Origin of the sequence: Streptomyces sp. NPDC048295 (assembly GCF_040652135.1) — a bacterium.
Lineage (GTDB): Bacteria > Actinomycetota > Actinomycetes > Streptomycetales > Streptomycetaceae > Streptomyces.
Genome location: NZ_JBEZLL010000007.1, coordinates 300,346 through 356,760 on the forward strand (window position 1 = coordinate 300,346; position 56,415 = coordinate 356,760).

Sequence of the window (56,415 nt, forward strand, 5' to 3'; positions counted from 1 at the left end):
ATACCCGTCGTCCGGCGCACTCCCTGAGCCCGCGGTCGCGGTTAGCCTGGGGCCATGCCTCGTTACGAATTCCGCTGCCGCTCCTGCGGAGACACCTTCGAACTCAGCCGTCCGATGGCTCAGTCCTCCGACCCGGCCTCCTGCCCCGCCGGTCACGCCGACACCGTGAAGCTGCTCTCCACCGTGGCCGTCGGCGGGTCGGCCGCCCGGTCCGCGCCCGCCGCCCCGTCGGCCGGTGGCGGGGGCGGTGGGGGCGGCTGCTGCGGTGGGGGTTGCTGCGGCTGAGATCCTGCCGGGTGGCCTTCGACCGCCCGGTCGGAGGTCTCCGGCAGGCTCTGCGGAGGAGCGGGCGGTTCCGGGCGACCGGGGCCGCTACCGCTTGCGGGAGAGCGTCAGGCCGTCGGACACCGTCAGCAGCACGCTGTCCATCCGCGGATCGGCGGCCACATGGTCGTTGAACTCCTTGATCGCCGCCGCTCCGCCGGTCGCCCGCGGGTCGGTCACCCCGCCATGGAAGAGCACGTTGTCCGTGACGACGAGACCGCCCTGCCGCATCCGGGGCACCAGCTCCTCCCAGTACGGGATGTAGTTGCCCTTGTCCGCGTCCAGGTAGGCGAGGTCGATGTGCGGCTCGGCCGGCATCGCCCGCAGGGTGTCGAGCGCGGGGGCGATACGGAGCTCGATCCGGTCCGCGACACCCGCCCTCTCCCAGGCCTCCCGGCCGTAGGCGGTCCACTCCTCCGAGATGTCGCAGGCGATCAGCCGCCCGTCGGCGGGCAGTGCCTGCGCCATCGACAGGGCGGAGAAGCCGGTGAACGTCCCGACCTCCACGATGTGCCGGGCCCCGGTCAGCCGGACGAGGAAGGCGAGCAGCGGTCCCTGCTCCTCGGCCGACTGCATGCCGGCGTGCTCGGGGAGGCGCGCGTAGGTGGTCTCCACGAGCTCGCGCTGCACCGCGTCGAGCGGTGGATTGTGCGCCAGCATGTACGCGTACAGCTCGTCCGTGATCTTGGTTTCGTTGCCCTTGGTCATCCTGCGCTCCTCGCGGCGTCGATCGGCCGGCGCGCCTTCGCCCGGCGTCAGGACGATCTTGCCTCGCCCGCGGCCCTGAGGAGGTGCCGGAGGATCTCCTCGCCCGCCGCCACGCCGTGCGCGGCCGTCGCCTCGGCGTGCGGGGCGCTCCAGCCGCTGTCGGCCAGTTCGCCGTGGGCCGGGCGCCAGGCGCGGTCGGCGGCGAGGAGCAGGTCGGCGTCCAGGAGGCTGTCACCGGCGGCGAGGGTGAGCGTGGCGCCGGTGCGCCGAGCCACCTCCTCCATGGCGGCGCTCTTGGTCAGCGGGCCCGGAACGGCGTAGATCTTGCGGCCCTGGAGGGAGACCGTCCAGCCGCGTGTCCGCGCCCACTCCCCCAGTTCCTCGGCCCAGCCCCCGGGCAGCAGCGGGCGTTCCACGACGAGGTAGGCGAAGAGGTCCTCGGCGACCCGTTCCTTGAGCAGCCAGGCGGGGTCGGCCGCGGCCAGGAGGTGGGCGCGGACCTCGGCGAGGGAGGCGCATTCGTCGGCGAGCCTGCGGGCCACCTGCCGCTGCCAGCCGGGGTCGGACTCGCCGTCGACGAGCAGGTGCCCCCCGTTGGCGCAGATCGCGTACCGCGGTGCGGGGCCGGGCAGGTGGATGCGTCCGTACTGCTCGCGGGTGCGGGTGGTCGTCGGGACGAAGACCGTGGTGCGGGCCAGCTCACCGAGCAGCTCCGCGGCCGTCTCCGTCAGGTAGGAGAGCGGCTTGCGGTCGTAGACCTCCACGCAGAGCAGCCGGGGGGCCTCGGCGTCCGGCACGGCGAGCTGGAGCGCGGCCGAGGAGTAGATCAGGGTCCGGTCGAGGTCGCTGGCGACCAGGGTCACGGGGGCGCCGGTCCCGGTCCTCACCCGGGCCGCGGGGGCGGTCACTTCGACTCCACCGCCTTGCCGTCCGCGCCCGTCGCGCCTCTGGTGTACTTCGGGTGGATCAGTCCCACGCAGGTGTACGGGAGTCCGTCGACCTCCTCCACGGGTACGCCCCGCTGCTCGGCCAGCAGCCGGATGTGTCCGAGGTCCGCGCCCGCGCCGCGCTTGGCGAGGATCTTCCACGGGACGCGGCGCAGCAGGACCCGGGTCGTCTCGCCGACGCCCGGCTTGACGAGGTTGACGTCGTGGATGCCGTACTCCTCGCTGATGCGTTCCACGGCGGCCCAGCCCTCCCAGGTGGGGGCGCGGTCGGCCGCGAGCAGTTCCTTGACCTCGGCGTCCACGGCGTCGCCGACCTCGTCGAAGTGCGCGGCAACGGTGTCGAGGAAGTGGCCGGACACATCGGTGCCGGCGAGCTCCCGGTAGAACTTCGCGCCGTGGAAGTCCTCGGGGCCCACCAGGTCGGAGCGGAGGACGGTCCGTGAGATCAGCCCGGAGACGGTGGAGTTGAGGCAGGCGGACGGGATGAGGAAGTCCTCGCGGGTGCCGTACGTGCGGACGCAGCCGCCCGGGTCGGCGAGTACCGCGATCTCGGGGTCGAACCCCTCGAACCCGGCGAGCGCCGCGGAGAGTTCACGGGTGATGGCGCCCTTGCCGGTCCAGCCGTCGACGAAGACGACGTCCGCCGGGTCGTGGTGGGCGGCCAGCCAGCGCAGGGCGTTGGCGTCGATGCCGCGACCCCGCACGATGGAGACGGCGTAGTGCGGCAGGTCGATGCCGTGCCGGTGCCTGGCCCAGCGGCGCATGAGCACGCCGACGGGCGTGCCGGCCCTGGCGAGCGAGACCAGGACCGGCCGGGGGCCGCGCTCGGCGAGAACCGTCTCGGTGACGGTGCCGACGGCGCGGGCGACACGGGCGGCCGACAGCTCCAGCGCCGCCTTGAACAGCTCCTGGTACCGGTCGGACGGCTGGTACTCGACGGGCAGCGACTCGGCGTAGTGCGCGCCGCCGCTCTGTATCGCCTCCTCGCGCTCCTCGGTGGGCGCCTCCAGCTCGGTGTCCGAGAAGTCCTGGAGCAGCCAGCCGACCTCGTCCGGCGCGTAGGAGGAGAAGGCGGGGCCGCGGAGGGGCTCGGGCAGCACGGGGGGTTCCTGCCGTTCGGCGACACGCGGGTGGGGGCGCGACGGGACGTACGAGGGGACGACCGCGAGCAGGACGTGGTCGGTGTGGGCGGCGAGCTGGGCCAGCAGGCCGTCGGGGGCGTGGAGTTCGGGGGTGTCGGCGGCGGAGTCGACGGCGAGTACCACGGCGTCGAAACCGGCGCCCGCGACGTTGTACGCGTACCGGTCGCCGGGCCCGTCGGCCGGGTCGTCGTGGGCCGGGAAGACCAGCCGGGTCCGTATCGCGTAGCCCGGGTCGTCCACGGCGAGGACGGGGGAACGCGTGGTGGTGGAGTAGCGCACCTCGGCGTCGGTGTGCTCCTCCAGGGCCGTGCCCAGGCGCAGGGGGGCGTACATCAGCTCCTCGAAGCCCAGGACCAGTACGCGGCGGGCGTCGCCCAGCGCTTCGGCGATGCGGGCGGCCATGGCGGGGAGGGCCGGTTCCAGGATCGACCGGTGGGCGGGGGTGAAGCCGTGCCGGCCGCCGTCGGGCACACCGGCGGGCCATCGGAGGTCCACCCGGGTGCAGGGCCGGGGGCCGGGGGCACCGGCCGCTCGCGGGCGGGCGGGACCGGCGGGCCCGGCCGCTTCGTGCGCGGCGGAATCCGCGGGCTCCGCTTCGTGCGCGGCGACCAGGGCCTGGCCTTTCTCCAGGACGCCCTCCGGGAGGTTGACCGTGCCCGAGCCGTGCGCCACCAGGTCGACACGGGCGCCGATCTCCGCGGCGAAGCCGGTCAGCCTTCCCCGGTCGGCCTGGGACCTCATGTCCACCAGGGCGACGATGACGTAGCGGCTTCGCGGATAGCGCTCGTGCAGTGCGCGGATGGTGTTGAGCACGGTGTTGCCGGTGGAGAATTCGTCGTCCACCAGCACCAGCGGCGTGTCGGCACGCTCCGGGCCCCGGTCGCCCGCCAGCAGGTCCGGGTCCTCCGGGAGCAGCAGGTGCGAGGTGGCGTGCGAGTGGGACTCCTCGAAGCCGCCCGCCCGGGCCACGCCCTCGACGAGGCGGCGCGTGGAGTGGAGGTACGGTGCCGTGCCGAGCCCGTCGGCGACCGCGTGTCCGAGGCCGGTGGCCGTCTCCGCGTAACCGAGCACCACGGCCCGGCGCGCCTCGGCCTCACCGAGGAGTCCGCGCACTCTCAGGCCGAGCTCGAATCCGGTGCCGTAGACCACGGAGGGTTTCTGCGGCACGTGCTTGCCGAGGACGTTCGACACGAGGAGGTGGGCCCGCTTGGGGTTGCGGCGCAGGGCGAGGCCCAGCAGCTCCCTCAGCTCCCGGCCGCCCTCGGGCTTCCCGTCACCGACGAGCTCGACGCCCAGTCGCTCCGCCACCCAGCTGCCCGACCACACCACGTTCGCCGTCTCCTTCTCTTTCGCCGTCCCTGCCGGCTGCCCGCTCATTCCGCGAGGCCCGCGGCCAGCAGTTCCACGAAGCCGACGTCCTGCCTGGCCACGCCGAAGACCTCGGCCCTCAGCAGGGTCCGCTCGGCCCAGGCCCGGTGCGGCTTCACTTCGTTCATCTTGTTGGTGTACGCGGAACGCATCACGCCACCGCCGCCGCGCTCCGGCCGCAGGATGTCCTCCGCGTCACTGAACTCCTCGTGGCTGACCACGGACAGCGCGTGCACGGGCGCGACGTGCGAGGGGTGGATGCAGGTCTTGCCGAGCAGACCGTTGGCCCGGTCGAGCCCGATCTCGCGCAGCAGACCGTCCAGATCGTGCTCGATCAGTGCCGTGCGCAGTTCCTCGGCCCGGCCCTCCAGGAAGGGGCTGCGGCGCAGCTGGGGCTTGAACATGCGCTCCTGGAGCCGGAAGTACTCCCACACCGGGCCGGTGATCGTGAAGCCGGTGCCGTCCGCGCGGCCCAGCACATTGACCACGTCGGCGATCACGGCGCCGACGATCTGTACGTCGTACGCCGTCATGTCGGGCGCCCTGCGCAGTCCGTACGCCGAGCAGAAGTCGGTGACGCCGAGCCGCAGCGCGAGCACCCGCTCGCGGTACTTGTCGACGGTGCGGGCTATTCCCCGGAGCGTTTCCCCTCGGGTCTCCAGGTACAGCAGCTCGGGCGATTCGAGGACGGGCATCGCGAAGAGGCGCCGCCCGCAAGCCTTTTCGGCCTTGGTGAGCGCTTCCATGAAGGGCACGCCACGCTCTTCGGTGAACTTAGGAAGTACAAAACCAGACAACATCCGGACGGTGGCGCCGAGCCGATGCACCAGGTCGGTTATCTGGCCCGGCTCCCGGACCCGGATGAAGAGCAGCGGCGCCTCGGCGCCACGCGCGTCGAGCTCGGCGAACTGCCTGACCAGGTTCTCCTCGGCACCGGCGACCTCGGAGTCGTCGATCGAATCCTCCAGGCACAGCACCATCGAGACGACACCGCGCCCGGCCTGCTTGACGACGTCATCAGCGAGTCTCGGCCGGGTGGCAGGGCTGTACAGGGTTGCTCCCAGGGCAGCCGAAAGCAGGCGGGCCGACGAATCCGGGCCGAACTCGCACGGCTCCTGGAAGAACAGACCCTCCCTCGTGGCGGGCGCTATGTGCCCGAAATGACGCATGTAACTCCCCCGAACTGGCTGACCGGCCGTACAACGCATGGCCGGTAATAGTACGTACGAGCGGGTGTCGACAGTTCCCCACGTGCATGAATTCCGGGTAACTCGTCCATTTCCCGATGGGTCGGAGCGCCGCGGACCGCGAGCTTCCGGTATGCCGCCGCAACACTCGGTGCGACCCCCGCGTTGTCCGCGCGGGCAGCCAGCAGGCAGGATGACGGGCATGACGCACGCGATGGTGAAAGGCTCGAACGTTCCTCTGGACGCCATGGCCGTACGGGCCGTGCTGCGCTGGACCCCGGGCGCCGGAGTTCCGGATGTGGACGCCTCGGCCCTGCTGCTCGGAACCGGTGGCCGCGTGCGCTCGGACGAGGACTTCGTCTTCTACAACCAGCCCCGCCACCCCTCCGGCCTGGTGCGACGGCTGCCCAAGCGCAGCGTCCCCGAGGGGCTCACGGACACCATCGAGGCCGATCTGGGCGGGCTCGACGCCTCGGTCGAGCAGGTGGTCGTCGCCGCTTCCTCCGACGGCGCTGCATTCGCACAGGTGCACGATCTGCGCATCCTGCTGTACGACGCGGCCTCGGCCGACGGGGATCCGCTCGCGGTCTTCGACGTGCGGCCGGAGACCGGCGAGGAGACGGCGATCATCTGCGGCGAGCTCTACCGGCGCGGCGATGGCTGGAAATTCCGGGCCGTGGGGCAGGGCTATCCGACCGGGCTGGTCGGCCTGGCGACCGCCTTCGGCATCTCCGTCGACGAAACCGCGGCCGAGCCCGGGCCGGACCCGGCGCCCGTGGCGGCTCCCTCGCCCGGACCGGCGTCCGGGTTCCCGCCCGCGCCCGGCTTCCCGCCGGCCGTGCCGCCCGGCCCCGACTCACAGGTCACGGTCCAGCACCAGCAGCCCGCGTACGGCTATCCGCAGCCCGCGGCGGCCCCGGCCGCGCCCCAGCCCGCGTACGGGTACCCGCAGCCCGCCGCCCGGCCGGCGTACGGCTATCCGCAGCCCGCCGCGGCCGCCGCACCCGCCCCGGACCCGAACTTCGTGCTGCCGCCGCAGGGGCCGCAGTTCGTACGGTCCTGAGGCGCGGCTCCCTGACGGGCCCGGGGCCCATACGGCGCCGGGGCCCGCTCAGGTACGCGACTTGTAGCCGCGTCCCCACTGCATGCCGAAGCCGTACAGCCGGTCCAGCTCCGACTGGAATCCGTACACGAACTTCACCTCGCGCCGCACGATCAGCTCGTCCTTGATGTTCTCCACCGTGAACACGGCGCAGGACCGGGCCTCGGGGGCGTGCTCGTCGAGTTCGATCTCGATCCGCGGGCCGTTGCCCGGGTAGAGCGTCACCTTGGCGTGCGTGCGGTCGAAGGCCGGCGTCTGGTCGTAGATGTAGACGAAGAACAGCAGCCGTTTGATCTGGTCGCGCTGGTCGAGATTGACGTAGACGGTCTCACCCGACGGCGCACCGAAGCGGTCGTCCCCGCTGAGCCGGATGTACGGCGGGGAGTTCAGGTCGCCGATGAGGTTGCCCAGCGGCTGGACGACGCCCTTGGTGCCGTCCTTCAGCTCGTACATGCAGCCCAGGTCCAGGTCGACGTTGACCATGCCCTGGGTGTGGGCCTGGACCACATCGGGCTTGAAGAGCTTCAGCGGCCGCAGCAGCCTGCCGCTCTGCCGCGAGCGGCCCATGATGTCCGACGTGCGCATCTGCCAGGAGAGATTGACCCGCAGATTGCCGGTCAGCGCCCCCTGCTTGGTGAGTGAGACCGTGGCGTGCCGCCGGGAGAGCACGATGGAGCTGGTCGCCGCGCTGCCCGACTCGAACTGTGCCTCCCGCCGCGGCCACAGGCCGTCCCAGAACGCCATCCCCAACCCCCATTGCCTCTCGGTAGAAAAGTGCCCCGTCCCACGGCCGTCCCGTGCCCGGGCACGGGACGCCCACATCGCTGCGGGGCGGCCGTGGGGCCGGGTCCGGATGTCTCCGGAGAACCGTTGCCTCACGGACCGCCCCGCTGAGAGCGTTCCGCAATCCCTACCGGGTCACACCCCGGACGGGACTTCTGCCTTGGAACCGGCGCCGTCGCCGTCGCCGCCTTCGGCCTCCAGCGCCTTGTTGCGCCGGACCGAGGACCAGAAGGACCAGGCGATCAGCACGACACCGGTCAGGCCGGTGATGAGCTCGTTGATCTGGTACTGGATGGTGACGAGCAGGAGCACGGCCAGCGCGCCGATGGCGTAGTGGGCGCCGTGCTCCAGGTAGACGTAGTCGTCGAGCGTGCCCTGACGGACCAGGTAGACCGTGAGCGAACGGACGTACATGGCGCCGATACCGAGGCCGAGGGCCATCAGCACGATCTCGTTGGTGACGGCGAAGGCGCCGATGACACCGTCGAACGAGAAGGACGCGTCGAGCACTTCCAGATAGAGGAACATGAAGAACGCGGCCTTGCCGGCGAGCACGACGGAGGAAACCTTCTTGCCGCTCCGCTTGGCCTCTTCCTCGGCCTCGTGCTCGCGCTCTTCCTCCTCCTCCAGCTTGTTCTCGAAGAAGCCGGAGAGACCGCCGACGATGAGGTACGTGACCAGACCGGCGATACCGGCGAGCAGGACCGTCTCCGCCTTGTCCGCGTGACCTCCGCCGTGCTGGTGCGCGTTGGTCGCGACGGTCATGGAGGCGACCAGCAGCACGATCAGCGCGATGCAGACCGACAGCATGTCGACCTTGCCGAGCTTGGCGAGCGGACGCTCGATCCAGCGCAGCCACTGGATGTCACGGTCCTCGAAAATGAAGTCGAGGAAGATCATCAGCAGGAACATGCCACCGAACGCGGCGATCGCCGGGTGGGCGTCGGTGACGAGTTCCTGGTAGCGCTCGGGCTGGTTGAAGGAAAGGTCGATCGCCTCGATCGGACCCATCTTGGCGGTGATGGCCACGATCACGACGGGGAACACCAGCCGCATACCGAAGACCGCGATGAGCACACCGACCGTCAGGAAGATCTTCTGCCAGAAGGCATTCATCTTCTTCAGGATTCCGGCGTTGACCACCGCATTGTCGAAGGACAGCGAGATCTCCAGGACGGAAAGAATCGCGACGACCCCGAAGGCTTCCCACCCCCCGTAGATCCAAGCTGCGGCAAGGCCGAGCGCGGTAACCGCGAACGACCAGCCGAAGGTTTTCAGAAGCACTGGCTACCCCATCGTGTATGTAACGGGTCTCCCCCGAGATGTACGGGGCTCCCCCGCGCCGTGCGCGGCTTTACGAAACGTTGACCCCGAAGTCTAGAGCGATGCCGCGCAACCCGGACGCGTACCCCTGTCCCACTGCACGGAACTTCCACTCGCCGTTGTACCGATAGAGCTCACCGAAGATCATCGCGGTTTCCGTCGAGGCGTCCTCGCTGAGGTCGTAACGCGCGAGTTCCTGACCGTCCGCCTGGTTGACCACGCGGATGAACGCATTGCTGACCTGGCCGAAGGTCTGGCCCCTGCTGTCGGCCTCATGGATGGAGACCGGGAAAACGATCTTGTCGCAGTGCGCCGGGACCTGGGTGAGATTCACGATGACCGATTCGTCGTCGCCCTCGCCCTCACCCGTCAGGTTGTCACCGGTGTGCTCCACGGAGCCGTCGGGGCTCGTGAGGTTGTTGTAGAACACGAACCATTCGTCGCCGAGCACCCGGCCCGACTGGCACAGCAGCGCGCTGGCGTCGAGGTCGAAGTCGGCACCCGTGGTGGATCGTGCGTCCCAGCCGAGCCCGACCAGTACCTGGGTGAGGTTGGGTGCGGCCTTGGAGAGGGAGACATTGCCTCCCTTGGCGAGCGTGACGCCCATGGTGTGTGTCCTCCCCGAGTCGATGAACCGTCTGCTGGGCCCGGTGGGCCGAGGAGCCCTCCGGGCCGTCTGTCGAGCGCGTCCGGCGCCGCACGGAGGTGCGGCGCCGGACGGGGTACTGCTGGCGTGCCCCGGGCCCCGCCTCGGCGGCGCGGCCCGGTCGCGCTTCCTCAGACGTTGACGCCGAAGTCCTGCGCGATGCCGCGCAGCCCCGAGGCGTACCCCTGACCGATGGCACGGAACTTCCACTCCGCCCCGTTGCGGTACAGCTCGCCGAAGACCATGGCGGTCTCCGTCGAGGCGTCCTCGCTGAGGTCGTAGCGGGCCAGCTCGCTGTTGTCGGCCTGGTTGACCACGCGGATGTACGCGTTGCGCACCTGGCCGAAGCTCTGCTGACGGGTCTCGGCCTCGTAGATCGAGACCGGAAAGACGATCTTGTCGACGTCGGCCGGGACACCGGCCAGGTTCACCTTGATGACCTCGTCGTCGCCCTCGCCCTCACCGGTGAGGTTGTCACCGGTGTGCTCGACGGAGCCGTCGGGGCTCTTGAGGTTGTTGAAGAAGACGAAGTTTCCGTCGCTGCCGACCTTGCCCTCGGCGTTCGTCAGCAGGGCGCTGGCGTCGAGGTCGAAGTCACCACCGGTGGTGGTGCGAGCGTCCCAGCCGAGACCGACGACGACCGCCGTCAGGTTGGGCGCGGCCTTGGTCAGCGAGACGTTGCCGCCCTTGCTGAGGCTGACTCCCACGAGTCCTCCCATTGGTTTCCTTGGGGGCCGGCACACGCCGGCGCCTCCACGTTGCGTTGGCATCCGATCAACGACTGGATCCTAGTGACCGGTTCCCGGCGAAGCAGGCTTTTCGCCGGGTCGCACGAGGATCCGCCGGTGCCGGATCAGAGCGCGTCGAGCGCCTTGACGTACTCGTTGAGGTCACGGGCGTCGGGCAGGCCGTTGACGACGGTCCAGCGCACCACGCCCTCCTTGTCGATGATGAAGGTGCCGCGCACCGCGCAGCCCTTCTCCTCGTCGAAGACGCCGTACGCCCGCGAGGTCTCGCCGTGCGGCCAGAAGTCCGAGACCAGCGGGTACTCGAGGCCCTCCTGCTCGGCGAAGACGCGCAGGGTGTGGATGGAGTCGTTGGAGACGGCGAGCAGCTGCGTGTCGTCGTTCTCGAACTTCGGCAGCTCGTCGCGGAGCGCGCAGAGCTCACCCGTGCAGACGCCGGTGAAGGCGAACGGGTAGAACAGCAGCACGACGTTCTTCTCGCCGCGGAAGTCGGAGAGCTTCACGGTCCGGCCGTGGTTGTCCTTCAGCTCGAAATCCGGGGCCTTGGTACCGACCTCGATCGCCATGAAAAGCGTCCCTTCGCTACGTTCACCGGGCTGGGCCGTCCGGGTGGCTCCCACCCTACGCAGGGCCCGCAGCGGGCCACGCAGCGCCCGCACGGGGCAACCCGTCGCGTCGCGGCCGCCCGAAGGACACCCCGCGGCCGTACGACGTCACCCCGTGGCCGTACGAAGGCCCCCGGCCGGCTCGATGCCGTCGGGGGCCTTCATGGCGATTGTGTGGCGAGCGTGGTTCAGCGCTTGGCTTTGGCCGCCTTCGGCGTGACCAGACGGCTGCCCGTCCAGTCCTTGCCCGCGTTGATGCTCCTGGTCTGGGAGAGACCGGCCGTCTGTGCTGCCTCGTTGATGTCGCTCGGTTCGACGTACCCGTCACGGCCGGTCTTCGGCGTCATCAGCCAGACCGTACCGCCGTCCTCGATCAGACCAATGGCATCCACCAGCGCGTCCGTAAGGTCGCCGTCCTCGTCGCGGAACCACAGCAGGACGACGTCTGCGACGTCGTCGTAGTCCTCATCGACGAGATCCTGGCCGATTGTGGCCTCAATGCCCTCACGGAGCTCCTGCTCGACGTCGTCGTCGTAGCCGATCTCCTGGACCACCTGTCCGGGCTCGAACCCCAGGCGTGCTGCCGGGTTGGTCCGCTCCTCCGCGTGGTCCGCGGTCGCGCTCACGGGTTGCCTCCTGATCATGTTTCGGAAAATGCTGCAGCCACGCGCGTGCGCGGGGCGTTGGCCGTAGTCCACACGGGAGCGGCGGATCGCGCAAGTACCCGGCGTCCGAGACCGCCTAAACGGTGACGTTCCATGCCACGTCGCCGCACTGTCGGCAGATCCCCTCCGGGGGCCCGGCGCTACCGTCCACACCCTTTACGTCCTTCCACAGCTTATGCCGTTTCGGTCCGCCATTCGGAGTCGAACATCCTTTGGGAACGCTTGGACGGCTTGGGCGTATGGTTGCGGTTTGACCGGGACCATCCCCGCACACCGGACGCGAAGTCTCACAACACGGCGGTTACCCCTCGGTAGAGATGACGTTTGCGCCCTCGCGGTACACGATGGTGATGGCGTACTTGCATACATCCCGGGGGCATGTTCTCCCTCGATCAGGCCCCGTAGAGCACCACCGAACAGCGAAGGAACAGCGTGGCTTCCGGATCCGATCGCAACCCGATCATCATTGGCGGCCTGCCGAGCCAGGTCCCGGACTTCGATCCCGAAGAGACCCAGGAATGGCTCGACTCGCTCGATGCCGCGGTCGACGAGCGAGGCCGCGAGCGGGCCCGTTATCTGATGCTCCGGCTCATCGAGCGCGCGCGGGAGAAGCGTGTCGCCGTACCGGAGATGCGCAGTACGGACTACGTGAACACGATCGCCACGAAGGACGAGCCGTTCTTCCCCGGCGACGAGGAGATCGAGCGCAAGGTCCTCAACGCGACCCGCTGGAACGCGGCCGTGATGGTGTCGCGCGCCCAGCGTCCGGGGATCGGTGTCGGCGGCCACATCGCCACCTTCGCCTCCTCCGCCTCGCTGTACGACGTGGGCTTCAACCACTTCTTCCGCGGCAAGGACGACGGTCTGGGCGGCGACCAGATCTTCTTCCAGGGGCACGCCTCCCCGGGCATCTACGCCCGCGCCTTCCTGCTCGACCGGCTGAGCGAGGCGCAGCTCGACGCCTTCCGCCAGGAGAAGTCGAAGGCGCCCAACGGCCTGTCCAGCTACCCGCACCCGCGGCTGATGCCGGACTTCTGGGAGTTCCCGACCGTCTCGATGGGCCTCGGCCCGCTCGGTGCGATCTACCAGGCCCGGATGAACCGCTACATGGAGGCGCGCGGCATCGCCGACACCTCCAAGTCCCATGTCTGGGCGTATCTGGGCGACGGCGAGATGGACGAGCCCGAATCGCTCGGCCAGCTGTCCATCGCCGCCCGCGAGGGCCTGGACAACCTGACCTTCGTGGTCAACTGCAACCTCCAGCGGCTCGACGGCCCGGTGCGCGGCAACGGCAAGATCATCCAGGAGCTGGAGTCGCAGTTCCGCGGCGCCGGATGGAACGTCATCAAGCTGGTCTGGGACCGCTCCTGGGACCCGCTGCTGGCCCAGGACCGCACGGGCATCCTGGTCAACAAGCTGAACACCACGCCGGACGGCCAGTTCCAGACGTACGCCACCGAGTCGGGTGCGTACATCCGTGAACACTTCTTCGGGGACGACCCGCGGCTGCGCGACATGGTCAAGGACATGACCGACGACCAGATCCTGCACCTGGGCCGCGGCGGTCACGACCACAAGAAGGTCTACGCGGCCTACGCGGCGGCCAAGGCCCACAAGGGCCAGCCGACGGTGATCCTGGCGCAGACGGTCAAGGGCTGGACCCTGGGGCCGAACTTCGAGGGCCGCAACGCGACCCACCAGATGAAGAAGCTCACGGTCGAGGACCTCAAGCGGTTCCGCGACCGGCTGCACATCCCGATCACGGACAAGCAGCTGGAGGACGGCCTGCCGCCGTACTACCACCCGGGCCGTGAGTCGGAGGAGATCCAGTACATGCACGACCGCCGCAAGGGTCTGGGCGGTTACGTCCCGACCCGGGTGGTGCGTGCGAAGCCGCTGGTCCTGCCCGAGGACAAGACGTACGCGACCGCGAAGAAGGGTTCGGGTCAGCAGTCGATCGCCACCACCATGGCGTTCGTCCGCATCCTGAAGGACCTGATGCGGGACAAGGAGATCGGCAAGCGTTTCGTGCTGATCGCGCCCGATGAGTACCGCACGTTCGGTATGGACGCCTTTTTCCCGAGCGCGAAGATCTACAACCCGCTGGGTCAGCAGTACGAGGCGGTGGACCGTGATCTGCTGCTCGCGTACAAGGAGTCGCCGACCGGTCAGATGCTGCACGACGGCATCTCGGAGGCCGGCTGCACGGCGTCGCTGATCGCCGCCGGTTCGGCGTACGCCACGCACGGCGAGCCGCTGATCCCGGTGTACGTCTTCTACTCGATGTTCGGTTTCCAGCGCACGGGTGACCAGTTCTGGCAGATGGCCGACCAGCTCGCGCGCGGCTTCGTGCTGGGTGCGACCGCCGGCCGTACGACGCTGACCGGTGAGGGTCTCCAGCACGCGGACGGCCACTCGCAGCTGCTCGCCTCGACCAACCCGGGCTGTGTCGCCTACGACCCGGCGTTCGGGTACGAGATCGCGCACATCGTCAAGGACGGTCTGCGCCGGATGTACGGCGGGACCCCCGAGGAGAACGAGGACGTCTTCTACTACCTCACCGTCTACAACGAGCCGATCCAGCACCCGGCCGAGCCCGAGAACGTGGACGTGGACGGCATCCTCAAGGGTGTCTACCGCTTCAAGGCCGCCGACCGGGGCGAGATCCCGGCCCAGATCCTGGCGTCCGGCGTGGCGGTCCCGTGGGCCGTCGAGGCGCAGCGGATCCTCGCCGACGAGTGGAACGTCCGGGCGGACGTCTGGTCTGCGACCTCGTGGAACGAGCTGCGCCGCGAGGCCGTGGACGTGGAGCGGTACAACCTGCTGCACCCGGAGGAGGAGCAGCGCGTCCCGTACGTCACGCGGAAGCTCTCCGGCTCCGAGGGCCCGTTCGTGGCGGTCTCGGACTGGATGCGTTCGGTGCCGGACCAGATCGCGCGCTGGGTGCCCGGCGCGTACCAGTCGCTGGGTGCGGACGGCTTCGGCTTCGCCGACACCCGTGGCGCGGCCCGCCGGTTCTTCCACATCGACGCGCAGTCGATCGTCCTCGCGGTGCTCACCGAGCTCGCGAAGGAGAACCGGATCGACCGTTCGCTGCTGAAGCAGGCCATCGACCGGTACGACCTGCTGGATGTGGCCGCGGCCGACCCGGGCGCGGCCGGCGGCGACGCGTAGCGCCGAGGAGCACGCACGAAGGGCGGCGGGACCGGGAGGTCCCGCCGCCCTTCGGCGTGCCCGGCCGGCTCCGCGCCGTGCGGTCGGTTCTCCCGGCTGCCGTGCGGTCAGTTCTCCCAGATCTTGAAGGCCCTGACCTGGTACGGGGACCGGGGCACCCAGGTTCCGCCGCCCGGGTAGGTCTCGAACTCGCCGGTCTCGGCGCATTCCGCCGACTGGTACGTGGTGACGGGGCGGCCGGTGCGGTTGGCGAGCGCCTGGACCTTGCTGCCCTTCGGCAGCGGGACACAGCTCTCGATGTCGGTCGTGGACAGCTCATGGGTCCGGCGGGTGCCGGTGAAGTCGGGCTCGTCCCAGAGGCAGAGCTGACCGGCGGCGCAGGAGCCGAGCCCGACGGGCGCGGAGTGGGCGGCGGTCTGCGGGATCAGGGCGGTGGCTGCCAGGGAGGCGGCGGCCAGAGCGGTGGCAAGAACGGTCGTACGCATGGAAATCGTCCCCCGTGATGGTGCGCATCAGTGGCGCGGATCAGTTGCATGCACCCTGACCTGCGCGGAAGTGCCCGGGGAAGAGGCCGCGGACCACACCACCCGGATAGGCGACAGCCCCGCCGGAAGGGTCCGGCGGGGCTGTCGTACGCACTGTGTTGACGCGTGGGCGCGGAGCCCGGGGGCCGTCGTGGGTCCGGTCAGATGTGACCGGCGCCCGCGCCCGCCTCGGCGTTCGCACCGCGCTTGGTGAGCGTGGCGACCAGCGCGGCGACCACCGCGACGACGCCCGCGACCATGAACGCCGTGCTCATCCCTGACACGAAGGTGTCATGCGCGACGTCCGCGATCTTCCCCGCGATCTCCGGCGGGACGTTGCCGTCGACCGGCGGGATGCCGACCTCGACGGCCGAGGAGGCCTGGTCCAGCTGCTGCGGGCTGAGCGGCGGGAGCTGTGCCGCCTTCCAGTTGTCGGCCAGCTGGGAGTCGACCTGGGACGCCATGACGGCGCCGAGCACGGCCGTGCCGAGGCTGCCGCCGACCTGCATGGCGGCCTGCTGGAGACCGCCCGCGACGCCGGAGAGCTCCATCGGGGCGTTGCCGACGATGACCTCGGTGGCGCCGACCATCACCGGGGCGAGACCGAGGCCGAGCAGACCGAACCAGATCGACATGGTGAGGGTGCCGGTGCCGATCTCCAGCTGGGACATGCCGAACATGGCGACCGCCGTGCACACCATGCCGCCGACCAGCGGGACCCGCGGGCCGAACCTGGTGATCATGGCGCCCGCGAGCGGCGAGGCGACGATCATCATGCCGGTCAGCGGCAGCAGGTGCAGTCCGCTGTCGACGGGGCTCAGACCGTGCACGTTCTGGAGGTAGAAGGTGACGAAGAACAGGCCGCCCATGAACGCGAAGGCCATCAGCACCATCAGGACCGCACCCGCGGACAGCGGGATGGAGCGGAACATCGCGAGCGGGATCAGCGGTTCCCCGACGTTCTTCTGGGAGAGCGCGAAGACCACGAACAGGGCCACGGCGGCGCCCAGGAAGCCGAGTGTCTTGTAGTCGCCCCAGCCCCACTCGGAACCCTTGATGAGTGCCCAGATCAGGCAGAACATCGCCTGCGACAGCAGCACGATGCCGCCGATGTCGAAGGAGCGCGGCGCGTTCTCGGCGCGGTGGTCCTTGAGGATCACCAGGCCCAGCAGCAGCGCGACCACACCGACCGGCACATTGATGAAGAAGACGGACTGCCAGCTGACGTGCTCGACGAGCACGCCGCCGAGGATCGGACCACCCGCGGTCGAGGCGCCGATCACCATGCCCCAGATGCCGATCGCCATGTTCAGCTTCTCGGCCGGGAAGGTGGCGCGCAGCAGGCCGAGCGCGGCGGGCATCAGCAGGGCGCCGAAGAGGCCCTGGAGCACCCGGAACACGATCACCAGGGCGACGCTGTCGGAGAGGCCGATGGCCCCGGATGCCGCGGCGAAGCCCACGACACCTATGAGGAAGGTCTGGCGGTGGCCGAACCGGTCACCGAGTTTGCCCGCGGTGATCAGGGAGACCGCGAGGGCGAGCATGTAGCCGTTGGTGATCCACTGGACGTCTGCGAGCGAGGCGTTCAGATCCTGCTGGATGGCGGGGTTGGCGATCGCGACGATCGTGCCGTCGAGCGCGACCATCATCACGCCGATGGCCACGGAGAAGAGCGTCAGCCAGGGGTGGCCGCGCAGCCCCTTGGCCGGTGCGGGAGCGACGGTTTCCTGCGGCTCCCGCGACGCCTTGTCGACGGTGGTCTGACTAGTCATGCCCGGGAGATTAGTGTCAGCCTCTGACAGTTGACAAACCATTTCACAAGACAGTAACTGTCACGTAGCTCACAGGTACGCTGAGCTGGACAAAGCAGGAGAAAGAAGGCCGGTTAAGTGACCGATGGGCAGCGGGGCTCGCATCCGACCGGACTGCGCGAACGGAAGAAGCGACGCACCCGGGACGCTCTGCTGCACGCCGCCCTCGATCTTTTCACCACCCAGGGGTACGACGAGACCACCGTCGACGAGATCGTCGACGCCGTGGAGGTCTCCCAGCGCACTTTCTTCCGTTACTTCGCCTCCAAGGAGGAGGCTGCCTTCGCCGTCCAGGACATGGTGGAGTCGCACTTCCTCGCGCAGCTGCGCCGCCGCCCCGCCGACGAGGCCCCGTTCGAGGCGATGCGCAACGCGGTCCTCTGCGCCTGGAGCAGCATCGGCGAGGCGCTGGAGGAGATCACCACGGTCGAACTCCACATGCGTACGTACCGGATGATCGAGTCGACACCCTCGCTGCTCGCCGCCCATCTGCGGCGGTGCAGCACGTTGGAGAACCAGCTCGCGTCGCTGATCGCCGGGCGCGAGGGGCTCGACGTCGACGAGGACCCGCGACCGAGGGTCGCCGTGGCGGCCTTCAGCGGGGTGATGCGGGTGAGCGGTCAGCTCTGGGGGCGGAGCCGGGACGGCGACGTGGATTCGCTGCGCGCCCTGACCGAGTCGTACCTGGACCAGCTGGGACCGGCACTGGCCGGCGACTGGCGGACGGACGCCGGTCCGGCCTGACCGCAAGAACCCCCGCCCGACGTACCGCGCGACCCACGCCCGACGTACCGCATGACCCACGCCCGACGTACCGCGTGCCCCCGCCGGCGTACCGCATGACCCACGCCGATGTGCCGCATCCCTCACTTCCGCGGCATGACCGACTTCACAACAGCCGCTCCCCGGCGGCCACATGTGACATCCCTCAGGCTTTCGGCGCGCCTGAGCGTGCGTGCGACAACCACAGAGCGTGAAAAGCCCGCCCCAGAATTCCCCGCAGCCGAGTGATGTGTGTCACCCTCTTCACGGCTGTCGTCGCGCGTCTCCTAATGTGGGCCGGAGTGACTTCCTTCGACTCCTCCCCCACGCTCACCGCATGGCGCGCGCTGCTCGCCGTCGCGGTCGTGTTCGTGATGCTGGCGACCACTGGCTGGACCGCCGTACGTCACCAACCCTCCGACGAGCCACGCACGATCGCGCTCGCCGCCTGGGCGCGGGGCCGGGTGGCGGGTCATGCGCTGCCGGACGCCGACGCCCCGCCGTACCGGCTGGCCCAGTTCTTCGCCACGCTCACGGCCGCGCAGCGCACCGCGCTGGCCGACAAGTACCCCTTGGTCGTGGGCAATTTGAACGGCGCCCCGGTCACCCTGCGCTACCACGCCAACCGGCTGGCCGTCGCGCAGGCGCGGCAGGTCGAGCGGCGCCGCATGCACGATGTGCGGCTCTCCCCGGACGGCCGCGCCGAGGCGGTCCGCCGGATGCACCGCTTCGACTCGATGCTCGCCCGGGGCCGCCACTTCCTCGCCTTCGACCCGTCCGGGAAGGGCCGGGCCGCCGAGGTGTTCGGCAGTCTCGACCGGGCCGAACGGATCTCCGTGGTCGTCCCCGGCGTCGACACGAATCTGCTGACGCTGGAGCGGTCCGCACCCAAGGTCAACGCCGCCCCGGTCGGCATGGCGAAGTCGCTGTACGCGGCGGAGCGCGCCGCGCGCCCCGGCACCCGTACCGCCGTCATCGCCTGGGCCGACTACACCACGCCCGCCGGGATCGGCATGGACGCGGCCCTGGGCAACCTCGCCGAGCGCGGGGCGGTGCGGCTGAAGGCGCTGGTGGACGCGCTGCCCGGCGATGCCCCGGTCTCGCTGTTCTGCCACAGCTACGGCTCGGTGCTCTGCGGGGTCGCCGCGCACGAACTGCCCCCCAGGGTCGGTGACATCGCGGTGGCCGGCAGCCCCGGCATGCGGGTGGAGAACGCCGCGCAGCTGCGGACCGGGGCCAGGGTGTGGGCGACGCGTGATCGCGGCGACTGGATCGAGGACGTACCGAACCTGGAGCTCGGCGGGCTGGGCCACGGCGCGGACCCGGTGGACCCGGGCTTCGGCGCGCGCATCGTCTCGGCGGGCGACGCGGTCGGGCACAGCGGCTATTTCGAGCCGGGTACCGAGAGTCTCGGCAACTTCGCCGCCATCGGCGTGGGCGCCTACGGATCGGTGAGCTGCGCGGTCTCCGACGCCGGCTGCCGTGAACGAATCACCGGAAGCCAGGGCATCTGACGGGCGCGGGGACCCTGGCGGACCATCGACCGTGACCCGTGACGAGGGGGGACGTGCGACGCAAGTGCCGCATACGATGAGGCACATGGGTGATGTGCTGGCCGGAATTCATGCCACCTGGGAGTTCGACACCGACTCCGTGCTCATCCGCTTCGAACGGGGGATCCGCACACCGAAGCTCTTCCAGAGCCTTCGTGAACGACGCGTCCCGCACGCCGCGCTGTCGTCGGTGACGCTGACCCCGGGCAAGCGGGGCACGGTGGTCCTGCGTGCCGTGCCGAGGCGCGGTGCCGATCCGCTGGTCGAGGCCGCGGCCGGGCAGCTGAAGGACGGCTGTGATCCGTACCGGCTGGTGCTCCCCGCCGAGCGCGAGACGCTGGCCGAGTACTACGCGGACGAACTGCGCGCCCGGCTCGGCCCCGAGGCGTCGGAGCCCGCCGACCGGTTCCTGGTCGCGGCGCCCGAGGCGCCGATGCAGTTCAAGGCGTACGACGGCCGGGCCGGTTTCGACGGGGACCGGGTCTCCTTCCGCTGGTTCTGGACGGGCGCCTCCACGGCGAAGTGGAAGGCCGGCGACCAGACGTTCCCGGTGACGGAGCTGAGCGGCGTCGAGTGGCGCTCGCCGGAGGGGTTCGAGGGCTATCTGCGGCTGGTGCCCAGGGGCCTGGAGAACGCGGTCCCGGGAGCGGGCGCGGTCGCGTGCCCCGACCGGGGCAGCGGTGCGGGCATGGTCGCGGATCCGGGCGCGGTGCCCGGCCCGCAGCAGGTGGCGTCCCGCCCCGCCCGGGCCGATCAGGACCCGGCCGCGGTGGTCTTCGGCCTCGGCTACGGTCCGGTGCACGAGTCGCTGCCGTTCGCCGCGGCCGTGCTGGAATCGGTGCGCAGGAACCATTCCTCGGCCGTGGCTCCCGCGGCCGTCCTGGCGGGCGCGGGGCGGCGCGACCCCGCGGACATCGCGGAGCGGATCCGGCATCTCGGGGAGCTGCACCAGGCCGGTCTGGTGACGGACGACGAGTTCAGCGCCAAGAAGGCCCAACTGCTCGCCGAGTTGTAGGACCCCGCGGCCGGTCGGCCCGGCCGGCCGGTAGTACCCCCGTACGAGAGGCCCGGCGGCGAACCGGAACCCAGGTATGACGCCACCGGGCAGGTCCGCTCCCTAGGCTGATCCGGCCATGACCACTTCCCCGTCCGGAGCGCCGCCGCGCCCACAGCCCGCCGCCGACGGCCTGGTGAGCGCCGCCTGCCGCAATCTGCGCGCGATGGCCCACGACCTCTCGCATCCGTCCCATCCCCCGGTGCCGCCCCTCTCGAACGCGTCCAAACGGTGGCGGAGAATGCTGCCGTACGTGGTGGTCTTCGCGCTCGCGGCGATCTTCGTCCCGGTCACGCTCAATGTGCTGACCAACGAGTACGGGGTGGTCGAAGGACTGGCCGCCCTGCTGACCGTCGCCCAGACGGCGCCGCTGCTGATGCTGGCGCACCGCCCGCTTCAGGCGTGGTGGATCATCTTCCCCGCCGACATCGTGGGGGCGCTGGTCCTGCTGGTGTACCCGGAGCCGCCGATGGGCATCTGGCCCTGGCCCCCGCCCACACTGATCTGCTACCTCTTCGTGATGCTGGCGGTGGCCCTGCGCGAGACCCGGCGCACCGTGATCTCCGTCTGGGCACTGACCGCCGCTGCGAGCCTGGTCCTGCACGTGAGCGCCACCGGGCGCAGCAACGGCACCTCCGCACTGCTCCCGGCATTCGGCGCGGTGCTCATGGTGATCGGTGCGGTGATCCGGGAACGCGGCGACGCACAGCGCCGGCTCGCCGAGCAGGAAACCATCAGCGAGACCGAGCGGGCGCAGCGCACGCTGCTGGAGGAGCGCACCAGGATCGCCCGCGAGCTGCACGACGTGGTCGCGCACCACATGTCCGTGATCACGGTCCAGGCCGACTCCGCGCCCTACCGGATCGCCGGGCTGCCCGAGGAGGCGCACGAGGAGTTCGCCGCGATCGCGGCGAGCGCCCGGGAGTCGCTGACGGAGATGCGGCGGCTGCTGGCGGTGCTGCGCAGCGACGGCACGGACGGCGAGCGGGCACCGCAGCCGGGGCTCGACCGGGTGCAGCAGCTGGTGGAGGCGACGGTACGGGCGGGACTGCCGGCCGAACTCTCGCTGTCCGCCGGGCTGCCCGCCGTACCGCAGGCGGTGGACCTGTCGGCGTACCGGATCGTGCAGGAGGCCCTGGCCAACGTGCTCCGCCACGCCCCGGGTGCGCGGACCCGGATATCGATCACGTCCGACGGCGCGCATCTGACGATCCTGGTGGTCAACGACCGTGCGCAGCAGCCCGGTTCACCACTGGAGACGGCCGGGACCGGGCACGGGCTGATCGGTATGCGCGAACGCGTACGGTTGACCGGCGGCACGCTGGACACCGGACCGCTGCCCGACGGCGGCTTCCGGGTGGCCGCGCGACTGCCCCTGACCGCTGTTACGCCCCCGGCCCCGGAGGACTCTTGACCATTCGCGTGATCATCGTGGACGACCAGGCCATGGTGCGGGCGGGGTTCGCGGCGCTGCTCTCGGCGCAGAGCGACATCGACGTGGTCGGTGAGGCGCCGGACGGGCGCCGGGGCATCGACGTCAGCCGGAGCGTCCACCCGGACGTGGTCCTGATGGATGTCCGGATGCCCGAGATGGACGGCCTGGCGGCGGCCCGCGAGCTGCTGAACCCGCCGCGGGGGGTGGTGCACCGGCCGAAGGTCCTGATGCTCACCACGTTCGACGTGGACGACTACGTGTACGAGGCACTGCGCGCCGGGGCATCCGGGTTCCTGCTGAAGGACGCGCCGCCCGCGGACCTGATATCGGCGGTGCGGGTGGTCGCGGCGGGCGAGGCGCTGCTCGCGCCGTCCGTGACCCGCCGGCTGATAGCGGACTTCGCCCGGCAGGGCCCGACCGGGGCCACCCGGAGCGGTCAGTCGCTGCGGCTGAACGGGCTGACCCCGCGCGAGACGGAAGTGCTCGAACTGATCGCGCGGGGGCTGTCCAACCAGGAGATCGCGGCGAAGCTGGTGCTGGCCGAGCAGACGGTGAAGACGCACATCGGCCGGGTGCTGGCCAAGCTGGACCTGCGGGACCGGGCGCAGGCGGTGATCTTCGCGTACGAGGCGGGGGTGGTGGTGCCGGGCGAGGGGTGAGGGTCCGGTCTCACTTCAGATCCGCGAGGGCCACGGCGTGAAGACGGCTCCGCGCCGGGCCCCGGTCGTCCGGGTTCCCGGGGTCTCTCAACCGGTCGGCGCACAGGGCGTAGACGGTGTCCCCGACGCATCGGGCGCTCAGCAACTCCTTGTCCGGCAGGGAGCACACCGGGCCGCGCGCCCCGGTGCTCGCGTCAACGCGCACCAGGCGCGTGCCGTGCTTCTCGTTGACCAGAAGGATCAGGTGCTTCTCGGGCTGCGCTCCGCCACGGATGCCCTCGAAGACCGCACTCAAGTCCTTGTGGCGCCACCGCTCCTTCCCGGTGCGTATGTCCACGGCCAGCGTGCCGCTGGACTTTTTGTCCGCCGCCACCTCGTACATCACCACCGTGTCGCCGAGGACGAAGGGATTCCCGGTGTTCGGGACGGACCACAGCTGCTTGCCGTCGACGGCCGACCGGGCGCGCACGTTTCCCCGGGTACTCAGGACGAGCTTGTGTTCGGGAATGACCTGTGCCCCGTACCCGTCCTTGTGCGTGTGGAGGGCCTGGCCGTTGGTCGCGTCGACGGCGGTCAGGCTGTCGTCGTCGAACGCGAAGAACAGACGGCCGTCGGCCTCGCCGACGTAGGAAGGGGGGTTTGTCCACCTCCCCTTCCCGTCCCATGTCCACAGCTGCCGCCCGTCGACCTCGCCGATCGCGGCCCAGGCCTGCTCCTTGTTCCGGGTGAGCAGTATCCCGGGGGCCTTCGCCAGAGCCGTGACCATGCCCAGCCCGTCGGGAAGTTCGTATCGCCAGCGCTCGTCGCCAGTGGCGTGGTCCAACGAGAAGACGTACCGGCCCAGGCCCACATAGACGCACTCGGGCACCAGCACCGGGAATGCCCCGCCGGTCACGTCGTCGTCGCCGAGCGGGGCGAAGGTCCACCTAGCCGTCCCCGTGGCGGGGTCGAGGGCCCGGAGCTCGCCCCCTTGTCCCGCTGTGACGTACAGCGTGCTGTCGGTCATCGGGTATGTGTCGTCGACATCCTCTGCCGCGCGCCAGCGCTCCTCGCCGGTACGCCGGTCGTAGGCCACCACCGGCTTGTCATCGCCGGCCACCAGGACCACCGGACCAGCCGGTTCGAGCGCCGGCTGCCCTGTGACGGTCTTCTTCCAACGGGGCTTGAGCACTTGCGTCCGGGGCGAGCCGCTGCTCCCGCCGTTCCCTTCCCTCAGCACCTTCGGGACGACCACCACAGTCGTCGACACCGCGACGACACCGAGAGCTCCGAGCAGCACGGTCCGCCGCTTCACCGGCTGCTTCGCCTGCTCGGGCCGCCGGGCCGGGGCAGGCGGCCCGGCCGGGGGCGCCGGAGGCCGTCCCGTCGTCTCCTCGATCCCGAGCAGAAGCGCCACCGAACCCAGACGCGCCACCGTCTCGGTCGCCGAAGCCGGCCGATTTCCCGGGGACTTGGCCAGTAGCTCCACCACCAGCTGGTCCAGTTCAGCGGGCAGCCCTGAGCGGTGCGCGGAAGGCCGGTCGGGGGTCTCGGTGGCGTGCGCGACGACCTGTGCCAGGGCATCCCGGTCCCCGAAGGGCGTGACTCCGGTGAGGAACTGATACAGCAGACAGCCCAGCGAGTACAGGTCGGAGGCCGGGCTGATCTCCTCACCGCGCGCCTGCTCGGGGGACATCCACGGGGCACTGCCCAGCACGCCGTCGGCCCGGCTGAGCCGGTCGAGGCCGAGGTCGGGGTGGAACCAGGCGATACCGAAGTCCAGCACGCGGACCGTGCCGTCGGGGGCGACCATCACGTTGGCCGGTTTGATGTCCCGGTGCACGATGCCCCGCTCGTGCGCGGCCTCCAGGGCGAGAGACACCTGACGGGCCCAGTCCACGGCGCGCACCAGGGGCGGTAGGCCGTCGGCGGCGAGCACGCGGTCCAGCGGGCGCCCCGTGGCGAGGGCCATCACGATGAACAGGGTGTCGCCGTCGCGGCCGAAGTCGTGGACGGTGACCACATGCGGGCTGTCGGACAGTCCTGCAGCGGCCCGCGCCTCCCGCTCCAGGCGTGCCGCCGCCTCATCGGTGACACCGGGCCCGGCCACCGTCTTCACCGCGACCTCGCGGTGCAGCACCAGATCCTCTGCCCGCCACACCACCCCCATGCCTCCGGCACCCAGCCGCTCGACGAGCCGATATCGCCCGGACAGCACCCGCTCCGACACTGGCCCTCCCCCATGCCCCATGCGTCAACTGCATCAAGCTATCCCTCAACTCACCTTGCCTCAAAGGAAACTCAAGCCATCAGCGGTCGCCGGGCCTCGCTGTGCGAGCGTGTGCGGGCCGTCCGCCATGCAGTGGCGACCACGCCCTACCCGGGTATGACCGCGCACTTGGCCCCCAGGTGTGACGCCCCCGCACCGTTCCTCTCCCTACCTTCCTCCCCGTCGCGCCGCACGGCGCACAGGAGCCGGATCAGCCGGAGAGGGAGGACGACGGGATGCGCCGCTACGCGAGGACCCTGGTCGCGTTCGCACTGGCCACCACCGTGGTGACGGGGACGGCCGGCTGGGCGTCCGGGAACGTCCAGCAGCCCCTCACCGGGCCGCCCCCGGGCACCGCGGCCTGGCGCGCGGACCATGTGTCGGGGCGGGAGCTGCCCGACCCCGGGCGGAGCACACCGGCCGAAGTGGCCCGCTTCTTCCGGGGGTTGACCGGAGCGCAGCAACAGGCCCTGGTCGTACGCCATCCGCTCGTCGTCGGCAACCTGGACGGTGTCCCCGCCGAGCTGCGCTACCGGGCCAACGCCCTTTCGCTGCACGCCAGTCACGACCCCCGGTACGCGCACCTCAAGGAGTCCCCGCGGCGGCAGATCCTGGCGTTCGATCCGCGCGGACGCGGTCAGGTCGCCGAGGTCTTCGGGGACCTGCGCACCGCGCGCCAGGTCGCGGTGGTGGTGCCGGGTTCGGACATCGACGCCGGGACCTTCGACCGTACGAACGATGTGTACGGCACTCCGGCCGGCATGGCGAAGGCGCTGTACGCCCGGACCGGGAGCGGCAGCGCGGTCATCGCCTGGGCCGGGTACACCACCCCCGTGGGCCTCGGCATCGACGCCGCGACGGGCTCGCTCGCCGAGGCGGGGGCCGGCCGGCTGGAGCGCTTCACGGACGGTCTCGCGGCCGACGGTGTGCCCGCGCCCGCCGTGTTCTGCCACAGCTACGGCTCCGTCGTGTGCGGGCTCGCCGCGTCCCGGCTGCGCGCCCGGGACCTGGTCGTCCTCGGCTCGCCCGGGATGCGCGCGGACGATGTCGCCGATCTGCACACCGATGCCCGGGTATGGGCGGCGAAGGACGCCACGGACTGGATCGGCGACGTGCCGAACGTCGAGGTGGCGGGGCTCGGGCACGGCCCCGACCCGGCCGCCCCGGAGTTCGGCGCGCGCCGCGTCCCGGCCGAGGACGCCCGCGGCCACACCGGCTACTTCGTCCCGGGCACGGACTCGCTGCGCGCCTTCGCCGCGATCACCGCGGGGAAGGCGCGCTGAGCCCGGGGCGACGAGCGGCTACTCGCGCGCGGCGGACGTCGAGCTCATGTCCGGGTACCGGTCCCCGGCCACCAGCCCCGCGATCGGCTCCAGCTGTGCCAGCTCCCCGTCGGTCAGGGTGAGCCGGGTGGCGGCCACGTTCTCCAGCAGCCGGCTGCTCCTGCGGGTGCCCGGGATCGGGACCACGGTCAGCCCGTGCACCTGGGCCCGCTGCTGCACCCAGGCGAGTGCCACCTGCGCGGCCGACACCCCGTGCGCCGCCGCGATCTTGTGGACGGGCTCCAGCAGGGCGGCGTTCTTCTTCGCGTTGTCGCCGGTGAAACGGGGCTGGTGCTTGCGGAAGTCGCCCTCCGACAGCTCCTTGGCCGCGTCCGTGAACGCCCCGGTCAGGAACCCCCGCCCGAGCGGCGAGTACGGCACGAAGGTCACCCCGAGCTCGACGGCGGCCGGTACGGCGCTGCGCTCTACGTCCCGGCTGAAGAGCGACCACTCCGACTGGAGGGCGGCGATCGGGTGCACCGCGTGCGCCTCGCGCAGCTCCGCTCCGGTCACCTCGCTCAGCCCGAGCTGCTTGACCTTGCCCTGCTGGACCAGCTCGGCCATGGCGCCGACGGACTCGGCCAGCGGGACGGCCGGGTCGCGGCGGTGCATGTAGTAGAGGTCGATGACGTCGGTGTCCAGCCGTCGCAGGCTGTCCTCGACGGCCCGGCGGATGTACGCGGGGTCGTTGCGCACCGCCCGGTAGTGCGGGTCGTCGTCCCTGCGCTCTATGGCGAACTTCGTGGCAAGGGTGATCTCGTCCCGGTGCGCCCCGACGAACGGGGCGAGGAAGGTCTCGTTGGCGCCGCTGCCGTAGATGTCGGCGGTGTCGAAGAGGGTGACACCGGCCGCCAGCGCCGTGTCCAGCGTCTCGCGGGCCGAAGGTTCGTCGGTGTCGCCGTAGAACTCGCTCATGCCCATGCAGCCGAGTCCCTGCACGCCGACCCGCGGGCCGCCGTCGCCGAGCTCCACGGTGGTGATCTTGTCGTCAGTCATCAGGCACTGGGCCTTTCCGGCGCCCGCCGGGCGCTCGCATAGAAGTCGATCTTGTGGTCGAGCACGGCGAGGGTGTCCTGGAGCTCCGCGATCCGCGTCCTCACGTCGCGGCGGGTCGCCTCCAGCAGTTCCTGCCGCTCCTCGAAGGTGTGCTCGCCCTCGCGCAGCAGCTCCGCGTACCGGACCATGTCGGCGACCGGCATCCCGGTCAGCCGCAGCTTGCCGACGAAGGTCAGCCAGTCCAGGTCGCGGTTGGTGAAACGGCGCTGCCCGGTGTGGGACCGGTCGACGTGCGGCATCAGGCCGATCCGCTCGTACCAGCGCAGGGTGTGCGCGGTGAGCCCGGTGAAGGCCGCGACTTCACTGATGGTGTACCGGTCGTGACCCTCGGGGCGCGGATGCGCCTGCGGGGCCGTGGCGCAGACGTCCACCTTCGTCGAAGTGCTCTCCATCACCGTCATGCCCTCCACGCTAGAACCTTGGAGTGCACTCGAAGCAAGCGCGGGCCGGATCGGATTTCCGGGTGCGCCCCGCCCCAGGGCCTGGCTACGATCAAGAAAATTCGATACGGGGGACAGTGGGGAACGCCATGGCGCGGCAGTCGGGTCGGCGTGAGCGTCTCCGCCGTGTGTCCGAGCGGCACCGGGCCGCGGGACGGCCGGAATCCAGTGGCAACGCGACGCGGACGGCGATCGCGGCGGCCGTCCTGACCGGTCTCTCCGCCGTCATCGTGAGCCTTATCACCGGCCTGGGGGCGTCGATCCAGGGATTCGTCACCGACTCGCTGTTCGGCGAGAAGGAACCGGCCGCCGCGTCGGCCCCGCCCCGTCCGGGCTCGTCGCCCCAGGTCAAGGTGGTGATCATGCCGGTCGGAGACCACGGGTTCATGGTGTCGGAGAAGCGGGCCACCAGCGCGAAGGACAAGGCCGTACTGGCCGGTGAGGCGCCCCCCGAGGCATGGAACCCTCTGCTCCGGAAGCTGGGGGTGGTCAGCGTCAACGCGAACACCTACAAAGTGGCGGTCACCAACGCGTCCTCCTCGCCCGTCACGGTGGTGGACATCGTTCCCGTGGTCACGCGCCGCACCAAGGCGATCGATGCCACGCTGATCACGCCCCTCGGGGGCGCCGCGGAGGAGACGGTCCTCGCCGAACTGAACCTGGATCAGCGCTATCCGCAGCTCACCCGGAACGGAAAGCCCTACTTCAGCTGGGCGTCGCAGGTCCTCCAGCCCGGAAAGGGTTTCGTCATGGTCGTGCAGTCGCAGCTGCTGGGCAGGGAGTACGTCGAATACCACCTGCGCGTGGACTACCTCGACGAACGGGGCGACAAGCACTCCCTCCAGGTCAAGGACCCCGACCCCGCGAGGAGGGTCTTCCGCCTGTCCGGCCGGGTCGACGACAAGGAGTACACCGACTACTGGGACACCAACGCGGACGGCACCGGTCACCGGCTGTACAGCCGGGAGGAGCGGAAGTAGCCGAGGCTGGGCCGGAGGCCGTCGGCCCTGCCCGTTACGCTCGTACGCATGCAGAGCCTGGCGATGATCGACAACTGGCCCGTCCCCACCACGGCGGTCGCCGTCGTACGAGCGGACGGCACCGTCGTCGGTACGCACGGCCCGACCGCGCACCGCTTCCCGCTCGCCTCCGTCACCAAGCCGCTCGCGGCCTACGCGGCGCTGGTGGCGTACGAGGAGGGCGCGGTCGAGCTGGACGAGCCCGCCGGGCCCGAGGGCTCCACCGTCCGGCACCTGCTCGCGCACACCAGCGGGCTCGCCTTCGACGAGCACCGCACGACGGCCGCGCCCGGCACCCGCCGGCTCTACTCCAACGCGGGCTTCGAGGTGCTCGGCGACCACATCGCCAAGGCCACCGACATCCCGTTCCAGGAGTACGTACGCCAGGCCGTGCTGGAGCCGCTGGGCATGACGGCGACCACGGTGGACGGCTCGCCCGCCAAGGACGGCGTCTCGACCGTCGACGACCTCGTGCGGTTCGCGGCGGAGGTGCAGGCGCCCCGCCTGCTCGACCCGCGTACGGTGCTCGCCGCACAGACCGTCGTGCACCCCGGCCTGAAGGGCGTGCTGCCCGGCTACGGCCACCAGAACCCCAACGACTGGGGCCTCGGCTTCGAGATCCGGGACTCCAAGTCCCCGCACTGGACGGGCGGTTCCTCGTCGCCCGCGACCTTCGGGCACTTCGGGCAGTCGGGGACGTTCCTGTGGATCGACCCGGTCGCGGGCGCGGCGTGCGTCGCGCTGACCGACCGGGCCTTCGGCCCGTGGGCGGTGGAGGCGTGGCCGCCGTTCACGGACGCGGTGCTCGCGGAGCTGCGCTCCGCCCGCTGAGGGAGATCACCGGTCCGCCGCTTTCGCGGCCAGGCACTCGAACCAGACCGTCTTGCCGCGCCCGTCCCGGCGCGGCTCGGCGCCCCACCGGTCGGTGAGCGCGGCGACCAGCAGCAACCCCCGCCCGCCCTCGTCGAGTTCGTCTCCTACGACCATCCTCGGCACGTCGGGACAGTCGTCCGCGACCTCGACCCGCACGCCCCCGGCCGGGAGCCGGAAGATGAACGTCTGACAGCGACGGCCGGGCACGTGCCGCACCACGTTGGCGATCAGCTCGGTCAGCGCCAGCTCCGCCGCGTCGGCCACGTCCGGGAGTTCCCAGCCGGTGAGGTAGAGGCGCAGGATGCGGCGCAGATGCCGCGCGGAGTGCTCGCCCACCGCGAAGTCGGCGTGGTAGGTCGGCTCGACGCTGCCCGGCGGCGGAGCGGATACGTGATTCATGTCACCAGAGTGCAGTGGTTTGGCTACGCTCGGCTACGTACGGAAACGAACGCCGCGAGGCGTTGAACGCCGGAGGTGCGCCCCGCCGTGGCCAACATCCACACGCTCGACCCGAGTGCTTCCCCACTGGATTACTACGGCTGGGAACTGCGTCGCCAGAGAGAGGCCGCCAGTCTCAAGCAGGGGCAGCTCGGCGACATCATCTTCTGCACCGGCTCCTTGATCGGTCAGATCGAGACCACGAAGAAAGTGCCCACCCGCGACTTCTCCGAGCGCGTGGACGCGGCGCTCGGCACGGACGGGGTGTTCTCGCGGCTGATCGGTCTGGTCCTGCACAGCCAGCTGCCTTCCTGGTTCCAGCCGTACGCGGACATGGAGGCCCGTGCGACGTACATCTCCACGTTCCAGTCACAGGTGGTGTACGGGCTGTTGCAGACGCAGGAGTACGCACGGGCCCTGATCGCTGTCGATCACCCAGCCAGGGCCGACGAGATGGTGGCTGCGCGCCTGGACCGCCAGCGAATCCTGAAGGGCGCCAAGTCGCCCGCCCTATGGGTCGTCCTGAGCGAGGCCGCACTGCTCCAGGAGGTCGGTGGGCGCAACGTCATGCGCGCGCAACTGGCACGGCTGTTGGACTTCCGCGACGACCCCTGGGTCCAGATCCAGGTGCTCCCGTTCGCCGTCGGCCAGCACACGGGGATGATGGGCTCGTTCAACCTGCTCAGGTTCGAAGACGACCCCGACCTGTTCTACGCGGAGAGCTACGACCAAGGGCACATGACTGCCAATCCCCAGATGATCAAGGAACGTTCGGTCGGCTACGCTCGTTTGCAAGCCACAGCCCTCTCCCCCGAGGACTCGGCGACACTGATCGCTCGTGTGATGGAGGAACGCTATGGGGACCAGTCATGACCTGACCGGAGCACAGTGGCGTAAGTCCAGTTACAGCGGCAGCACCGGCGGCGAATGCGTCGAGTGCACCGTCACCGGAGGCGCCGCATGGCGCAAGTCCAGCTACAGCGGTACCAACGGCGGCGACTGCCTCGAAGTGGTCGACGGCCTCCCCTGCGCCGTGCCCGTGCGCGACAGCAAAAACCCCGGCGGCCCGGTTCTGACCATCGGGGCGGACGCCTGGCGGGCGTTCGTGGGCACGCTCTGAGGTCGTCCGAGGCCTGAATGGCGAAGGGGCCCGGGACGACAGCAACCGACCGTCGTCCCGGGCCCCTTCGTCCTCGTCAGACGAGCGGTTCGATCATGTGGGTCCGGCGCTGGGACCGCGTTGCCGCGTTGCCCGACCAGGCCGTCCGGTTCGGGTCGAGCCCCACACCGTTGGCGAGGCCGAGACTGGCGACCACGGCGTTGTGCTCGATGCAGGCCTGGCGCATCGGAGTGATGAAGTCGTTCTGCAGCTCCGCCTGCGTGACCGCCGCGTTGGCGCTGACCTTCGCTTCGATGAAGTCGTAGACGTGCTCCAGCTGTTCGGAGCGGGGCGTGATCGCACCGTCCTCGGTGAAGTTGAGGTCCGGTCCGCTGCTGCCCGGGTCGTCGTTCCTGACCGCCGGTTCGGGGCCGAGCGCGAAGTTGGCCGGGACGTTCTTCAACGCCTTGGATACAGAGTTGAGTTGGGTGCTGTTGCCCGTGAACGCGGTCGGGGCGACCGGCGCCAGCGCTGTCACGACATCAGTCAGCTGCGTCGCGGTGAGAAGCCCGGCAAATTTTTCGAGCAGCGACTTGGGCACGATGTGGTGCAGGGTGTGCACGAGTGCGTTGCCGGGATTGGCCGCCTTCTCCGCGGCCAGGGCGTTCTTCGTGGGGTTGTTCTTCCAGTCGCCGGCGCGCTGGACCGATGTCCCGGCGGTTGCGGGCGTGTGCGATCCGGGCTTCTCCCGGTCGTCGGGCACCCCGGTCCGTACCGGCGCGGACATGACCCGGCGGGCGTTCTGCTCCGCGGCCCGCTCGTAGCGGTCCGAGGGGTCGGAGATCCGCAGGCCCGCGCCGTTGTCGGTACCGGCGACCGCGCCCTGCCGCTGCTGGACGACATGGGTCAGTTCATGGGCGAGGGTGTGCTTGTCGCCTCCGCCCGCGCCGACGACGACATGGTGGCCGGAGGTGTAGGCGCGGGCGCCGACCTCGGCGGCGGAGGCCCGTGCGGCGCTGTCGTCGTGGATGCGTACGTCGGAGAAGTCGGCGCCGAGGCGCGCCTCCATCTCCTCCCGGAGCACGGTGTCCATGGGCCTGCCGCCGGTACGCAGGACGTCGTGGACGGCGGAACGCTGTACGTCGTGCCGGTGCTCCTCCGACTGCTGCCGCTCCTCCTCCGGCTGCGCCCAGGGGTGACCCGCCTGCCGGAGCAGCTGGACGACGGCGGCGTTGCCGAGGCTGGTTTGGAGGGTGGGCGGCAGGTGCTCGGGGAGCTCGTCCGTCTCCGCTCGTCTCACCGGCGTACGCGCGCGAGCGGAACCATGGTCGGCGCGTTCGGAGTCTCGTGCGCGCATCAGAAGCCTTCCGTAAGGGTGCACGGGATGGTGGCTCCTCCATCACTACGCGGAATGTGCCGGTTCGGGCCAGGTACACGGGGGCAGAATCGGTCGGCCCGCCGGACAGAGCGGCATGGCCGACGCGGCACCCGCTACTCTCCTCGGCCATGGCCGACATAGTCCGCGCTACCGCCGCCGACGTCCCCGCGCTCGCCGCCGTGCTCGCCAGTGCCTACGCCGAGGATCCCGTCTGGAGCTGGCTCATGCCGAGCGACCGTGACCGGCGGCTGCGGCTGCTGTTCACCGCGCACCTGACCCAGCAGATCCCGGCCGGCCGGGTCTGGACCGACCCGGAGCGCACCGTGGCGGCGGTGTGGGCGGAGCCCGGGGAGTGGAAGCTGCCGGTGACGTACCTGCTGCGCAACGCGGGACCGCTCGTACGCGCGGCAAGGACTCAACTCCCGCGTACGGCGGGGAGGCTGTTCACCATGGAGCACCGCCATCCGGCCGGTCCCGAGCACTGGTACGTCGAGTACATCGGCACCCGGGCGGACGCGCGCGGCACGGGGCGTGGGGCGCGGGTGCTGGGCGGGCTGCTGGAGCGGGCGGACGCGGACGGGCGGCCGGTCTTCCTGGAGTCCAGCAACCGCCGCAATCTCACCTTCTACCAGCGGCACGGCTTCACCGTGCACGAGGAGATGACGTTCCGGGCCGGGCCGCCGATGTGGTCGATGTGGCGGCGGGACGGCGGCCGGTAGCTCAGGCCGTCAGTTCCCAGATCAGCAACTCGGCCGGTCCGGTCGCCACCAGTTCCAGCCCTTCCTCACCGGTGATCCGCACGGAGTCGCCCGGCTCCAACTCCTCGTCGCCGAGCCGTACGCCCCCGGCCACCACATGGACGTACACCCGCGCCGCGTCCGGTACCACCACCCGCTCCCCCGCGCCCGGCCGCCGCACATGCAGCACCGCACCGGCCGCCGGGACGGCGTACGGGGTGGCGTCCGTGAGAGCGGGGACGATGGTGTACGAGGGGTCGCCGCCCGGTTCGAGCGGTGCCAGCCACATCTGGACGAACGTCAGCGGGGTGTCCCCGTCGTTGCGTTCGACATGGCGCACGCCGGAGGCGGCGCCGAGGTGCTGGAGGTCACCGGGGCGTACGACCGTGGCGTGGCCGGTGGAGTCGCGGTGGGTCAGCTCGCCCTCGACGACCCAGGTGACGATCTCCGTGTGGCTGTGCGGGTGTTCCTCGAAGCCGGCACCGCTCTCCAGCCGCTCCGTGTTGCAGGCCATGATCGGGCCGAAGCGCAGATTGTCCGGGTCGTAGAAGCTGCCGAAGGAGAAGGCGTGCCGGGACAGGATGCCGGCGTCCTGGTCCCCGCCCTGGAAGCGGTCCTCGGCGCGGTGTACGGAGATCACCCGCCCACCGTAGCCGGGCGGGGGCGCGGGTGAGCCCCCCGGCCGCTACCGGCCGGTACGACCCGCGGTCGCCCCGGCCCTCCGTGCTCGTGGCCCGATAAGGCAATCTTGTCTCCGTGCCCCGACCCGATCCTGAACAGCCCGATGCGAACGCCGCCCACCTGCATGCCGCGACCCTGAAACGCCTGGAACAGTCCTCCGGCCGGCTCGCCGCGAACGCGATCGCCCGCATGGACGAGTCGCTGCCGTGGTACCGGGCGATGCCACCGGAGAACCGGTCCTGGATCGGTCTGGTGGCCCAGGCCGGTATCGCGGCGTTCACCGAGTGGTTCCGGCACCCGGAGACCCCGCAGGCCATCTCCACCGATGTGTTCGGGACGGCTCCGCGCGAGTTGACCCGGGCGATCACCCTGCGGCAGACCGTCGAGATGGTGCGTACGACGATCGAGGTCATGGAGGCCGCGATCGAGGAGGTCGCCGCGCCCGGGGACGAGTCGGTGCTGCGCGAGGCGCTGCTCGTCTACGCCCGGGAGATCGCCTTCGCGACCGCCCAGGTGTACGCGCAGGCCGCCGAGGCGCGCGGCGCCTGGGACGCCCGGCTGGAATCGCTCGTGGTGAACGCGGTGCTGTCCGGCGAGGCCGACGAGGGCGCCGTGTCACGCGCCGCGGCGCTCGGCTGGAACTCCCCCGAACACGTCTGCGTGGTGCTGGGCACCGCCCCGGACGGCGACAGCGAGCTGACCGTGGAGGCGATCAGGCGGGCCGCCCGGCACGCCAAGCTCCAGGTCCTGACCGGGGTGCTCGGCAACCGGCTGGTGGTCATCGCGGGCGGCAGCGACAACCCCTTGCAGGTCGCGAAGGCGCTGATCGGCCCGTACGCGGCGGGCCCCGTCGTCGCCGGACCCGTGGTGCCCGACCTGCTGGCGGCGACCCGGTCCGCGCAGGCCGCGGCCGCCGGGCTCCGGGCGTGCGGTGCCTGGCAGGACGCGCCCAGGCCGGTGCTCGCCGACGATCTGCTGCCGGAGCGCGCGATGGCGGGAGACCCTGCCGCGCGGGACCAGTTGGTGGAGGAGATCTACAGACCGCTGGAGGAAGCGGGCTCCGCTCTGCTCGAAACCCTCAGTGTGTATCTGGAGCAGGCGAGCAGTCTGGAGGGCGCGGCCCGCATGCTCTTCGTCCACCCGAACACCGTGCGCTACCGGCTTCGACGTGTGACAGACGTCACCGGATGGTCCCCTTCCGATGTCCGCTCGGCGTTCACGCTGCGGATCGCCCTGATCCTGGGGCGCTTGGCCGCGAGAGATCCCCAGTCCTAGACTTTTGTCGGACATCAACAATTCCCCATACGGTTCTTCGTCCCTGTCCCCACGGGTGTTCCGGACCGTTCACAAGAGAGAGTGTGAGGGTGCTCGTACTCGTCGCTCCCGGCCAAGGCGCTCAGACGCCCGGCTTCCTGACTCCCTGGCTCGACCTCCCCGGTGCCACCGACCGCGTCGCGGCCTGGTCCGACGCCATCGGGCTCGACCTCGCCCACTACGGCACCAAGGCGGACGCGGACGAGATCCGTGACACCTCGGTGGCGCAGCCGCTGCTGGTGGCCGCCGGACTGCTGTCCGCCGCCGCGCTCGACGCGTCGCCGAACGTCGTCGCAGGTCACAGCGTTGGTGAGATCACCGCAGCCGCGTTCGCCGGAGTCATCGGCGACGAGGCCGCGCTGCGTCTCGTACGGACCCGCGGGCTCGCCATGGCCGAGGCCGCGGCGGTCACCGAGACCGGCATGGCCGCGCTGCTGGGCGGCGACCCCGAGGTGTCCGTCGCGCACCTGGAGAAGCTCGGGCTGACCCCGGCGAACGTCAACGGGGCGGGTCAGATCGTCGCCGCGGGCACCGCCGCGCAGATCGCCGCGCTGGTCGAGGACAAGCCCGAGGGGGTGCGCCGCGTGGTTCCCCTCAAGGTCGCCGGCGCCTTCCACACGAGCCACATGGCCCCCGCCGTCGACCGGCTGCGCGAGGCCGCCGCGGAGCTGAAGCCCGCGGACCCGGCCGTGACATATGTCTCGAACGCCGACGGGAAGGCCGTCGCCACCGGCGACGAGGTCATCTCCCGGCTGGTCGGCCAGGTGGCCAACCCGGTCCGCTGGGACCTGTGCATGGAGACCTTCGAGGAGCTGGGCGTCACGGCTCTCATCGAGGCATGCCCCGGCGGCACCCTCACGGGGCTCGCCAAGCGCGCGCTGCCCGGTGTCCGGACGCTCGCGCTCAAGACCCCCGACGACCTCGACGCGGCCCGCGCGCTCATCTCCGAGCACGCCGGCGCCTAAGGAGCCCGAGAGAATGTCGAAGATCAAGCCCAGCCAGGGTGCCCCGTACGCACGGATCATGGGCGTCGGCGGCTACCGCCCGACCCGGATCGTGCCCAACGAGGTGATCCTCGAGACGATCGACTCGTCCGACGAGTGGATCCGTTCGCGCTCCGGCATCGCCACCCGCCACTGGGCCTCCGAGGAGGAGACCGTGGCCGCGATGTCCGTCGAGGCGTCCGGCAAGGCCATCGCGGACGCCGGTATCAGGCCCGACCAGATCGGCGCCGTGATCGTCTCCACCGTCTCGCACTTCAAGCAGACCCCGGCCATCGCGACCGAGATCGCCCATCTGGTCGGCGCGGGCAAGCCCGCCGCCTTCGACATCTCGGCCGGCTGCGCGGGCTTCGGCTACGGGCTGACCCTCGCCAAGGGCATGATCGTCGAGGGCTCGGCCGAGTACGTGCTGGTCATCGGCGTGGAGCGGCTCAGCGACCTCACCGACAGGGAGGACCGCGCGACGGCCTTCCTCTTCGGTGACGGCGCCGGCGCGGTCGTCGTCGGCCCCTCCAAGGTGCCCGCCATCGGCCCGACCGTATGGGGCTCCGAGGGCGACAAGTCCGAGACCATCAAGCAGACCGTGGCGTGGGACGAGTTCCACGCCGAGCGCCCGGAGAAGTTCCCGGCCATCACGCAGGAGGGCCAGGCGGTGTTCCGCTGGGCCGTCTTCGAGATGGCGAAGGTCGCCCAGCAGGCGCTGGACGCGGCCGGGATCGCCCCGGAAGACCTGGACGTCTTCATTCCGCACCAGGCCAACATGCGGATCATCGACTCGATGGTGAAGACCCTGAAGCTGCCGGAGAACGTCACCGTCGCACGCGACGTGGAGACCACCGGCAACACCTCCGCCGCCTCGATTCCGCTCGCAATGGAGCGGCTCCTGGCGACCGGTCAGGCGAAGAGCGGCGACACCGCGCTCGTCATCGGCTTCGGGGCGGGTCTCGTCTACGCCGCGACGGTCGTTACCCTCCCCTAGGCACACCGGGCCGTTTCGGCCCGCACGCCCCAACCTGCAGATAAACATCGAAGGAGCGCCAACATGGCCGCCACTCAGGAAGAGATCGTCAAGGGTCTCGCCGAGATCGTCAACGAGATCGCCGGTATCCCGGTCGAGGACGTCCAGCTGGACAAGTCCTTCACCGACGACCTGGACGTCGACTCGCTGTCCATGGTCGAGGTCGTCGTCGCCGCCGAGGAGCGCTTCGACGTCAAGATCCCCGACGAGGACGTCAAGAACCTCAAGACGGTCGGCGACGCTGCCGACTACATCCTCAAGCACCAGGCCTGATCAGGCCTGCACTGTGTCGCCACCCGGCGGTGGCGCCGCTGATTCACGACCCTCTACACGTGGAGAAGATTTTCCAGTGAACTCGACCAATCGCACCGTGGTCGTCACCGGTATCGGCGCAACCACTCCGCTGGGTGGCGACTCGGCGTCGACCTGGGAAGGTCTGATGGCCGGCCGGTCCGGCGTCAAGCCTCTCGAGGGCGAACGTTTCGCCGAGCTGCCCGTCCGGATCGCCGCCCTCGCGGCCGTCGACCCGGGCGACGTCCTGCCCCGTCCGCTCGCCCGCAAGCTGGACCGCTCGGCGCAGTTCGCGCTGATCGCGGCCCGCGAGGCCTGGGCGGACGCCGGTTTCACCGGCAAGGCCGGCGAGGACGAGAACATGCGGCCCGAGCGGCTGGGCTCGGTCATCGCCTCCGGCATCGGCGGCGTGACCACTCTGCTCGACCAGTACGACGTGCTCAAGGAGAAGGGCGTACGCCGCGTCTCCCCGCACACCGTGCCCATGCTCATGCCCAACGGCCCGGCGGCCAACGTCGGCCTGGAGGTCAACGCCCAGGCCGGTGTCCACACCCCGGTCTCCGCCTGCGCCTCGGGCGCCGAGGCGATCGGCTACGCCGTCGAGATGATCCGCACCGGCCGCGCCGATGTGGTCCTCGCCGGTGGCACCGAGGCGGCCATCCACCCGCTGCCGATCGCGGCGTTCGCCAACATGATGGCGATGTCCAAGAACAACGAGGAGCCCGAGAAGGCCTCCCGTCCGTACGACACCGGCCGTGACGGCTTCGTCCTCGGCGAGGGCGCCGGAGTGGTCGTCCTGGAGTCCGCGGAGCACGCCGCGAAGCGTGGCGCCAGGGTCTACTGCGAGGTGCTGGGCCAGGGGCTGTCCGCGGACGCCCACCACATCGCGCAGCCCGAGCCGACCGGGCGCGGGATCGCCGCCGCGATGCAGAACCTGCTGGACCAGACGGACCTCAAGCCGTCCGAGGTCGTGCACCTCAACGCGCACGCCACGTCGACGCCGCAGGGCGATGTCGCTGAGCTGAAGGCACTGCGCAAGATCCTGGGCGACGACCTCGACCATGTCGCGATCTCCGCGACGAAGTCGATGACCGGTCACCTCCTCGGTGGCGCGGGCGGCATCGAGACCGTCGCGACGGTCCTGGCGCTGCACCACCGGGTGGCGCCGCCCACGATCAACGTGGAGCACCTCGACGAGGCCGTGGAGGCGGACATCGTGCGCGACAAGCCCCGGCCGCTGCCGGAGGGGTCGATCGCCGCGATCAACAACTCGTTCGGATTCGGCGGACACAACGTGGTCCTGGCGTTCCGCAGCGTCTGACCCGCGGTCCGCGGTCACGGTACGACGAGGCCCGCCCTCCCTCTCGGGAAGGCGGGCCTCGTCGCTGCGTTCCGCGCCGTCACACCACCTGGTGCAGCCACCGCACCGGCGCGCCCTCGCCCGCGTGACGGAAGGACTCCAGTTCGTCGTCCCACGGCTTGCCGAGCAGCTTGGCGATCTCGGCCTCCAGGTCGGTCTCGCCCTGGGCGGACCTGGCCAGCGCCGCCCGCAGCCGGTCCTCGGGGACCAGGATGTCGCCGTGCATGCCGGTGACGGCGTGGAAGATGCCGAGGCCGGGCGTGGAGCTGTAGCGCTCGCCCTCCGACGTGGCGCTCGGCTCCGCCGTCACCTCGAAGCGCAGCAGGTCCCAGCCCCGCAGCGCGGAGGCGAGCTTGGACGCCGTACCGGGGCGGGCCTGCCAGGAGAACTCGGACCGCCAGGTGCCGGGTGCGGCGGGCTGTCTGATCCAGTCCAGCTGGACCCGCACACCGAGGACACCGCCCACCGCCCATTCGACATGGGGGCAGAGCGCGCGCGGTGCGGAGTGAACGTACAGAACTCCACGTGTCGTCACCGGGACCTCCAGTGTGGGACGAAGTTCGCCTTCCCCAGCGGTCTCGCACCCGTACCGTCTCTTCTCGGCCGGATCCCGAGGTTGTCATCAGTAAACAGCATCGGGGTGAAACTCCTGAAAAGGGACAGTATGTGACGTGATGTGATTTCCTGAAAGCCACCCGAGTGGAGCCGGGTGGGGGAACGCGCCGCTGGTTCGACGAGGAAAAGCTACCGCGCGGCGGGGTCCCAGGTGTGACGTACGGTCGGTCCAGGGCCCATCAATCGCTCAGCTTTCACTCGCCGGGGCGGCCGGGCCTTTTGACCGGTGCCACCAGGGGTTGCCGGGGGCATAACCGAGGGGACCAAGGGATGCAGGATCGTTCCGCCCGCCGCCGTTCGCGTACTGCGGCCGCCCTCCTGGCGGCTGTCCCGGTGCTCTGCACGGCCGTGCTGACGGGCTGTGACTCCGGGCCCGAGGGGACGACGAAGGGGGCGGCCGCGCAGCCTTCGGCCAGGCCGGGACCGGTCTGGGACCGTGAGCCGGGTTCGGTGGCCGCCGTCGGCGACTCCATCACCCGGGGCTTCGACGCCTGTTCCGTGCTGGCGGACTGCCCCGAGGTCTCCTGGGCGACCGGCACGGACCGCGAGGTGCGCAGCCTGGCCGTGCGGCTGCTCGGTGAGTCGGGGGCCGCCTCGCGCAGCTGGAACCATGCCGAGACGGGTGCCAGGATCGCGCAGTTGCCGGAGCAGATGGCGCTGGCCGCGAAGGAGAAACCCGATCTGGTGACGGTGATGATCGGTGCCAATGACGCCTGCCGGGACTCGGCGCGGTACATGACGCCGGTGGCTGATTTCCGTGCCTCGTTCGAGGCGTCGATGCGTCAGCTGCGGGCCGGGGCGCCCAAGGCGCAGGTGTACGTGTCGAGCGTGCCGGACCTCAAGCGGCTCTGGTCGACGGGGCGCGGCAACGCGCTGGGCAAGCAGGTCTGGAAGCTGGGGATCTGCCGGTCGATGCTGGGCGACGCGGACGACATGGGCGCGCAGGCGTCGGCCCGGCGCGCGTCGGTGCAGGAACGGGTCGTGGCGTACAACAAGGTGCTGCGGGAGGTCTGTGCGAAGGACCGGCGCTGCCGTTACGACGGCGGGGCGGTCTTCGACTACCCGTTCACCGGCAGGCAGCTCAGCCAGTGGGACTGGTTCCATCCGGGGCGCGACGGGCAGGCGAGGCTGGCGGAGATCGCGTACCGCAATGTCACCGCCGCCCGGCCGCCCGCGTAAGGTCCGTGATCATGGTCACTGGTTCGGGCACGGCAACGCGTACGGAAGACTTCGGGACCCTCGCGGACGGCAGCCGCGTGCACCGATGGACGCTGGAACGGGACGGTACGCGGGTACGCGTGCTGACGTACGGCGGCATCGTGCAGTCGGTCGAGGTGCCGGACCGGGACGGGGCGCGGGCCGAGGTCGCGCTCGGGCTGCCGGACCTGGCCGGGTACCGGGCGTTCCCCGGCCCGTACTTCGGCGCGCTGGTCGGGCGGTACGCGAACCGGATCGGCGGGGCCCGCTTCGAGCTGGACGGGCGCACGCACCGGCTGACGCCGAACGAGGGGCGCAACCAGGTGCACGGCGGGGCCGGGGGCTTCGACAAGCGCGTGTGGCGGGCGCGGGAGGTCGCCGGGGGTGTGGAGCTCTCGCTGGTCTCGGAGGACGGCGAGGAGGGCTTCCCGGGTCGTCTCGCGGTGTCGGCGGCCTACACCCTGGACGAGGGCGGGGCGCTGCGGATCGCGTACCGGGCGACGACCGACGCCCCGACGGTGCTGAACCTGACGAACCACACGTACTGGAACCTCGCGGGCGCCGGCAGCGGCAGCGCGCTCGGGCAGACGCTGCGGATCGCGGCCGGGCGGATCACCCCGGCGGACGCCGAGTCGCTGCCCACGGGCGAGTTCCTGCCGGTGGACGGCACCCGCTTCGACTTCCGTGAGCCGCGGCCGGTCGGCGCGGGCTACGACCACAACTTCGTGCTGGACGCGGCGGGAACGGGTCCGGCGGCCGAGCTGTACGACGCGGCCTCGGGGCGTGTGCTGACCGTGACGACGACGGAGCCGGGGCTCCAGCTGTACACGGCGGACCACTTCGACGGGCGGCCGTTCGGCCCGTGCGCCGGGATCGCGCTGGAGACGCAGCACTTCCCCGACTCCCCGAACCGGCCCGCGTTCCCGAGCACGGTGCTGCGGCCGGGCGAGGAGTTCGTCTCGACGACCGTGTACGGATTCACGGTGCGCTGACGGCACGGCAGGGGGACGGGCGCCGCTCCGTCCCCCGCCGCCCGGCCGCTACTCCTCGATGTCCACGGTCGCCGTCAGGCGTACGTCGGCGAGCGAGCGGGCCGCCTGCACCTCGTACGTGCCGGGGACGAGGATCCAGTCGTACGCCTCCTCGTCCCAGATCTGGTACGTACGCCGCTCCAGCGCGATCACCGTCTCGGCGCTCTCGCCGGGGGCCGCCTCGACCCGTGCGAAGCCGGCCAGCCAGCGGGCCGGGCGTCCGGCGGTGTCGTCCCGGGGGGCGAGGTAGATCTGGACGGTCTCGGCGCCCGGCCGGGTGCCGGTGTTGCGGAGGCGGACGGTGACGGAGTCCGGGCCGGCCGTGAGGTTCTCGTACTCCCAGGTGGTGTAGCCGAGTCCGTGGCCGAAGGGGTACGCGGGCGCGGTGCCCGCCTTCTCCCAGGCCCGGTAGCCGACGAAGACGCCCTCGTCGTAGTGGAGTTCGCCGTCGGTGGGGACGGTGTTCGAGACCGGGACGTCGGCGAGCGCGGCCGGCCAGGTGGTGGGCAGGCGCCCGCCCGGTTCACCGGCGCCGAGCAGGACGTCCGCGAGCGCGTGGCCGGCCTCCTGGCCGGGGAACCAGCCGAGCAGGACCGCGGCGACCTCGTCGCGCCACGGGAGCTCCACCGGGGAGCCGGAGTTGACGATCACGACGGTGTCCGGGTTGGCGGCGGCGACGGCCCGGACGAGGTCGTCCTGGTGGCCGGGGAGCCTCAGGTCGGTGCGGTCGAAGCCCTCGGACTCGACGCGTTCGGTGGTGCCGACGACGACGATCGCGGTGTCCGCGGCGCGGGCCGCCCCGACGGCCTCGGCGATCAGTTCCTGGGGGTCGCGGCGCGGGCCGAGGTGGCAGAAGGCGAACGAGACGCCGGGGATCGGCGCGTCGTCGCCCAGGGTCTCGGGGACCTGCCGCAGCGAGACCTCGACGGGCTCGCCCGCGGTGAGGGTGATCCGGCCGCGCTCCAGCGGGTTGCCGAAGAATGCCTCGCCGGGGTCGTCGGAGCCGGTGACGCGGTGGATCCCGTCGTACAGGGTCTCGCCCGCGACGGTGAGGGCGAGCGCCCCGGTGCCGCGGGTGCCGAAGACGTGCTCGCCGCTGTCGCGCGGGACGAAGGTGCCGGTGATCTCGACGGTGTGCAGCGTGGCGCGGGTCACGCCCTCGGGGAAGTCGTCGCCGATCCACTGGACGGTGCCGCCGGGCAGCGGTGCGGAGCCGATGACGGCTCCGGCTTCGTCGTAGCAGACGGCCTTGAGCTCGAACCCCTTCTCGGCGGGGGTGAGTTCGGTGTTGGGGTCGGCACCGACGCGGAAGTCGACGACGCCCTCGGGGAGGGCGGCGAGGAGGCCGTCGAGCGGGCTGACCACGTGGGACGGGAAGACCTGGGCGGAACCGCCGCCCAGGACCCGGGCGTCCCGGGCGAGCGCACCGCTGACCGCGACGGAGCGGACGGCCGCCGGGTCGATGGGGAGGGCTGCGCGTTCGTTGCGTACGAGGACGAAGGAGCGGCGGGCGATCTCACGGGCCAGCGCTTCGCCGTCGACGGCGGCGGGGCGGGCGGCCTCGTCGACGACGGGCGGGGCTCCGTCCAGGATGCCGACGCGGGCGGCCAGCCGCAGCACGTTGCGTACGGCACCGTCGACGACGGACTCCTCGACCTCGCCGGCCCGCACGGCGTCGGCGAGCGCCTTGCCGTAGACCGTCTTCGGGCCGGGCATCGCGACGTCGAGGCCGCCATTGGCCGCGGCGACGGTGGAACGGGCGGCCAGCCAGTCGGAGACGATGTAGCCGTCGAAGCCCCATTCGCCGCGCAGCACCGCGTTCTGCAGATAGCGGTGCTCGGTCATGGTGGAGCCGTTGACCCGGTTGTAGGCGGCCATGATGCCCCACGGGTGGGCGTTCTTGACGATGCGCTCGAACGGGGCGAGGTAGATCTCGCGCAGGGTGCGCGGGGCGACGATGTTGTCGACGGTGAAGCGGTCGGTCTCGGCGTCGTTGGCGACGAAGTGCTTGACGGTCGTGCCGACCCCGCCGTCCTGCACGCCGAGCACATAGCCGGTGCCGATCTCGCCGGTGAGGTACGGGTCCTCGCTGTACGTCTCGAAGTGGCGCCCGCCGAGCGGGGAGCGGTGGAGGTTGACGGTCGGGGCGAGCAGGACATGGACCCCCTTGCGGTGGGCCTCCTGGGCCAGCAGCCGGCCGGCCCGGCGGGCCAGGGCCGGGTCCCAGGTCGCGGCCAGCGCGGTGGGCGAGGGCAGCGCGACGGACGGGTCCTCGGCGCTCCAGGCGACGCCCCGGACGCCGATCGGCCCGTCGGACATCACCAGGGAGCGCAGCCCGATGCCGGGCAGCGCGGGCAGCGACCACATGTCCTGGCCGGCCAGCAGCCGCGCCTTGTCGTCGAGCCCGAGCGCGGCGAGTGCCGCGTCGACCGCGGCCTCGCGGGCCGCATCGGAACTGGTGGGTGTGGACGCGCCTGCCACGGCCGTACCTCCTCGTCGGAACCTGGACTGAATGCCTCCATACTGACCCCATGACAGGTAGACCAGTAGGTTTCGTTATCACTCCGTGACATTCGAATGGCGTACGGTCCGCAGTGCAGGACCGATGGAGCGCCGAAAGGGGCCGGGGCGATGGTGCGGGGCAGGAGTACGGAGCGGCGGGCCGAGATCGTCCGGGCCGCACTCGAAGTGATCGCCGAGCGCGGCTACCGCGGCGCCTCGCTGAGCGCGGTCGCCGAGCGGGTCGGGCTCAGCCAGCAGGGGCTCCTGCACTATTTCCCGACCAAGGAGGCGCTGCTCGTCGCCGTGCTGGCGGAGCGCGACCAGTGGGACACCGGCGGCTCCGCCCGGAGCGACGGCGTCTGGCGGATCGAGCTGCTGGCCTCGCTGGTGGAGTACAACGCGATGCGGCCCGGCATCGTCCAGACGTTCTCGGCGCTGCTCGGCGAGAGCGTGACCGAGGGGCATCCCGCACGGGAGTTCTTCACCCGCCGCTACACCCAGGTCCGGTCGAGCATGGCGGCGATACTGCGCGCGGAGTACGGCGAGCGGCTGCCGGGCGGACTGACCCCGGAGCGCGCGGCCCCGCTGCTCGTGGCGGTGCTGGACGGGCTCCAGTACCAGTGGCTGCTGGACCCGGACTCGGTGGACATGCCCGCGGCGTTCGGCGACTTCCTGGCGCTGTTGCAGCCGCCGGAACCGGAGGCCGCGAAGAACCCGCAATCATGACATGGCCTGCGGCGACACACAGCGGTACCTGATCAACTCGCGCCCCCTGCGGGTGATTTCGGGCCGCTCTACGCGCGTCCGGCGCAGGGCACCCCTCCGGGCACCCCAGGGTTGACGCATGACTACCGAGCCAGCCGGACCCTCCTCCGGCCTGCCCTCCCGCCGCACCCTGATCACGGGTGCCACCGCCGGTGCCGCCGCGTTAGCCGTCGCAGCCGCTTCGGGCACCGCGAGCGCCGCCGTGCCCGGTGCCGCCGGCTCCCCCGCCGCGCCCGCCCCCGCGGCCACCGGATCGGACTGGAACGCCTGCCTGACCGTCGCCCGCGCCATCCTCGTACGCGACGAGCAGGACCGGCCGCTGGTCCCGCACTACCGCGACATCCTGCTCTCCAAGGGCCTGCCGCGCAGCCGCAGGAGCCCCAAGAAGGTGCTGATCGTCGGCGCCGGCCCGGCCGGGCTCACCGCCGCCCATCTGCTGCGCGAGGCCGGGCACACCGTCACCGTCATCGAGGCCAACGGCAACCGCGTCGGCGGCCGGATCAAGACCTTCCGGCAGGGCGGCCACGAGAAGGCGAAGGCACCGTTCGCCGACCCGAAGCAGAACGCCGAGGCCGGCGCGATGCGCATCCCCGACATCCACCCGCTGGTCACCGGCCTCATGGACGGCTTCGACCTGAAGCGCCGCCGCTTCCACCTGGTGGACGTCGACGCCGAGGGCAAGCCCGTCAACCGCACCTGGATCCACGTCAACGGCATCCGGATGCGCAAGGCCGACTACGCGGCGAAGCCCCAGGCGATCAACCGCTCGTTCGGGGTCCCCGCCGCGTTCGAGAACAAGCCCGCCGCGGCGATCGTGCGGGACGCCTTCAAGCCCGTGCGGGAGGAGTTCGAGGGCAAGGAGGGCCGGGAGCTCGTCGAGGGCTGGGCGCGGGTGATCCAGCGCTACGGGCACTGGTCGATGTTCCGCTTCCTGACCGAGGCGGCCAAGCTCGACGAGCGCACCATCGACCTCGTCGGCACGGTCGAGAACCTCACGTCCCGGCTCCATCTCGCCTTTGTGCACAGCTTCATCGGGGCCTCCCTGATCAGCCCGGACACCGCGTTCTTCGAGCTGCCGGGCGGCACCGGCGTCCTCGCCGACGCGATGTACGCGCGGGTCAAGGACCTGGTGCGGCTGGACCGCCGGGCCACCAGGATCAGTCACGGCACCGACGGTGTCGAGGTCGAGACGGTCTCCGAGGGCCGCGACGGCAGGCCGCTGGTGCGTCAGACCTTCCGCGGCGACCGGGCGATCATCACCGTGCCGTTCTCCGGACTGCGCCACATCCCGGTCACGCCCGCGCTCTCGTACGGCAAGCGGCGCGCGATCACCGAGATCCACTACGACGCGGCGACCAAGGTGCTGCTCGAATTCAGCCGCCGCTGGTGGGAGTTCGAGGAGAAGGACTGGAAGCGGGAGCTGGAGCGGATCAAGCCCGGTCTGTACGACGCCTACCGGCTGGGCAAGGCACCGGCCGACGGCTCGCTGCTGGGCTCCCACCCCTCCGTGCCGTCCGGCCACCTCCCGCCCAACCAGCGCGTGCACTACGCGGCGTACCGGGCGACCGCCCGCAACCAGCCCGAGGCGGCGCACGTCATCGGCGGCGGATCGGTCACCGACAACGCCAACCGCTTCATGTTCCAGCCCTCGCACCCGGTCGAGGGCAGCGCGGGCGGCGTCGTCCTCGCCTCGTACAGCTGGGCCGACGACGCGCTGAAGTGGGACTCGCTGGACGACGACGAGCGCTACCCGCACGCCCTGGGCGGGGTGCAGGACGTGTACGGGCAGCGCGTCGAGGTCTTCTACACGGGCGCCGGCGCCACCCAGTCGTGGATGCGCGACCCGTACGCGTACGGCGAGGCGTCGGTACTGCTGCCGGGCCAGCACACCGAACTGTTCGCCGATGTGCGCTCGGTCGAGGGGCCGCTGCACTTCGCCGGCGACCACACCTCGGTCAAGCCGGCCTGGATCGAGGGGGCGCTGGAGTCGGCGGTCAGGTCGGCGCTGGAGGTGCACAGCAGCTGACCCGGGTCCGGCGGGGCGTCGCTCAGCGGGCCAGACCCAGGGTGACGCCCAGCCCGACGAGCACCGATCCGATGCCCCGGTTGAGGACCTTCTGCCACCTCAGCATCGAGGTGCGCAGGCGCGAGTTCGAGAAGAACAGCGCGACCAGGGCGAACCAGCCGAAGTGGGCGGCGGACATGAACAGCCCGTAGCCCGCCTGCTGCCACACCCCGGTCCCGGGCCCGACGACCTGGGTGAAGGTCGACACGACGAAGAGCGTGGTCTTGGGGTTCAGCGCGTTGGTGAGGAAGCCGGTGCGCAGGGCCCCGAGCCGGGTCAGCTGCGGCCTGGTCTCCAGATCGACCTCGACGTCCCCGCGGGCGAAGAAGGTCCGCACCCCGATGTAGACGAGATAGGCCGCGCCGACCAGCTTGATCGCGGTGAACAGGGCGGTCGACGAGGCGATCAGCAGCCCGACGCCGAGCATCGTGTACGTGACGTGGACGAGCACGCCCGCGGCGACCCCGGCGGCGGCCATGAGTCCCGTCGTACGGCCGTAGAGGTAACTGTTGCGGACGACCATCGCGAAGTCCGCACCCGGGCTGATGACGGCGAGGACGGTGATGACGGCGACAGCTATGAGCTCGGTCATGGGCGGTTGGTCTCCTCAGTCCTTGTCGAGCGTGTACGGGCCGGGTGCAGGGTCCTCGTCCTCGTCCTCCGGCCCCACCAGGTCGCGCGCCAGCAGGGTCGCTCCGGCGACGGCGCCCGGCATCAGGAGCACGGCGACGAACGGGATCAGGAAGGCGAGCCCCAGCGGTACGCCGAAGCCGAGGGTCAGCAGGCGGCGGCCGCGCAGCAGGGCGAGCCGGTCCTTCAGGACCATGCCGCGGCGCTGGAGCGCGACGGCGGTGAGTTCCTCGGCGAGGAAGTAGCCGGTGACGCAGAAGCCGAGTGCGGGGACGACGGTCTGGCCGAGCACCGGGATGAACCCGAGGGCGAAGAGCAGCACCGAGTAGAGCCCCACCCGCACCAGGATGCGGACGCTGTCGCGGGCGGAGATCCACAGCTCCCGCCAGAGCGGCAGCCCGGACTCGGGCACCTCGCCGCCCTCGGTGCGGTCGACCTGTTCGGAGAGGGACTCGTAGAAGGGCTGGCCGATCAGGAGCGTCACGGCGGTGAACGTGATCACGGCGAGGAAGAGCCCGAGGCCGAAGACCAGCACGGTCAGGGTGGTGCGGAGCAGGCCGAGCCAGGGCGAGGACCAGCCGTCGGCGAACGGGGTCGCCCAGTCCACCAGGTCGTCGGCGCCGTAGCCGAGACCGACCAGCGCCGCCACGTACAGCACGAGGGTGATCAGTCCGGGCAGCAGCCCTATCCCGAACCACCGGCCGTGCCGGCCGACCCAGCGCTGTCCCTTTATCAAGTAGCCGAAGCCCGCCCCTAGATCACGCATGGCGTCAGCGTACTGGCGGGAAGGGGCGGGGCCGCACGGGCCGTTGCCGCGCACACGCCCGAGGGCCGCACCCCTTCGCGGGGTGCGGCCCTCGGTCCGCTGCGAGCGGGGCGGTCAGGCGACCGACAGCTCGACCTTGATGTTGCCCCGCGTGGCGTTCGAGTACGGGCAGACCTGGTGGGCCTTCTCGACGAGCGCCCGCGCGGTGTCGGTGTCGACGTTCGGGATGGTGGCGCTGATCGCCACCTCCAGGCCGAAGCCGCCCTCGGCCGTCTTGCCGATGGAGACCTCGGCGGTCACCGTGGAGCCGGAGATGTCGGCCTTCTCCTGGCGGGCCACCACGCCCAGCGCGCCCTGGAAGCAGGCGCTGTAGCCGGCCGCGAAGAGCTGCTCGGGGTTGGTGCCCGCGCCGCTTCCGCCCATGGCCTTGGGCGGGTTGACGATCACGTCGAGGTTGCCGTCGTCGGACGAGACGCGGCCGTCACGGCCGTTCTCGGCGGTGGCGACGGCGGTGTAGGCAACGGTTATGTCCTGAATGGTCATGCTGAGGATTCCTCCTGCTGTGCGCCGCGACTCGCGCCCACGATCGCGACGGCCTGTGGATGAGCCTAACGGGTGCGCCGGGGCGGCTGTCAGGCGAGGGAGACGATCATCTTTCCGGTGTTCTCGCCGCGCAGCAGACCGAGGAAGGCGTCGAAGCCGTTCTCGATGCCCTCGACGAAGGTCTCGCGGTACTTCAGCTCGCCCGAGGCCAGCCAGCCGGCGACCTCCTGGACGAACTGCGGCTGGAGCGCGGCGTGATCGCCGACGAGCATGCCCTGGATGCGCAGCCGCTTGCCGATGACGAGGGCGAGGTTGCGCGGGCCGGGGGTCGGCTCGGTGGCGTTGTACTGGGCGATCATTCCGCAGACGGTGACGCGGCCGTGCAGGTTGAGCGAGGAGATCGCCGCTTCGAGGTGCTCGCCGCCGACGTTGTCGAAGTAGACGTCGATGCCGTCGGGGGCGGCCGCGCGCAGCTGCTCGGCGACCGGGCCGTCGTGGTAGTTGAAGGCCGCGTCGAAGCCGTACTCCTCCACGAGGAGCTTGACCTTCTCGTCGGAACCGGCGGAGCCGATGACCCGCGAGGCTCCCTTGATCCTCGCCATCTGGCCGACCTGGCTGCCGACCGCACCGGCCGCGCCGGAGACGAAGACGGCGTCGCCCTCCTTGAAGGAGGCGACGTCGAAGAGGCCCGCGTAGGCGGTGAGCCCGGTCATGCCGAGCACCCCGAGGTAGGCGGAGAGCGGGGCGAGCGAGGCGTCGACCTTCACGGCGCGCTCGGCCGGGAACTCGGCGTACTCGCGCCAGCCGAGGCCGTGCAGGACGTGGTCGCCGACCGCGAGGCCCTCGGCGTTCGAGGCGATGACCTCGCCGACCGCCCCGCCGTCCATGGGGCGGTCGAGCTCGAAGGGCGGGGTGTACGACTTCACGTCGTTCATCCGGCCGCGCATGTACGGGTCGACCGAGAAGTACAGATTGCGGACGAGGACACGGCCCTCGCCGGGAGCGGTGACCGGGGCCTCACGCAGCGCGAAATCCTCGGCCTTCGGCCAGCCGTGGGGGCGGGCGACGAGGTGCCATTCACGGCCGGACGTGGGAAGTGCAGCTGACATGGGCTCGGGTTCTCCTCAATGTCCTACGGGGTGGGGGAAGCTCCGTCCGGGGCGGTGGGAGCCGCACCCGGGGAAGCGAAATACTTCATGTAGTGAAACAACCATGCTCCTGAATATTTCATGTTGTCAAGCAACGGGTTATCCTGGGTGTCATGGCCACCCCTCGCACAGACCCTCTGACCCTCGAAGTCGTCGAGCTCATCGGCACTGTCGTGGCGCGCTACTACGAGGAGTACGACGAGGCGGCGGCAGCCCACTCGCTCACCGGTGCGCAGGCGCGGGTGCTCGGGCTGCTCTCGCTGGAGCCGATGCCGATGCGCAGGATCGCCCAGAAGCTGAAGTGCGAGCCGTCGAACGTCACCGGCATCGTCGACCGGCTGGAGACGCGCGGCCTGGTGGAGCGCAGGCCGGATCCGGCCGACCGGCGGGTGAAGCTGGCCGCTCCGACGGAGCTGGGCGCGCGGACCGCGCAGCAGCTGCGCGATTCGCTCACCTTCGCCCGGGAGCCGCTGGCCGAGCTGTCGGACGAGGACCGGACGACGCTGCGGGACCTGCTGCGCCGGATGCTGGGCGAGCCGGGCCCGTCCGCCGGGTAGGCCCCGGGGAACGCGGTGTGGAACCGTTGGATCCATGACCGCACCCTTCGGCCCCCGTGAGTTCCAGCTCGTCCTGCTGCGCCGGATGGCCGATCACCAGCCCGGCCTCGTCGAGGACGCCCGGCACGAGCTGAGCGCCTCGCTCGCCGAGATGCGCGAGGCCAACCGCCGCTGGCAGGCCATGGTGCGGGCGCCCGGCGGACGGGGCGCGCTGCGCCGCTACCGCTCGGTGCTCGGCGCACCGGAGTCGTCCGTGCGCCGCACGATCGGCGATCTGGAGTGCGACGCGCTGCGGTGGCCGGTGCCGCTGTGGCCGGATCTCCGGTTCGAGGTGATGGTCGCGCCGGGCGGCGCGGTGTGGAACGAGTGGCTGGTCCGGGCCCCGGGGGCGCCCGCCCCCGAGCTGCGTACGGTCGAGGATCTGCGCCCCTGGTCCGGCACGGTCGACGAGGTCGCGCGGGCCTTCGCGCCGGCCCGCCCGATGGAGGGCAGCGCGCCCACCCGGTGGGCGCTCGCGATCACCGGGCCGGGAACGGGCGAGCCGTACGTCGCCGAGTTCACCTGGGGCCTGTTCCAGCGGCTGCTCCCGGGCTGAACGACGCGCGGCCGCCCCTCCTGCCGGCCTGTCAGCTCCGTACCTCCTACGGCTCAACCCGGCGCGCGCCACGACTCCGAACGGCGCACGATGCGAGGGAGAGCCGGCTGCCGCCGGTACCGTCGTCCGCGCACTCGGGAGAACCTGCCGTGACCGTCAGCCTTGAGCAGCTGCGCCGTTGCCATGTCGCCGTCGACCTCGGGGCCGCCCGGACCCGGGTGTACGTCAAGGGTCTCGGGCTCGTCGTCGACGAGCCGAGCGTCGCCGCGGTGAACACCCGTACCGGGTCGCTCATCGCCGTCGGCGCGCTCGCCGAACAGATGACGGGACGCACCCCCGACTACATCCGGGTGGCCCGCCCGGTCACCGGCGGGACGGTCATCGACATCGAGATGGCCCAGCGGATGCTCCGCCACCTGCTCGGCGAGAAGCTCCGCCGCCAGCTGCGCCGCAAGCCCCGGCTGCGGGCCGCCGCCTGCACCCCGCACGACAGCGATCCGCTCGCCCAGCGGGCCGCCGTCGAGACGCTGGTCGGGCTCGGTGCCCGGCGGGTCGAACTGGTCGACACCCTGATCGCGGCAGCCGTCGGCTGCGGGCTGCCGGTCGAGCAGCCGACCGCCTCCATGATCATGGTGTGCGGGGCCGCGACCACCCAGATCGCGGTGCTCTCGCTCGGTTCGATCGTGACCGCCGTCCGCATCCCGATCGGCGGCGACGCCATCGACCACGCGGTGATCCAGCATCTGCGGCAGCACCACGCGCTGATGCTGCCGAGCCAGTCGGTGCGCCCGCTGCAACTCGCGCTCAGCGGCGGCGGCCTGACCTCGAAGGGGCCCGCCACGACCGAGATCCACGGCCGTGACGTGGCGACCGGGCTGGCCCGCTCGGTGGAGGTCGACACCGCCGCCGTACGGCAGGCCATCCACGCCCCGCTCACCGCGGTCCTGGACGGGCTCGGCACGATCCTGCGCGACTGCCCGCCGGACCTGGTGGCCGACCTCGTGGACTGCGGAATCATGATGGTCGGCGGGAGCGCGCTGCTGCCCGGGCTCGACCAGATGCTGCGGGACGCGACGGGCATGCCGGTGAACATCGCCGAGCGCCCGGACGTCTGCGCGGTGCTGGGGCTCGGTGCCATGCTGGACGGAAAGATCGAGCCGATGGTCCTCGACCCGCTCGCCTGCTGAGCACGACCCCGGGGGTGCGGCGCATGACCGACGACACGACGGACACGGCCGCGCAGCCGTCCGGCGAGCAGACCGACGCGGCGGAGCCGGCCCCTCACAAGTCCCCGCTGTCGGTGCTCCTGGAAGCGGTGCTGGGCATCGGCTCCGATCTCGAACTGCGGGTCATGCTCCAGCAGATCGTGGACACCGCGACGGCGCTGACCGGCGCCCGGTACGGCGCGCTCGGCGTGCTCGACCCGGAGCGCGACACCATCGGCGAGCTGTACACCACGGGGCTCGACGCCACCGAGCGGCAGCGGATCGGCCGGTTCCCGGACGGGCACGCGGGAATGCTCGGCGCGCTCGCCGACGGGCCGGGGCCGCTGCGCCTCGACGACCTGACCGCCGACCCGCGGGCCGGCGGGGTACCGCCCGGCCACCCGCCGATGCGCTCCTTCCTCGGGACGCCGATCCGGGTCCACGACCAGGTCTTCGGCAACCTCTGCCTCACCGAGAAGCACACCGGCCGGTTCACCGGACCGGACGAGGCGGTGCTGAGGGCGCTGGCCGCGCAGGCCGGCATCGCGATCGCCAACGCCCGGCTGTACGCGGCGGCCCGGCAGCGGGAGCGCTGGATCGAGGGGGCGGCCGCCGTCACCACCGCGCTGCTGACCGGCGGGAGCGCGGCCGACGCGCTGATGACCGTCGCCGAAGGGGCCAGGACGCTCGCCGACGCCGGCGCCGGGGTCATCCTCCAGCCCGACGAGGCGGGCGGGATGGAGATCGTCGCCGCTTCCACGCTCGACGACCCGGCCGGGATCGTCGGTACGGCGATCGAGCCCGGCTCCGCGGTGCTGGTCCAACTGCTGGGCGGGGAGCCGGTGTTCATCGAAGACTCGGCGACGGATCCGCGGATGACGACGCATGTGCGCTCGCGGTTCGGTCCCAGCATGATGCTGCCGTTGCAGAGCGGCGGGCGGCTGATCGGCACCCTCGCCCTGCCCCGGCGGCGCGGCGACCGCCCGTACACGGCGGTGGACCGGCTGCTGGCCACGCAGTTCGCCTCGCAGGCCGCGCTGGCGCTGGTCCTGGCGGACGCCGGGCACGACCGGGAGCAGCTCGCCGTGTACGAGGACCGGGACCGGATCGCCCGCGATCTGCACGACCTCGTGGTCCAGCGGCTGTTCGCGACCGAGATGATGCTGGAGTCGACCCGCCGCCGGACCGCCACCCCGGAAACGGACGAGCTGCTGGGCAGGGCCGTCGACGAACTGGACTCCACCATCCAGGAGGTGCGGACGGCGATCTTCGCCCTTCAGCAGCCGCCCGCCGAGGCCCCCGCCACCTTCCGGGGCCGGGTGCTGCGGGAGACCGGGGGCGCCGCCGCGGTGCTCGGCTTCCCGCCGTCGGTGCACTTCACCGGGGCGGTCGACGCGCTGGTCGGGGAGCCCGTGGCCCGGCAGCTGCTCGCCGCGCTGCGCAGCGCCCTCGCGGCCGCGCACCGGCGGGCCGGGGTCTCGGCGATCGAGGTGGAGGTGGACGCGACCGCCGTTCTCCCGGACGGGCGGGCGGCGGTCCGGCTGACGGTCGCCGGCGACGGGCGCGAGGAGGACGGCTCGCGCCCGCCGGCCGTCACCTGGCAGGCGCCGCTCTGAGCGCGACCCGGGTGCTGGAGTGGGCGACCCCGGCCTCCCGCTTGAGCCGGCGCAGCAGTCCGTCCAGGGCGGCGGTGTCGGCGACGGCGGCCCGCACGAGATAGTCGTGGCCGCCGGTCACATGGACCACTTCGGTGATGCCGGGCAGGGAGAGCACCGCCCGCTCGAACACCTCGTTCGTCGTGTCGATCCGCAGCGTCACGTCGATGAAGACGACGAGCCCGGTACGGGTGTCGGCGGCCGGGTCGATGATCACGGTGAAACCGCGGATGACGCCGTCGCGGCGCAGCCGGCGCACCCGGTCGGCCGCCGCGTTGGCGCTGAGCCCGACCCGTACGCCCAGATCGCGGTACGAGATCCGGGCATCCTCCTGGAGGATGCCGAGGATTTCTCTGTCCAGACGGTCCATACTGCGATTGTCGCAGCTTTGTCCGGTTCGTGACTGGGCAAGTCGTGTCGGGCGGCACCCCCGCCGCCCGCTCCCGCCCCGGGGCCGGCATGACCCGCATGGCGCATTCCGGCGGGCCCGGGGCCTGCCCCCGCCCTTGACTGAGGGGGTGGATACCGCCGTCAAGCAGTCCCCCGCCACGGTCGACGCGCCGTCCGCGGCCGCCTATCGCAATCTCGTGATGGCCACGATCGGGTTCGGGCTCACCTTCTGGGCCTGGAATCTGATCGCGCCGCTGTCCGGGGACTACAAGGACCGGCTGGGGCTGACCTCGTTCGAGCAGTCGCTGCTGGTGGCGGTGCCGGTGCTGGTGGGGTCGCTGGGGCGGATCCCGGCGGGCGCGCTCACCGACAAGTACGGCGCGCGGCTGATGTTCCCGCTGGTCTCGGCGCTCACCATCGTGCCCGTACTGCTGCTGATCCCGGCGCGGGACTCCTACGGCGCGATGCTCGTCGTGGGCTTTCTGCTGGGCCTGGGCGGCACCACGTTCGCGATCGGCATCCCGCTGGTCAACTCGTGGTTCCCGCCCGCCAAGCGGGGCCTCGCGCTCGGGATCTTCGGCATGGGGATGGGCGGCGTCGCCCTGTCCGGGTACTTCACCCCGAGGATCGCCGGGCACGGCGACAACCTGCCGTACCTGGTGGTCGCGGCGGCGCTCGTGGTGTACGCGGCGCTGGCCGCCGTGCTGATCAGCGACCGCCCCGACCGCCCGGTGCCGACCGCCTCGCTCGCCCACCGGCTGGCCGACGCCGGACGGCTGCGGGTCACCTGGGAGCTGTCCGCGCTGTACGCGATCGGCTTCGGCGGCATCGTCGCGTTCGGCGTCTACCTCCCCACGTATCTGAAGACCTGGTACGACCTGTCGCCCACCGACGCCGGCACGAAGGCCGCCGGGTTCGCCCTGGTCACCGTCGTCTTCCGGCCGATCGGCGGCTGGCTCTCGGACCGTGTCCACCCGGCCGTGATCACGGCTGCGGCGCTCGGCCTGGCCGCCCTGATGGCGATCGTCCAGGCCTTCGACCCGCCACTGGCCCCGGGCGGCACGATCGCGCTGCTCTGCATGGCGGCGGGTCTGGGCACCGCGAGCGGCAGCGTCTTCGCCCTGGTCTCGCAGGTCACACCGCAGGCGAAGGTGGGCAGCGTGACCGGGATCGTCGGCGCGATGGGCGGTCTGGGCGGCTTCGTGCCACCGCTGGTGATGGGGGCGATCTACAGCGCGAAGGGCTCGTACTCGATCGGCTTCATGCTGCTGTCCGACCTGGCGCTGGCGGGCTGCGTGTACGCGTACGGCCGCATGCGGGGACTCCGGCGGGAGTAGGGACGGTCACGTGCGGCAGCCCTTAGGGTGCGGTGGGTGACTCCTCTTCTGTTTGTGCCGGATGACGGTTCGACCCGGGAAGCCACCCGGTTCGGCGAACACACCATGACCTACGAGCGGTTGGCCGCCGCCTCCACCGCGCTCGCCGCGCGCATCGCCGGCGCCGGGCGGGTCGCGGTCTGGGCCACCCCCACCCCCGGGACGGTGGTCGCCGTCGTGGCCGCGCTGCACGCCGGGGTGCCCGCGGTTCCGCTCAACCCGAGGACGGGGACGCGCGAACTGGCCCACATCGTGTCCGACAGCGAACCGACCGTGGTGCTGGCCGGGGCGGGCGACCCGCTTCCGCCGGTGCTGGAGGCGCTGGGGCGCATCGACGTCGACACCGGCCCGGGGGGCCGCGGCGCCGCGCTGCCCGAGCCCTCCCCCGAGTCCCCCGCGCTGATCGTCTACACCTCCGGCACCACGGGCCCGCCCAAGGGCGCGATCCTGCCGCGCCGGGCGATCGCCGCCTCGCTGGACGCGCTGGAGGACGCCTGGCAGTGGACCGGCCAGGACGTGCTGGTCCACGCCCTGCCGCTGTTCCATGTGCACGGTCTGATCCTGGGCGTGCTGGGGCCGTTG

The 56,415-nt window shown here is 71.2% G+C and carries 54 protein-coding genes (1 of these 54 only partly in view); 29 read left to right on the plus strand and 25 right to left on the minus strand.

What is annotated here, in order from left to right; translation table 11 throughout:
• Positions 1-54: 54 nt before the first annotated feature.
• Positions 55-285, plus strand: a complete 231-nt coding sequence (locus AB0D53_RS13605) for a zinc ribbon domain-containing protein (RefSeq protein ID WP_329821172.1) — start codon at positions 55-57, stop codon at positions 283-285.
• An 87-nt stretch (positions 286-372) separates the two neighbouring features.
• On the opposite strand, the gene AB0D53_RS13610 is transcribed toward AB0D53_RS13605, so the two are convergent.
• Genes AB0D53_RS13610 through AB0D53_RS13625 form a run of 4 tightly spaced genes read right to left on the minus strand, consistent with a single transcriptional unit; the run spans position 373 to position 5,658 of the window.
• Complete coding sequence (locus AB0D53_RS13610; RefSeq protein ID WP_362444625.1) at positions 373-1,032, minus strand: O-methyltransferase; 660 nt, start codon at positions 1,030-1,032, stop codon at positions 373-375.
• A gap of 47 nt (positions 1,033-1,079) precedes the next feature.
• Positions 1,080-1,940, minus strand: a complete 861-nt coding sequence (locus AB0D53_RS13615; protein WP_362444628.1) for an HAD family hydrolase — start codon at positions 1,938-1,940, stop codon at positions 1,080-1,082.
• The gene (locus AB0D53_RS13620; protein WP_362444631.1) at positions 1,937-4,498 is read right to left on the minus strand and encodes a phosphoribosyltransferase; all 2,562 of its coding nucleotides are present in this window, start codon (positions 4,496-4,498) and stop codon (positions 1,937-1,939) included. The genes AB0D53_RS13615 and AB0D53_RS13620 overlap by 4 nt, the downstream gene beginning before the upstream one ends.
• Complete coding sequence (locus AB0D53_RS13625; RefSeq protein WP_362444634.1) at positions 4,495-5,658, minus strand: HpcH/HpaI aldolase/citrate lyase family protein; 1,164 nt, start codon at positions 5,656-5,658, stop codon at positions 4,495-4,497. Before AB0D53_RS13625 ends, AB0D53_RS13620 begins: the two co-directional genes overlap by 4 nt.
• 220 nt (positions 5,659-5,878) lie before the next feature.
• Here AB0D53_RS13625 and AB0D53_RS13630 point away from each other — a divergent pair, with 220 nt between their 5' ends.
• Entirely contained in the window at positions 5,879-6,739 is an 861-nt protein-coding gene (locus AB0D53_RS13630; RefSeq protein ID WP_362444637.1) for a TerD family protein, read from the plus strand.
• Between the two features lie 48 nt (positions 6,740-6,787).
• Here AB0D53_RS13630 and AB0D53_RS13635 read toward each other — a convergent pair whose 3' ends face one another.
• The 6 genes from AB0D53_RS13635 to AB0D53_RS13660 form a co-directional block, all read right to left on the minus strand.
• A complete protein-coding gene (locus AB0D53_RS13635; RefSeq protein WP_362444640.1) occupies positions 6,788-7,522 on the minus strand; it encodes a Tellurium resistance in 735 nt (244 codons plus the stop codon).
• 174 nt (positions 7,523-7,696) lie between these two features.
• Entirely contained in the window at positions 7,697-8,845 is a 1,149-nt protein-coding gene (locus AB0D53_RS13640; RefSeq protein ID WP_362444643.1) for a DUF475 domain-containing protein, read from the minus strand.
• 70 nt (positions 8,846-8,915) lie between these two features.
• Positions 8,916-9,491 carry a TerD family protein gene (locus AB0D53_RS13645; protein ID WP_362444646.1) on the minus strand — a complete coding sequence of 192 codons (576 nt, stop codon included), beginning with the start codon at positions 9,489-9,491 and terminating at the stop codon, positions 8,916-8,918.
• Positions 9,492-9,661: 170 nt separating this feature from the next.
• Positions 9,662-10,237: a TerD family protein gene (locus AB0D53_RS13650; RefSeq protein WP_037696943.1), complete on the minus strand. Its 576-nt coding sequence runs from the start codon at positions 10,235-10,237 to the stop codon at positions 9,662-9,664.
• Positions 10,238-10,383: 146 nt separating this feature from the next.
• Positions 10,384-10,842 (minus strand): peroxiredoxin, encoded by a 459-nt coding sequence (locus AB0D53_RS13655; RefSeq protein ID WP_329870545.1) that lies wholly within the window; start codon positions 10,840-10,842, stop codon positions 10,384-10,386.
• Between the two features lie 227 nt (positions 10,843-11,069).
• Positions 11,070-11,507 (minus strand): DUF3052 domain-containing protein, encoded by a 438-nt coding sequence (locus AB0D53_RS13660; RefSeq protein ID WP_072483487.1) that lies wholly within the window; start codon positions 11,505-11,507, stop codon positions 11,070-11,072.
• Positions 11,508-11,978: 471 nt separating this feature from the next.
• On the opposite strand from AB0D53_RS13660, the gene aceE reads away from it, so the two are divergent.
• Positions 11,979-14,720, plus strand: a complete 2,742-nt coding sequence (gene aceE / locus AB0D53_RS13665; protein ID WP_362444650.1) for a pyruvate dehydrogenase (acetyl-transferring), homodimeric type — start codon at positions 11,979-11,981, stop codon at positions 14,718-14,720.
• 107 nt (positions 14,721-14,827) lie between these two features.
• On the opposite strand, the gene AB0D53_RS13670 is transcribed toward aceE, so the two are convergent.
• Both AB0D53_RS13670 and AB0D53_RS13675 read right to left on the minus strand, forming a co-directional pair.
• Positions 14,828-15,205 (minus strand): peptidase inhibitor family I36 protein, encoded by a 378-nt coding sequence (locus AB0D53_RS13670; RefSeq protein WP_329821163.1) that lies wholly within the window; start codon positions 15,203-15,205, stop codon positions 14,828-14,830.
• 200 nt (positions 15,206-15,405) lie between these two features.
• Positions 15,406-17,016 carry an MFS transporter gene (locus AB0D53_RS13675; protein ID WP_362444654.1) on the minus strand — a complete coding sequence of 537 codons (1,611 nt, stop codon included), beginning with the start codon at positions 17,014-17,016 and terminating at the stop codon, positions 15,406-15,408.
• A gap of 117 nt (positions 17,017-17,133) precedes the next feature.
• Between AB0D53_RS13675 and AB0D53_RS13680 the strand changes: the two genes are divergently transcribed.
• From AB0D53_RS13680 to AB0D53_RS13700, 5 genes are all read left to right on the plus strand, one after another.
• Positions 17,134-17,799: a TetR family transcriptional regulator gene (locus AB0D53_RS13680; protein ID WP_362444658.1), complete on the plus strand. Its 666-nt coding sequence runs from the start codon at positions 17,134-17,136 to the stop codon at positions 17,797-17,799.
• 320 nt (positions 17,800-18,119) lie between these two features.
• Positions 18,120-19,331 (plus strand): alpha/beta hydrolase, encoded by a 1,212-nt coding sequence (locus tag AB0D53_RS13685; RefSeq protein WP_362444661.1) that lies wholly within the window; start codon positions 18,120-18,122, stop codon positions 19,329-19,331.
• 85 nt (positions 19,332-19,416) lie between these two features.
• Positions 19,417-20,385: a DUF4429 domain-containing protein gene (locus AB0D53_RS13690; RefSeq protein ID WP_362444664.1), complete on the plus strand. Its 969-nt coding sequence runs from the start codon at positions 19,417-19,419 to the stop codon at positions 20,383-20,385.
• Between the two features lie 118 nt (positions 20,386-20,503).
• Positions 20,504-21,838 carry a sensor histidine kinase gene (locus tag AB0D53_RS13695; protein ID WP_362444667.1) on the plus strand — a complete coding sequence of 445 codons (1,335 nt, stop codon included), beginning with the start codon at positions 20,504-20,506 and terminating at the stop codon, positions 21,836-21,838.
• The gene (locus AB0D53_RS13700) at positions 21,835-22,518 is read left to right on the plus strand and encodes a response regulator transcription factor (RefSeq protein WP_362444670.1); all 684 of its coding nucleotides are present in this window, start codon (positions 21,835-21,837) and stop codon (positions 22,516-22,518) included. The genes AB0D53_RS13695 and AB0D53_RS13700 overlap by 4 nt, the downstream gene beginning before the upstream one ends.
• 10 nt (positions 22,519-22,528) lie before the next feature.
• Here AB0D53_RS13700 and AB0D53_RS13705 read toward each other — a convergent pair whose 3' ends face one another.
• Positions 22,529-24,727: a protein kinase gene (locus AB0D53_RS13705; RefSeq protein WP_362444673.1), complete on the minus strand. Its 2,199-nt coding sequence runs from the start codon at positions 24,725-24,727 to the stop codon at positions 22,529-22,531.
• 275 nt (positions 24,728-25,002) lie between these two features.
• On the opposite strand from AB0D53_RS13705, the gene AB0D53_RS13710 reads away from it, so the two are divergent.
• Positions 25,003-26,049, plus strand: coding sequence for an alpha/beta hydrolase (locus AB0D53_RS13710; RefSeq protein ID WP_362444676.1), 1,047 nt, complete (start codon positions 25,003-25,005; stop codon positions 26,047-26,049).
• A gap of 18 nt (positions 26,050-26,067) precedes the next feature.
• Here the strand turns inward: AB0D53_RS13710 and AB0D53_RS13715 are convergent, their stop codons facing one another.
• Both AB0D53_RS13715 and AB0D53_RS13720 read right to left on the minus strand, forming a co-directional pair.
• Positions 26,068-27,084 carry an aldo/keto reductase gene (locus tag AB0D53_RS13715; RefSeq protein ID WP_362444679.1) on the minus strand — a complete coding sequence of 339 codons (1,017 nt, stop codon included), beginning with the start codon at positions 27,082-27,084 and terminating at the stop codon, positions 26,068-26,070.
• Positions 27,084-27,545, minus strand: coding sequence for a MerR family transcriptional regulator (locus AB0D53_RS13720; RefSeq protein ID WP_362444682.1), 462 nt, complete (start codon positions 27,543-27,545; stop codon positions 27,084-27,086). Before AB0D53_RS13720 ends, AB0D53_RS13715 begins: the two co-directional genes overlap by 1 nt.
• A gap of 167 nt (positions 27,546-27,712) precedes the next feature.
• Between AB0D53_RS13720 and AB0D53_RS13725 the strand changes: the two genes are divergently transcribed.
• Both AB0D53_RS13725 and AB0D53_RS13730 read left to right on the plus strand, forming a co-directional pair.
• Entirely contained in the window at positions 27,713-28,564 is an 852-nt protein-coding gene (locus AB0D53_RS13725; protein ID WP_362444685.1) for a hypothetical protein, read from the plus strand.
• 48 nt (positions 28,565-28,612) lie between these two features.
• Positions 28,613-29,434, plus strand: coding sequence for a serine hydrolase domain-containing protein (locus tag AB0D53_RS13730; protein ID WP_362444688.1), 822 nt, complete (start codon positions 28,613-28,615; stop codon positions 29,432-29,434).
• Between the two features lie 6 nt (positions 29,435-29,440).
• Here the strand turns inward: AB0D53_RS13730 and AB0D53_RS13735 are convergent, their stop codons facing one another.
• Positions 29,441-29,875, minus strand: a complete 435-nt coding sequence (locus AB0D53_RS13735) for an ATP-binding protein (protein ID WP_362444691.1) — start codon at positions 29,873-29,875, stop codon at positions 29,441-29,443.
• A gap of 87 nt (positions 29,876-29,962) precedes the next feature.
• Between AB0D53_RS13735 and AB0D53_RS13740 the strand changes: the two genes are divergently transcribed.
• Together AB0D53_RS13740 and AB0D53_RS13745 are read left to right on the plus strand one after the other, a co-directional pair.
• Positions 29,963-30,787, plus strand: coding sequence for a helix-turn-helix transcriptional regulator (locus tag AB0D53_RS13740; protein ID WP_362444694.1), 825 nt, complete (start codon positions 29,963-29,965; stop codon positions 30,785-30,787).
• Entirely contained in the window at positions 30,771-31,034 is a 264-nt protein-coding gene (locus tag AB0D53_RS13745; RefSeq protein ID WP_362444697.1) for a DUF397 domain-containing protein, read from the plus strand. Before AB0D53_RS13740 ends, AB0D53_RS13745 begins: the two co-directional genes overlap by 17 nt.
• Before the next feature lie 76 nt (positions 31,035-31,110).
• Here AB0D53_RS13745 and AB0D53_RS13750 read toward each other — a convergent pair whose 3' ends face one another.
• Entirely contained in the window at positions 31,111-32,370 is a 1,260-nt protein-coding gene (locus AB0D53_RS13750; RefSeq protein WP_362444700.1) for a DUF4157 domain-containing protein, read from the minus strand.
• A gap of 149 nt (positions 32,371-32,519) precedes the next feature.
• Between AB0D53_RS13750 and AB0D53_RS13755 the strand changes: the two genes are divergently transcribed.
• Positions 32,520-33,110, plus strand: coding sequence for a GNAT family N-acetyltransferase (locus tag AB0D53_RS13755; protein WP_362444703.1), 591 nt, complete (start codon positions 32,520-32,522; stop codon positions 33,108-33,110).
• 1 nt (position 33,111) lies between these two features.
• Here the strand turns inward: AB0D53_RS13755 and AB0D53_RS13760 are convergent, their stop codons facing one another.
• On the minus strand, positions 33,112-33,768 hold the full coding sequence (locus tag AB0D53_RS13760; RefSeq protein WP_362444706.1) for a pirin family protein: 657 nt from the start codon (positions 33,766-33,768) through the stop codon (positions 33,112-33,114).
• Positions 33,769-33,884: 116 nt separating this feature from the next.
• Here AB0D53_RS13760 and AB0D53_RS13765 point away from each other — a divergent pair, with 116 nt between their 5' ends.
• The 5 genes from AB0D53_RS13765 to fabF all read left to right on the plus strand — a co-directional run bounded on the left by AB0D53_RS13765 (position 33,885) and on the right by fabF (position 38,754).
• Complete coding sequence (locus AB0D53_RS13765; protein WP_329821143.1) at positions 33,885-35,084, plus strand: helix-turn-helix domain-containing protein; 1,200 nt, start codon at positions 33,885-33,887, stop codon at positions 35,082-35,084.
• A gap of 89 nt (positions 35,085-35,173) precedes the next feature.
• A complete protein-coding gene (locus tag AB0D53_RS13770; protein ID WP_362444870.1) occupies positions 35,174-36,088 on the plus strand; it encodes an ACP S-malonyltransferase in 915 nt (304 codons plus the stop codon).
• A 13-nt stretch (positions 36,089-36,101) separates the two neighbouring features.
• Positions 36,102-37,103 (plus strand): ketoacyl-ACP synthase III, encoded by a 1,002-nt coding sequence (locus AB0D53_RS13775; RefSeq protein WP_362444709.1) that lies wholly within the window; start codon positions 36,102-36,104, stop codon positions 37,101-37,103.
• Between the two features lie 63 nt (positions 37,104-37,166).
• A complete protein-coding gene (locus tag AB0D53_RS13780) occupies positions 37,167-37,415 on the plus strand; it encodes an acyl carrier protein (protein ID WP_093542924.1) in 249 nt (82 codons plus the stop codon).
• Positions 37,416-37,491: 76 nt separating this feature from the next.
• The gene (fabF, locus tag AB0D53_RS13785) at positions 37,492-38,754 is read left to right on the plus strand and encodes a beta-ketoacyl-ACP synthase II (RefSeq protein WP_362444712.1); all 1,263 of its coding nucleotides are present in this window, start codon (positions 37,492-37,494) and stop codon (positions 38,752-38,754) included.
• 79 nt (positions 38,755-38,833) lie between these two features.
• Here the strand turns inward: fabF and AB0D53_RS13790 are convergent, their stop codons facing one another.
• Entirely contained in the window at positions 38,834-39,328 is a 495-nt protein-coding gene (locus AB0D53_RS13790; RefSeq protein WP_362444715.1) for a DUF3145 domain-containing protein, read from the minus strand.
• Positions 39,329-39,678: 350 nt separating this feature from the next.
• Between AB0D53_RS13790 and AB0D53_RS13795 the strand changes: the two genes are divergently transcribed.
• Together AB0D53_RS13795 and AB0D53_RS13800 are read left to right on the plus strand one after the other, a co-directional pair.
• On the plus strand, positions 39,679-40,587 hold the full coding sequence (locus tag AB0D53_RS13795; RefSeq protein ID WP_362444718.1) for an SGNH/GDSL hydrolase family protein: 909 nt from the start codon (positions 39,679-39,681) through the stop codon (positions 40,585-40,587).
• 11 nt (positions 40,588-40,598) lie between these two features.
• Positions 40,599-41,597 carry an aldose epimerase family protein gene (locus tag AB0D53_RS13800; protein ID WP_362444720.1) on the plus strand — a complete coding sequence of 333 codons (999 nt, stop codon included), beginning with the start codon at positions 40,599-40,601 and terminating at the stop codon, positions 41,595-41,597.
• A gap of 48 nt (positions 41,598-41,645) precedes the next feature.
• Here AB0D53_RS13800 and AB0D53_RS13805 read toward each other — a convergent pair whose 3' ends face one another.
• A complete protein-coding gene (locus tag AB0D53_RS13805) occupies positions 41,646-44,117 on the minus strand; it encodes a glycoside hydrolase family 3 C-terminal domain-containing protein (protein WP_362444723.1) in 2,472 nt (823 codons plus the stop codon).
• Positions 44,118-44,267: 150 nt separating this feature from the next.
• Here AB0D53_RS13805 and AB0D53_RS13810 point away from each other — a divergent pair, with 150 nt between their 5' ends.
• On the plus strand, positions 44,268-44,864 hold the full coding sequence (locus tag AB0D53_RS13810) for a TetR/AcrR family transcriptional regulator (RefSeq protein ID WP_362444726.1): 597 nt from the start codon (positions 44,268-44,270) through the stop codon (positions 44,862-44,864).
• A 118-nt stretch (positions 44,865-44,982) separates the two neighbouring features.
• The gene (locus AB0D53_RS13815) at positions 44,983-46,929 is read left to right on the plus strand and encodes an FAD-dependent oxidoreductase (protein WP_362444729.1); all 1,947 of its coding nucleotides are present in this window, start codon (positions 44,983-44,985) and stop codon (positions 46,927-46,929) included.
• A 22-nt stretch (positions 46,930-46,951) separates the two neighbouring features.
• Here the strand turns inward: AB0D53_RS13815 and AB0D53_RS13820 are convergent, their stop codons facing one another.
• From AB0D53_RS13820 to AB0D53_RS13835, 4 genes are all read right to left on the minus strand, one after another.
• Entirely contained in the window at positions 46,952-47,560 is a 609-nt protein-coding gene (locus AB0D53_RS13820) for a LysE family transporter (RefSeq protein WP_362444733.1), read from the minus strand.
• A 15-nt stretch (positions 47,561-47,575) separates the two neighbouring features.
• Positions 47,576-48,364 (minus strand): EI24 domain-containing protein, encoded by a 789-nt coding sequence (locus AB0D53_RS13825; RefSeq protein ID WP_362444736.1) that lies wholly within the window; start codon positions 48,362-48,364, stop codon positions 47,576-47,578.
• 114 nt (positions 48,365-48,478) lie between these two features.
• Positions 48,479-48,907 carry an organic hydroperoxide resistance protein gene (locus AB0D53_RS13830; protein WP_362444739.1) on the minus strand — a complete coding sequence of 143 codons (429 nt, stop codon included), beginning with the start codon at positions 48,905-48,907 and terminating at the stop codon, positions 48,479-48,481.
• 89 nt (positions 48,908-48,996) lie between these two features.
• Complete coding sequence (locus AB0D53_RS13835) at positions 48,997-50,016, minus strand: NADP-dependent oxidoreductase (protein WP_362444742.1); 1,020 nt, start codon at positions 50,014-50,016, stop codon at positions 48,997-48,999.
• A gap of 152 nt (positions 50,017-50,168) precedes the next feature.
• Between AB0D53_RS13835 and AB0D53_RS13840 the strand changes: the two genes are divergently transcribed.
• The 4 genes from AB0D53_RS13840 to AB0D53_RS13855 all read left to right on the plus strand — a co-directional run bounded on the left by AB0D53_RS13840 (position 50,169) and on the right by AB0D53_RS13855 (position 54,028).
• Entirely contained in the window at positions 50,169-50,612 is a 444-nt protein-coding gene (locus tag AB0D53_RS13840; RefSeq protein ID WP_362444745.1) for a MarR family transcriptional regulator, read from the plus strand.
• Between the two features lie 34 nt (positions 50,613-50,646).
• Positions 50,647-51,207, plus strand: coding sequence for a hypothetical protein (locus AB0D53_RS13845; protein WP_362444748.1), 561 nt, complete (start codon positions 50,647-50,649; stop codon positions 51,205-51,207).
• A 149-nt stretch (positions 51,208-51,356) separates the two neighbouring features.
• A complete protein-coding gene (locus AB0D53_RS13850; RefSeq protein ID WP_362444751.1) occupies positions 51,357-52,394 on the plus strand; it encodes a rod shape-determining protein in 1,038 nt (345 codons plus the stop codon).
• Between the two features lie 23 nt (positions 52,395-52,417).
• Positions 52,418-54,028 carry a GAF domain-containing protein gene (locus tag AB0D53_RS13855; protein WP_362444754.1) on the plus strand — a complete coding sequence of 537 codons (1,611 nt, stop codon included), beginning with the start codon at positions 52,418-52,420 and terminating at the stop codon, positions 54,026-54,028.
• Here the strand turns inward: AB0D53_RS13855 and AB0D53_RS13860 are convergent.
• On the minus strand, positions 54,006-54,437 hold the full coding sequence (locus AB0D53_RS13860; protein WP_072483521.1) for an Lrp/AsnC family transcriptional regulator: 432 nt from the start codon (positions 54,435-54,437) through the stop codon (positions 54,006-54,008). The two genes, AB0D53_RS13855 and AB0D53_RS13860, sit on opposite strands and share 23 nt — an antisense overlap.
• Before the next feature lie 148 nt (positions 54,438-54,585).
• On the opposite strand from AB0D53_RS13860, the gene AB0D53_RS13865 reads away from it, so the two are divergent.
• Together AB0D53_RS13865 and AB0D53_RS13870 are read left to right on the plus strand one after the other, a co-directional pair.
• A complete protein-coding gene (locus AB0D53_RS13865; protein ID WP_362444758.1) occupies positions 54,586-55,794 on the plus strand; it encodes an MFS transporter in 1,209 nt (402 codons plus the stop codon).
• A gap of 36 nt (positions 55,795-55,830) precedes the next feature.
• On the plus strand, positions 55,831-56,415 hold the 5' end (the start) of the coding sequence (locus AB0D53_RS13870; protein ID WP_362444761.1) for an acyl-CoA synthetase. It continues 876 nt past the right edge of the window; 585 of the gene's 1,461 nt are visible here — the first part of the coding sequence; its start codon is at positions 55,831-55,833; its stop codon lies beyond the right edge, outside the window.

Bases quoted from the DNA above. Each gene is read 5' to 3' on its own strand.
- AB0D53_RS13605 (WP_329821172.1), top strand. From the start codon at position 55: ATGCCTCGTTACGAATTCCGCTGCCGCTCCTGCGGAGACACCTTCGAA.
- AB0D53_RS13610 (WP_362444625.1), bottom strand. From the start codon at position 1,032: ATGACCAAGGGCAACGAAACCAAGATCACGGACGAGCTGTACGCGTAC.
- AB0D53_RS13620 (WP_362444631.1), bottom strand. From the start codon at position 4,498: ATGAGCGGGCAGCCGGCAGGGACGGCGAAAGAGAAGGAGACGGCGAAC.
- AB0D53_RS13625 (WP_362444634.1), bottom strand. From the start codon at position 5,658: ATGCGTCATTTCGGGCACATAGCGCCCGCCACGAGGGAGGGTCTGTTC.
- AB0D53_RS13630 (WP_362444637.1), top strand. From the start codon at position 5,879: ATGACGCACGCGATGGTGAAAGGCTCGAACGTTCCTCTGGACGCCATG.
- AB0D53_RS13635 (WP_362444640.1), bottom strand. From the start codon at position 7,522: ATGGCGTTCTGGGACGGCCTGTGGCCGCGGCGGGAGGCACAGTTCGAG.
- AB0D53_RS13645 (WP_362444646.1), bottom strand. From the start codon at position 9,491: ATGGGCGTCACGCTCGCCAAGGGAGGCAATGTCTCCCTCTCCAAGGCC.
- AB0D53_RS13655 (WP_329870545.1), bottom strand. From the start codon at position 10,842: ATGGCGATCGAGGTCGGTACCAAGGCCCCGGATTTCGAGCTGAAGGAC.
- AB0D53_RS13670 (WP_329821163.1), bottom strand. From the start codon at position 15,205: ATGCGTACGACCGTTCTTGCCACCGCTCTGGCCGCCGCCTCCCTGGCA.
- AB0D53_RS13675 (WP_362444654.1), bottom strand. From the start codon at position 17,016: ATGACTAGTCAGACCACCGTCGACAAGGCGTCGCGGGAGCCGCAGGAA.
- AB0D53_RS13690 (WP_362444664.1), top strand. From the start codon at position 19,417: ATGGGTGATGTGCTGGCCGGAATTCATGCCACCTGGGAGTTCGACACC.
- AB0D53_RS13695 (WP_362444667.1), top strand. From the start codon at position 20,504: ATGACCACTTCCCCGTCCGGAGCGCCGCCGCGCCCACAGCCCGCCGCC.
- AB0D53_RS13710 (WP_362444676.1), top strand. From the start codon at position 25,003: ATGCGCCGCTACGCGAGGACCCTGGTCGCGTTCGCACTGGCCACCACC.
- AB0D53_RS13715 (WP_362444679.1), bottom strand. From the start codon at position 27,084: ATGACTGACGACAAGATCACCACCGTGGAGCTCGGCGACGGCGGCCCG.
- AB0D53_RS13720 (WP_362444682.1), bottom strand. From the start codon at position 27,545: ATGACGGTGATGGAGAGCACTTCGACGAAGGTGGACGTCTGCGCCACG.
- AB0D53_RS13730 (WP_362444688.1), top strand. From the start codon at position 28,613: ATGCAGAGCCTGGCGATGATCGACAACTGGCCCGTCCCCACCACGGCG.
- AB0D53_RS13735 (WP_362444691.1), bottom strand. From the start codon at position 29,875: ATGAATCACGTATCCGCTCCGCCGCCGGGCAGCGTCGAGCCGACCTAC.
- AB0D53_RS13745 (WP_362444697.1), top strand. From the start codon at position 30,771: ATGGGGACCAGTCATGACCTGACCGGAGCACAGTGGCGTAAGTCCAGT.
- AB0D53_RS13750 (WP_362444700.1), bottom strand. From the start codon at position 32,370: ATGCGCGCACGAGACTCCGAACGCGCCGACCATGGTTCCGCTCGCGCG.
- AB0D53_RS13755 (WP_362444703.1), top strand. From the start codon at position 32,520: ATGGCCGACATAGTCCGCGCTACCGCCGCCGACGTCCCCGCGCTCGCC.
- AB0D53_RS13775 (WP_362444709.1), top strand. From the start codon at position 36,102: ATGTCGAAGATCAAGCCCAGCCAGGGTGCCCCGTACGCACGGATCATG.
- AB0D53_RS13780 (WP_093542924.1), top strand. From the start codon at position 37,167: ATGGCCGCCACTCAGGAAGAGATCGTCAAGGGTCTCGCCGAGATCGTC.
- AB0D53_RS13795 (WP_362444718.1), top strand. From the start codon at position 39,679: ATGCAGGATCGTTCCGCCCGCCGCCGTTCGCGTACTGCGGCCGCCCTC.
- AB0D53_RS13800 (WP_362444720.1), top strand. From the start codon at position 40,599: ATGGTCACTGGTTCGGGCACGGCAACGCGTACGGAAGACTTCGGGACC.
- AB0D53_RS13810 (WP_362444726.1), top strand. From the start codon at position 44,268: ATGGTGCGGGGCAGGAGTACGGAGCGGCGGGCCGAGATCGTCCGGGCC.
- AB0D53_RS13815 (WP_362444729.1), top strand. From the start codon at position 44,983: ATGACTACCGAGCCAGCCGGACCCTCCTCCGGCCTGCCCTCCCGCCGC.
- AB0D53_RS13820 (WP_362444733.1), bottom strand. From the start codon at position 47,560: ATGACCGAGCTCATAGCTGTCGCCGTCATCACCGTCCTCGCCGTCATC.
- AB0D53_RS13825 (WP_362444736.1), bottom strand. From the start codon at position 48,364: ATGCGTGATCTAGGGGCGGGCTTCGGCTACTTGATAAAGGGACAGCGC.
- AB0D53_RS13830 (WP_362444739.1), bottom strand. From the start codon at position 48,907: ATGACCATTCAGGACATAACCGTTGCCTACACCGCCGTCGCCACCGCC.
- AB0D53_RS13835 (WP_362444742.1), bottom strand. From the start codon at position 50,016: ATGTCAGCTGCACTTCCCACGTCCGGCCGTGAATGGCACCTCGTCGCC.
- AB0D53_RS13840 (WP_362444745.1), top strand. From the start codon at position 50,169: ATGGCCACCCCTCGCACAGACCCTCTGACCCTCGAAGTCGTCGAGCTC.
- AB0D53_RS13845 (WP_362444748.1), top strand. From the start codon at position 50,647: ATGACCGCACCCTTCGGCCCCCGTGAGTTCCAGCTCGTCCTGCTGCGC.
- AB0D53_RS13855 (WP_362444754.1), top strand. From the start codon at position 52,418: ATGACCGACGACACGACGGACACGGCCGCGCAGCCGTCCGGCGAGCAG.
- AB0D53_RS13860 (WP_072483521.1), bottom strand. From the start codon at position 54,437: ATGGACCGTCTGGACAGAGAAATCCTCGGCATCCTCCAGGAGGATGCC.